A 57671-nucleotide genomic window follows, 5' to 3' on the forward strand; every position below is an offset into this window, starting at 1 on the left:
AACGCGCGTGCCGTTCCTGCATCTGGCCGACGTCACCGCCAAGGCGATCAAGCGCAGCCCGTCGCGGCGGCCGCTGTTGCTGGCGACACGCTTCACCATGGAGCAGGATTTCTACCGCGACCGCCTGCGCGCCTTCGGCGTCGACGCGATGGTGCCCGATGCCGCGCAGCGCGGTGATGTCCACCGCATCATCTATGATGAGCTGTGCCGGGGCGTGATCGAGCCCGCCTCCAAGGCGCGCTATCTCGATATCGTCGCGGAGGCAGTCGGGCAGGGCGCCGACGGCGTCATTCTCGGCTGTACCGAGATCACGCTGCTGGTCTCCCAGGCCGATTTCGCCATTCCGGTGTTCGACACCACGGCGCTGCATGTCGAGGCGGCGCTCGACGCGCTGGCAGAGACCGCGAGTGCCGCGGCATGAAGCTCCTCATCGGCAACAAATGCTATTCGTCCTGGTCGCTGCGCGCCTGGCTGTTGATGCGCGCCAAGGGCATCGCCTTCGAGGAGGTGCTGATCCCGCTCGACCAGCCCGGCTTCAAGGAAGCGATCTTGGCTCATGCGCCCGGCAGTGGCGGGACAATGCCGCTGCTGATCGATGGCGAGGTCGCCGTCTGGGAAACGCTGGCGATCTTCGAATATCTGCACGAGAAGCATCCCACGCTCGGCATCTGGCCGCGCGATGCCGCGGCGCGCGCCCATGCCCGGGCGGCTGTCAGCGAGATGCATGCCGGATTCATGGCGCTTCGCAGCACGTGCCCGATGAATCTCGGCAAGCGCTTCGCGAGCCGCGACCGGGGCGCGGCAGTTGCCAGGGATGTCGCCCGCATCAACGCGCTCTGGCGCATGGCGCGCGAGCGTTTCGGCATGCCGGCCGGCGGCCCCTATCTCTATGGCGAGTTCTGCGCCGCGGACGCGATGTTCGCGCCGGTTGCCAGCCGCCTCGACACCTACGGGATCGCGGTGGATTCCCTATGCCAGGATTACAGCGACGTCGTGCTGGCGCATCCCGCCTATCGCGACTGGCTCGAGGCTGCTCTCGTAGAGCCCTGGATCCTCGATCAGGACGAAGTCGACGAGCCGGCTTTGGTCGATCTCCGCCAATCCTAATCCCTGTCTCCTTCCGCGACGCTCACAGGTTGTCCGATGCCCAATTCCGCCACGCATTACCCCAACGCCCCCAAAACCGAGCCCACCGCCCGGCACACGCTTGCCGTGATCGTCGACAACGAGCCCGGTGTCCTCGCCCGCATTGCGGGCCTGTTCTCGGGCCGCGGCTACAACATCGAAAGCCTCACGGTCTCGGAGACCGAGCACGACAAGCATATCTCGCGGATCACGGTGGTGACGTCGGGCACGGCCCACATCATCGACCAGATCAAGGCGCATCTCGACCGGCTGGTGCCGGTTCATCGTGTCGTCGACCTGACCTTGCAGGGCGAGGCGCTCGAGCGCGAGCTCGCTCTGGTCAAGGTCGTCGGCAAGGGCGAACACCGGGTCGAGGCGATGCGCCTGGCCGCGGCCTTCGGCGCGCGCACGCTCGACGCCTCGCTGACCTCCTTCGTCTTCGAATTGACGGGATCGACCGATGAGATCGAGCGCTTCATCAAGCTGATGACGGTGGTCGGTCTGACCGAGGTCTCGCGCACGGGCATCGCGGCGATGAGCCGTGGCCCGGATGCGATGTGAATTGCCGGATATCCGGATCGGGTATATTGGATATCCGAAAGCGGAGGCGGCGATGAAGGTCCAGGTCGCAAAATGGGGCAACAGCACCGCAGTGCGGCTGCCCAAGGCCGTGGTCAGGCAGCTCGGCTTGACCAGCGGCATGATGCTCGACGTCTCGGTCGATGACGGGGTGGTGCGGCTTGCGCCGGACCTGGAGGAGGCCAAGACCGAAGGCGCTTTGGCCGGGAAGCCGGAGCCTTTTCCTGTCACGATGGAGTGGATGATCGCGGAGGCCGAGCGGCTCGGCGGGCTGAAAAACGCGCCGGCGGACGATTTCGATTGGGGCCCTGACGTCGTTTCAGAAATCATCTATGACGACTACAACCCCCGCCGAAAAGCGCTTTGAGCCCGGCGACGTCTATTGGGTCGATCTCGACCCGGTCGTCGGCTCTGAACAGAGCGGTCGCCGGCCGGTCCTGATTCTGTCGGACGAGTCCTTGCATCGCATGTCTGGTCGAATCCTGGTGTGCCCAATTACCTCCAACCGCCAGCCCTGGCCGACGAAAGTCGTCATTCCGCCGGGCTGCGTGGTCTCGGGGGCGCTCCTGACGGATCGGGCCCGCATGCTCGATCGGACGCGGGCACTCCGTTATATCGGTCGACTGCCCGATGATCTGACTGTGCGGGTCAAGCACCGCATCGCGGCCTATATGGGCATCGCGCCAATGCTTGAACCGGAAGCGCCATGACCCTCACCCTCGAACAGATCGCCCTTGGCCTCGGCATTGTCGGCTTCGCCTGCTTTGCCTGGCCGATCATCCAGCGCATGAACGGCAAGGCGGAGCCCGAGGCGCCCGGCAGCGGCAAGAGCCTGCGCTCGCCGCTGTGGTGGGTGGGCTTCATCCTGACGATCGCGGCGATCTTCCTGCAACGGATCGCGAGCCAGCAGATGGGCGGCTAGAGTCTGTTTCCAAGAACGCCTCGCGGGCGATGTGCAGCCTGCTCTTGATCACTTGCGGTCGTTGGCGGCAAATGGACCGGCATGATCCCGGGGACATGGGGACGCGATGTCGGTCCATCTCGAAATCCGGAGCTATCGCGGCGGCGACCGCCATCGCCACGACTTCAGCCAGATCCTGCTGCCGATGCATGGCGCCATGACGCTCGATATCGAGGGACGTTCCGGCATCGTCTCGAGCAATTGCGTTGCGGTCGTCCCGCAGGACTGCGAGCACGACTTCGTGCCAAGCCCGGACTGCAGCATGCTCATCCTCGACGTCGAAACAACGGCGTTCGCCGGCGAGGCTATGCCGGCTTTGCTGCGCCATGCGAGCCCGTCGCTCACGCGGATCGAGCCCTGGCTGTGGCGGATGTTCCGCCAACTCGGCGCTGAAGTCGAAGCTGGCGCATGCCGGGCTCCTGATGCTGCCCAGTTGGCGCTGGCGGGGCTGCATCTCGTCGAGCCCAGCAGAGGGCCTCGGCCCTGGTCGCGCTCCGAGCACCGTGTCCTTGGCGTCGCGGGCGCTGCGCGGACGGCGAGCGTGGCGGAGATGGCCCGGATGGCCGGCCTCGGCCAAAGCCAGTTCCACGCGCTGTTTCGCACGACCACGGGCCAATCGCCGAAGCAATTGCAACTCAGCCAGCTGTTCGAGAGAGCCGTCGACGCATTGGTCGGCACGTCCAAGCCGATATCAGAGATCGCCTACGGATTGGGCTATCAGAACGCCTCGTCCTTCAACCGGCAGTTCAAGCGGCGCTTCGGCCTGACGCCGTCCGAATTCCGTGCCGCGAGCCGCAACCAGGCGGGGAACTGAGCCTGAGGATCGCAGCTTCGGTCAACTCGTTCGGAGCTTCGCCTCATCACGGCCTTGCAAGGCCCCGCTAAGGTCGAGCCTCATGACGCCGTATGAGGAGGCCTTTCGATGAAGCTGACCGAGTTCAAGGCTTTGACGTTCGATTGCTATGGGACGCTGATCGACTGGGAAACCGGGATCTGGAACGCGCTGCAGCCGCTGTTGAGCGCTGGGCAACTCGATCTGGGGCGCGAGGAGGCGCTCGCTCGTTTCGGGCGCTATGAGAGCGAGCAGGAACAGGCAACGCCATCGCTGCGCTATTCCACGCTGCTGTCCGTGGTTCATGCGCGCTTCGCCAGGGATCTCGGGGTGCGCATCCATGCCGATCTGAATGAGCGCTTCGGTGCGTCCGTGCCGGACTGGCCGGCCTTTCCGGACTCCGCCGAAGCGCTCGCCTATCTCAAGCGGCACTACCGGCTCGTCATCCTGTCGAATGTCGACCGCCAGAGCTTTGCGGCCAGCAACAGGAAACTCGGCGTGAGCTTCGACGGCATCTACACCGCCGAGGATGTTGGCTCGTACAAGCCCGATCCGCGCAATTTCGCCTATCTGCTCGAACATCTCGCGGCCGATCTGGACCTCGGTCCGAGTGCGGTGTTGCATACCGCACAAAGCCTCTACCATGACCATGGGCCGGCCAAGGAGGCGGGGCTCGCTTGCGCCTGGATTGACCGGCGCTTCGGCAAGTCCGGCAGCGGCGCGACCCCGTTGCCTGAACACCAACCGAAGGTGAACTTCCACTTCAAGAGCCTCGCCGAATTGGCGCAGGCCCATCGGGAGGCCGCCGCAGCCTGATTGCGTCCTAGCTCGCGGCGGTTGGTGTCATGCCGGCTTCAGCCACTGAAGCCGCCTTCATTGAGGAATGCGTGCTCGGCTTCAGTGGTCGTTCGTCCCAGCACCGGGTTGCGGTGCGGGAAGCGGCCGAAATCGCGGATGATCTCGCGGTGGATCTCGGCGAATTTCACGCCGTCGGGATCGTCCGAGGCCGCGCAGAGCGCGATGCAGCGTTCCTGATGCCTGAGATCCTCGGCATGCATGAATGGCATGTAGATGAAGCGGCTCTCGGGCGGCGTGAAGGCGCGGTCGAATCCCCTGGCGACCGCCCGCTCGGCGATGCCGAGCGCCATGGCGTCGGTGGCGAAGGCGCGCGGGCTGCCGCGGAACAGGTTCCGCGGAAACTGGTCGAGCAGGATCAGCAATGCATAAACGTCTTCGGGCGTCGCCTCCCAATCGGTCAGCTTGCCGGCCGCCGCAGCTTCATGCACCGCCAGGAAGCGCCGATGGATCTCGGCGTCGAAGGCAGCGTCTTTGGCGAACCATTTGTCCGGGCCGGCCTCGCGCCAGAAGGTGACGATCTGCGCTGCGGAGGGCAGGTTCATGGTGCATCTCCTAAGATCACGCGAAGGCTCTTGAGTTCAGGCGAAGGCTCTTGGCGGGCGAGGTAGCGCGGGTCCCGCGTGCGGCCAAGGAAAATCCGCTGTGGCGGAGCGAGCCGCTTGCATCGTCGCGCAAGCTTCGGTAGACGACTGAACCGTAACGTACGGTACGCAATCGCGGCTCCTTATCATGGCCAATCCCATCGACGCACAGCAGGAAGGTCCGACCGCGCGCCAGCAGGCCGTGCTCGACGCCGTGCTCGCGCTGATGGTGGAGAAGGGCGATCACCTGACCATGACGGCTGTCGCCCGCCGCGCGAGCTGCTCGAAGGAAACGCTTTACAAATGGTTCGGTGACCGCGACGGTTTGCTGACAGCGACCGTGCAGTGGCAGGCCTCGAAAGTCCGGGCGGGCAACTACGACCGGCAGACGCTCAACGCGCTTGGCCTGCGCGACAGCCTGACGCGTTTCGCCGCGAACTGGCTCGGCGTGATCTCGAGCTCGACCTCGGTCGCCCTGAACCGCATCGCGATCAGCCAGGCCGGCTCGCGGGCCGGCAATCTCGGCGCCATCGTGCTTGCCAATGGGCGCTTCGCGATCGGCGAGCGCCTGAAGCCGGTCCTCGATGCAGGGCGCGAGGCCGGTCTCCTGGCCTATGACGACACCGAGACGGCGTTTCGCAGTTTCCTGGGCCTTGTCGGCCGCGATGTGCAGATCCGGCTATTGCTGGGCGATGCGCTGCCGCTTGGACAGGCCGAGATCGAACGCGACGCGGAGCGCGCGACCGAGCAGTTTCTCACCCTCTACGGCACGGCGAAAAACGATCCGGGCCTGGATAAGACCAACGCGTGACAAAAGGAGACACCCAATGCGCGTTTATTACGATCGTGATGCGGACATCAATCTGATCAAGGGCAAGAAGGTCTGCATCGTGGGCTACGGCTCGCAGGGCCATGCCCACGCGCTGAACCTGCGCGATTCCGGCGTCAAGGACGTCATCATCGCGCTCAAGACCGGTTCGGCGACGCGCAAGAAGGCCGAAGAGGCCGGCTTCAAGGTGATGACGCCGACCGAGGCCGCCAAGGTCTCCGACATCATGATGATGCTGACCCCCGACGAGCTGCAGGGCGACATCTATCGCGACGAACTGCACGGCAACATGAAGGAGGGCGCCGCCCTTCTGTTCGCGCATGGCCTCAACGTCCATTTCAACCTGATCGAGCCGCGCAAGGACCTCGACGTGCTGATGGTCGCCCCCAAGGGCCCCGGCCACACGGTGCGTTCGGAATATCAGCGCGGCGGCGGCGTGCCGACCCTGATCGCGATCCACCAGGACGCGACCGGAAACGCCCATGACCTCGGCCTCAGCTACGCCAGCGCCAATGGCGGCGGCCGCGCCGGCATCATCGAGACCACCTTCAAGGAAGAGTGCGAGACCGATCTCTTCGGCGAGCAGGTCGTGCTCTGCGGCGGCATCGTCGAATTGATCAAGGCTGGCTACGAGACGCTGACCGAGGCCGGCTACGCCCCCGAGATGGCCTATTTCGAGTGCCTGCACGAGGTGAAGCTGATCGTCGACCTGATCTATGAGGGCGGCATCGCGAACATGAACTACTCGATCTCGAACACGGCCGAGTATGGCGAGTACGTCACCGGCCCGCGCATCATCACGCCTGAGACCAAGGCCGAGATGAAGCGCGTGCTGACCGACATCCAGTCGGGCAAGTTCACACGCGACTGGATGCTGGAGAACAAGGTCAACCAGACCTCGTTCAAGGCGACCCGCGCCCGCATGGCCGCCCACCCGATCGAGGAAGTCGGCGCCAAGCTGCGCGACATGATGCCCTGGATCAAGGCGAAGGCTCTGGTCGACAAGACCAAGAACTGACCCCTTCTTCTTCCGCGACGGCCCGGCTCGCGCCGGGCCTTTGGGATCAAGATCAAGACCTGATCTGGCGCCTGCCAGCTCGCTGACATGCTGATTCAACGTCTTGTCGGCTTGATTCCGCTTCTCAGTGGAAGGTCTTGGTAAGGTTAAGATAATCCTGATTTCCAAAGGAGGCGGGCGCAGCGATGCGTCCGCCTTTCTCATTCTGGAGCGCGGTTCGCCACATCAGGCGGAACCGAGGCGCGCTTGGTGCGTTTCCATGGCTAGCAGGATCAACCGGGGCACGGGCATGGCACGGGATTGGGATTCCAGCGAACGGGCGATCCGCGAGCGCGACCGGCAGGCGCGCGAGACCGAGGCCGACCCTGGCGATGTCCTTCAGCAGGAGGGTGGCCCGAATTGGCCGTTGCTGCTCGCGCTTCTCGGTGGTCTCGTGGTCACGCTACTCGCCAACACCTTCGTCGGCCTGCTGCCCGGTTGATCCGTCCGCGACGATCGCGGCTGGGGAAGGAGGCACAGATGACGACCGAGACAGAGGAACGCGCCAAGGCGCAATCCGAAGGGCTGCAGGACGGCAACCGAATTCCGCCGATGCGGGCCGACGACCATTCCGATGCCGATCCCGCGGTCGAGACGCCCGTCGAGGCGCGTCAGGGTTTCCTCGGCAAGCCTGTCCTGTTGGTGCTCGCCGTTGCCCTGATCCTGACCGCCATGGCGGGCCTTCTCGTCGGAGCGTTCCCGAGCTGAGCCGTAAGGCTCGCGGCCTTCGACATGCAAGATTTTCGACATGACTGAGGAGGGTGACATGACGGTTTTGAAGCTGCTCGACTCGCAGACCCTCACGCGCATCGTGCTGGGGCTGTGCTTCGGTCTGATGGCGGCGGTCATCGCCGGCCTGATCAGGAGCTGACCGGCCTATTCCGACACGAGAGCGTCTTCGCGCGAGAGCGTTTTCGAGCGGAGTGGATATCGGTTCGCGTAACGAAGACGCGTTGAACAATCGGCCAGGGCTGCTGTTGAATGATCCAGTTGGATCGGAAACCGTTCTGAAGAAAAGGCCCGGCGGTGTTCCGCCGGGCCTCGCTTCGTCTCGTCGGCGAACCGGCGCAGACGCCGATTCAGTCGGTTCAGAAGGTGATCTTGTCCTTGATGTCGGCTTCGACATTGGAGGGCAGCACGTTGCGCTTCACCAGATCGGCGAAGTCCTTGAACTTCGTCTTGGCGCGCTCCTCGATGATCTTCTTGGAACGGGCCTCGCCGATACCCTTCAGCGTGTCGAGTTCGGCGGCGGTCGCCGTGTTGATGTTGATCTTCTTGGCCTGGGCGGGCTGCGTCGCTATCGGCTTGGCGGGCTGAACTGCTGGAGCCGCTGGAGCGGTGACCGGAGCGGTCGGCTTTGCAGGCGTCGCGGGCTGCGTCGCCGTCTGTGCGAAGCCCTGGCCGGCGGTCAAAGCGAGCGCGGCGAGGGGGATCAGGAAACGGGAGATCGTCATGTCATGGACCTCAGTGTTCGGCCCGGTTTGTCGCATCTGACGGAGGCCGGGCCCTTCGCCAGACGACGCTGCCGGCTTGGGGCCGGTCCAGCGTGTCACGGCGGCGTCGAACCGCTCGATGGCGGGGCGCCGACGTGACGACGCCATATCGCGCCTGGCGGCGTGAACCCGTGCTGAATGGCGCATTCAGCCAATTGCAGTGTTTCGGCGTGGGGTTTCCGATCGCGGGTAACCGGTGCCTGCTTGTCGCCGCCCGCGCTATTTCGTCATGAACTCGGCGAGGCGCCCGGCGCCGTAAAGCAGCGCGAAACCCCAGGCGGTCGAGGCGATCCAGTTGGCGATCTGGAAAGGCCAGAACGGCATCTGCACGATACCGGCGACGATCGCGATCACGGCGCGCAACGGCCCGAAGAAGTGGCCGATCAGGATGCTGGCGACGCCCCATTTCTCGAAGAAGGCGTGGCCGCGCTCGAGCAATTGCGGGTTCTTGTTGAGTGGCCAGTAATCGCCGACGCGCGGGCCCAGCACGAGGCCCGCCCAATACGAGACCCAGAAGCCGCAGCCGGCGCCGACCGAAGCCGCAAAGGCGAGCGGAATCAGATTGAGGCCCGACGCTCCGGCCGCCGCCCCGAAGGCGGTGAAGAACACGGTTGCCGGCACGAGCCAGGACAACACCGCGACGCATTCGCAGAAGGCGACCAGGAAGACGATCGGGATCGCCCATTCCTGATGGGCCCGCATGAACTCGACGAGCGCTTGCATCCAGAGTTCGAGTTGGGCCATGGCGAGCGCGATCTTTCCGGCGGGAGGCGCCGGCTTATCGCGTCTACCGCAGGGTTATGCAACCACAGGCCTTGCGCGAAAGGCGGCCTCCTTCGCCGAAGGACGACTTTGCCTTCGCCGGGGGATCGCATAGTCTTAGCCGCAAAGGTCAGGGTCTTGGCCGCAAAGATCAAGGCATGAGCGGCGAGCGCAGAATGGGCGCCAGGCCGACGGGGAAACGGATTTCATGGAGTTGCACCACCCCCCGCAGCGCGATGCGGGAGCAGGCGAGACGTCGCCTGCGGTCGCCCTCAACGGGCTCGACATCACCTTCCACATCGATGGCGGCAAGCGCTACAAGGCGGTCACCGGGATCAACCTCTCGGTTGCGGCGGGCGAGTTCGTCTCGGTCGTCGGGCCGACCGGCTGTGGCAAGTCGACCTTGCTCAACGCGGCGGCGGGCCTGCTCGTGCCCTCGGCCGGCACGGTCGGCATCTTCGGCAAGCCGCTCTCGGGCCTGAACCGCCGGGCCGGCTATCTCTTCCAGGCCGATGCGCTGATGCCGTGGAAGACGGCGCTCGAAAACGTCAAGGTCGCGCTGGAGCCGATGGGCGTTTCCGATGCGCAGGCCGACGCCCGGGCGCGCGAATGGCTCGGCAGGGTGGGCTTGCGCGCCTTCGTCGATCGCTATCCGCATATGCTTTCAGGCGGGCAGCGCAAGCGCGTCAGCCTCGCGCAGATGTTGATCCGCGACCCGGAAATCCTGCTGATGGACGAGCCTTTCGGCCCGCTCGACGCGCAGACCCGGCAGATCATGGGCAATCTCCTGCTCGATCTCTGGTCGAAGGACCGCAAGGCGCTGATCTTCGTGACGCATGATCTGGAGGAGGCGATCTCGCTCTCCGACCGCGTCGTCGTGATGTCGGCGGGGCCGGCCGCCGGCATCGTCGCCGATTACCGCGTGCCGCTGCCGCGGCCGCGCGACATCGCCGAGATTCGGCTGGAAAAAGCCTTCCACGAGATCCATCGCGACATCTGGGCCTCGCTCAGGGTCGAGGTGCAGAAGGCCTATGCGATGGGCGACGGGCGCGAGCTGGTCGAAGGAGCCGCGTCATGAACCGCGCCAAGCTGCTTGGCCTGCAGGCGCTGGTCATGGTCGTCTTCCTGCTGATCTGGCACGTCGTGACGGCCTATCCGATCTTCGGCGAGGTCAAGACGATCCAGTTCTTCTTCTCGACGCCGGCCGCCGTGCTGGGGCGGACCTTCAACCAGTTGATCGGACCCGATATCTACTGGCATCTCGGCATCACGCTGACCGAGACCGTGCTCGCCTTCGTCATCGGCTCGGCCGCGGGCATCTTCTTCGGCTTCACCTTCGCGCGGCAGGAATTGCTGGCGGCGGTGTTCGACCCCTATATCAAGGCGGCGAACGCCCTGCCGCGCGTCGTGCTGGCTCCAATCTTCGCGCTCTGGTTTGGGCTCGGCATCTGGTCGAAGGTGGCGCTCGGCTTCACGCTGGTGTTCTTCATCGTCTTCTTCAACGTTTACCAAGGCGTGCGCGAGGTTTCGCCGACCGTGCTGGCGAACGCCCGCATGCTCGGCATGAACGAGCGTCAGCTCTTCCGCCATGTCTATTGGCCTTCTGCGCTGACCTGGATGTTCTCCTCGCTGCACACGTCGGTGGGCTTTGCGCTGGTGGGAGCGGTGGTTGGCGAATATCTCGGCTCCTCGGCGGGGCTCGGCTACAAGATCCACGAGGCCGAGAGCGTCTTCGACGTCACCGGCGTGTTCTCCGGCATGCTGATCCTGGCGATCTTCGTAATCGCGATCGACGCGGCCGTGACCATGGTGGAGAAGCGGCTGCTGGTCTGGCGGCCAGGGCAGAGTTCGACCACGACGACGTGAGGTTCTGAAGAGCCTTGATTGCTGATCGAGACCCGCGCCAAGGCGCGTCGCAACAAGCCACCCGCATTCGCGGGCTGATCGAGGATGACACCGACGATATCGTCGAACTCTACGCGCGTGCCGCGACTGTCGATCCTCGCATTGGTCCCATCCACGGCTCCGATTGGGAGCGCTTTGTTAGGCAGCCGCAGAACCATTGTGGGCGAGACTTTCGCGTCGCCCTCAGCGAGGGACGTCTTGTCGGGCTCGCTGAATCTTCGTTGCGAGATCAGGCCGAGCGGCGCGTTCGCTTCTTCAAGCTGATCGTTGACCCTGCCATGCGCCGCCGTGGAATTGGTAGCGCCCTGCTGGCTGAACTGTTGACGCTTGATCAATCGAATGACGCGTTGTCACTACAGACGCTTGCCGCTCGTGACTGGCCTGCCGGGCTGGCTTTTCTCGGCGCTCTGGGATTCGGGCACATCGAATCCGAGATCAGCATGCGCTGTTCGACGCTTACCGCGCCGCCAGCCGCGCAAGCGGAGGGTTTTTCGCTGGTGCGCGTAGCGGCTCCTGCGGATCATGCCGTCGATATCGCCCGTATTCACAATGCCGCTTTCGCCTCGGATGCCGCCTTTCGGCACACGACGCCGGCAGAGATGGCGCGCCTTATCGAGCACGACGCGGTCTGGATTGCGACGGACACATCGGGCGCCGTTGGTTTCTGCCGGCTTGAACTGGAAAACGACCTGATTTGGCTTGAGAGCATCGCCGTTGATCCGGCATGTCAGAATCGAGGGCTCGGCAGCGCCTTGGCCTTTCGAGCATTGAGCGCTGCTGGCTTAGAGCGCGACCGACCTGCAGGTTTGAACGTGTCGAGCTCAAATCCGGCTGCGCTATCGGTCTATGAACGGCTTGGGTTTGTCACGGTTCGAGAGATGTATCGGTTCAGCGCGCGCCACAGTGACGTTGGCGATGCGATGGCTTTACGTCGTTAGAGAGCGTTCCCGTTCGGGCGTTGGTCTGGCGACCGGGGCAGAGTTCGACCACGACGACGTAACGTCATCTTCGCTTGATCGCCGGCGATTGCAGGCTCATGCTCGTCTCCGCGATGGCGGAGGCGTGCCATGGAACTCGAACTCAACGGTCGCATCATTGAGGCGCCGAAGCCTGCCGACATCACCGGCGCCATCGACGGGCATGGCGGCGGGCCCGACTGGTTCGTCAATCTCAGCGACGATGATAGCGATGTCGAAGCTTTTCTGAACGGCGACGGCTCGTTCCGGCTGACCTATCATGACGGCAAGGATCGCTTCACCGCGGCCGACCCGGTCGATGCCGCGACCTTGAAGACGATCCTGCTTGCGGCCCTGAATGGCGAGATTGGCTGGCGCCGCGACCGTGTGTGGCTGCGCCAATTGTCGCCGGCGAAAGCCGCCGAGGCGGCAGGCGAGCCGCCGGTCTGGGCGATCGCAGCGGTCATCGCCTCGATCGCACTGGTCTTCGTGGTCACCAATCTGCCCGATAGCTGGTTGGAGCGGCTGCCTGTTCCCAATACGACGCTGGGCATGATCGGGCTGATCGCCTTTCCGATGGTGATCATGATCATCGCGATGGTCGCCCATAAGGCGATCCAGCTGCGCCGGGCCAAGAGCTGGCTGCCAGTGCAGGGGCGCATCACGAGTTCGCGCATGGCGACGCGCCGGTCCGGAGTGGGCGAGGGCGCCACCATCGTCAACATTCCCGCCGTCGCCTACAGCTTCTCGGCCGGCGGGCGGAGTTATCAGGGCAGCCGGATCAGCATCGGCGATATCAGCGGCCCCTTCGCCGAGGAGGCGCTGGGGCGCTACCCGGTCGGCGCGGCGGTGACGGTGTATTACGACCCCGCCGATCCCGAGAACTGCGTGCTGGAGCGGGATGCGCCCAAGGGCGTGGTCAAGGGTTGCGGCGGGGTTCTGCTGGTGCTGGCCCTCCTGGGTGCGGGTGGATACTGGGTGGCCACGCAAGGGACCGAGGCGCTGCAGGCGAGCATGCCGCAAGCCGAAGTGCCGGTGATGCTGTTCGCCTTCGGCTTCGGCTGCGCGGCGCTGCTGTTTTTCCTCGTCTTTCGCCGCTCTCTCGCTCGCGCCAATGCCTGGCCGATCGTGCCGGGGCGCGTCACCGTGAGCCGCATCGAGCAGCGCAAGAGCACGGACGACGGCCGGACCCGCATAAGCTACGCGCCGGTCGTCGAATTCACCTATCAGGTTCGCGGCCACAGCTTCAGTAGCCGCCAGATCGCGCTCGGCATGCAGATGTCGGGCTCGCAAGGGGGCGCGGAGAAGGTCGTCAAGCGCTATCCGGCCGGTGCCGAGGTCGAGGTGCATTACGACCCTGCCAATCCCTCGCAGGCCGCGCTGGAGAACCCGACCGGCGCGAGCTGGATCCTGTTCGGGATCGCACTGTTCTGCTTCGGCGTCGCGCTCTATGCCAGCCACATTCTCCGGTGAAATCGCCCGCTCGTTTCCGCAACGCCTTTGACTCAAGGCGGGATTGGCGCGACGCCTGCGACTAATCTAGAACTGCTTCCCAACAAGGCTTTCGAAGCAAAGCATCCTCAGGGAAGGAAACCCGATGAACCGCAGACATCTGATCATGGCGGCCGGCGTCGCGCTGGCGGCCTGGAGCGCTCCGGGCTTTACCCCGACCGCGTTGGCCCAGAACGCCGAAAAACCCAAGCTGACGCTCGGCGTTGGCGGCAAGCAACTGCTCTATTACCTCCCGCTGACGGTCGCCGAGAAGAAGGGCTTCTTCAAGGAGCAGGGGCTCGAGGTCGAGATCAATGATTTCGGCGGTGGTGCGAAGTCGCTGCAGGCGCTGGTCGGCGGCTCGGTCGATGTCGTCACCGGCGCCTATGAGCACACCATCCGCATGCAGGCCAAGGGCCAGGATGTGCGCGCCGTGGTCGAGCTCGGGCGCTTTCCGGCGATCACCATCGCCGTGCGCAAGGAGCTCGCCGACAAGGTCAAATCGGCCGCCGACTTCAAGGGGTTGAAGATCGGCGTCACCGCGCCGGGGTCATCGACGGCGCTGACCGCGCAATACGCCATGGTCAAGGCCGGGCTGAAGGCGACGGATGCGCCGATCATCGGCATCGGCGCGGGCGCGAGCGCGGTTGCCGCGATCAAGCAGGGCCAGGTCGACATCATCTCGCATCTCGATCCCGTGACCTCGAAGCTCGAGGCCGATGGCGACATCGTCACGCTGATCGACACCCGCACAGAGGCCGGCACGCGCGCCCTCTTCGGCGGCTCGAATCCGGCCGCCGTGCTTTATCTCAAGGGCGAATTCGCCGAGAAGAACCCGGTGACGACGCAAAAGCTCGTCAATGCCTTCGTCAAGGCGCTGAAATGGCTGGAGACTGCCAAGCCAGAGGATGTCGCCGACCTGGTGCCACCGGAATATCTGCTCGGCGACAAGCCGCTCTATCTGCGCGCGGTCAAGAATTCGCAGGAGAGCTATTCCCGCACCGGCATCTCGCCGCCCGAAGGCCAGCAGAGCGTCTATGACGCGCTGAAGCTGCTCGACCCGGAACTGGCGACGTCGAATGTCGATCTGAAGAAGACCTTCATCGATACCTTCGCGAAGAAGGCAGCGTCCGGCTCCTGACCTCTCGACATTGTCCGGCGCGCTGGTCACACTCGCCTCTGACGCAAGGAGAGGCGAGATGACCGGGCGCGCTGCGATCGAGACCCTGATCAAAGATGCCTATGAGGCGCGCCATCGCGGCGACCTCGACGCCGTGATGGGCTATTTCCATCGCGATTGCAGCTATCGGCTCTCGGGAGCGTCGGCTCCCGCGCCGATGTTCATGCAGCCGACCGGCCATGCCGCCGTGCGCGCGCAGATGGCAGAGCTGATCGGCGCCTTCGCCTTCAGCAACATTGAAACGGTGTCGCTGACGGTCGAGGACGACCGGGCGGCATTGCATTGGCGAGCGGATGTGCTGTGTGTCCCGAGCGGGCGCAGCGCGCCCTTCGAGGTCATGGACCTGTTCACGTTCGCGGACGGTAAGATCCTGAGCCTGGTCCAGTTCACCGATACGGCCGGCGTCACCCAGCTGACTGGCTCGTGACCCTGAAGGCTTGATCGCGGCCATCACCGCTTTCGATTTGCGGCGAGGCGGGGCGAGCGGGTAGAGCTTTCGTTTCCGTCACCAAGCGCGTTGCCTCATGAACATCCTCTCGATCCAGTCGCATGTCGCCTATGGCCATGTCGGCAATGCCTCCGCCGTGTTCCCGATGCAGCGCCTCGGCGTCGAGGTCTGGCCGATCCATACCGTCCAGTTCTCCAATCACACCGGTTATGGCGCCTGGAAGGGCCGCGTCTTCGACGGCGGCATGATCGACGAGGTAATGGAAGGCATTGCCGAGCGCGGCGTGCTGCCGTCCTGCGACGGCGTGCTCTCCGGCTATATGGGCTCGGCCGATGTCGGACATGCCATCCTCTCGGCGGTGGAGCGCGTGCGCGCGGCCAACCCCAAGGCCCTCTATTGCTGTGATCCCGTCATCGGCGATGTCGGTCGCGGGGTCTTCGTGCGGCCGGGCATCCCCGAATTCATGCGCGAGCAGGCGGTGCCTGCAGCCGATATCGTGACGCCCAATCAGTTCGAGCTGGAATTGCTGACCGATATCGCGGTCAAGACCATCGCCGATGCGCATCGCGCGGTCGAGGCGCTGCGCGACACCGGGCCGAAGGTCGTGCTGGTGACTTCATTGTCGACCAACGAGACCCCTGACGATGCCATCGATATGATGGCCTCCGACGCCAAGGGCTCCTGGCGCGTGCGCACGCCGAAACTCGATGTCAGCGTCAATGGCGCTGGCGACGCCATCGCGGCGCTGTTCTTCACCCATTATCTGCGCGAGGGATCGGCGGCGGCTGCGCTCGCCAAGGCCTCGGCCTCGATCTACGGCCTGCTGAAGCGAACCAAGGAGGCGGGTTCGCGCGAGATCCTGATGGTCGCGGCGCAGGACGAGTTCGTGACGCCGTCGCACCAGTTTGCGCCCGAGCCGGTCTGAACCGGCATGAAGCTGCGTATCGGCACCTTCAATGTCGAGAACCTGCTGACGCGGCATCGCTTCGGGCCGAGCGGACGGTTCGAGACCGATGCGGCGATGTCGCTGTTCCACTTCCCGCGCGCGGACGAACGCGACGCTGTCGAGCGCTCGCTGGCGGTCGCGCTGGAGGACGACAAGCGCCAGATGACCGCGCTCGCCATCGCCGAGGCGCAGGCCGATCTGTGGATGCTGCAGGAGGTCGATTCACTCGCGAGCCTGCAGGCCTTCTTCGCCAACTACGTCCATCGCAGCTCCGACCATCGCTACGGCCATTTCGCGTTGCTCGATGGCAATGACCGGCGCGACATCGATATCGGCTTCGCGGCGCGGCGCGACCTGCTGGCGCCGCAGGCGGTCACGGTGCGCTCCCACAAGGAGCTGACCTTCGCGCAGGCTGGCGCGCATGATCGCGATCTTGCAGCCCTTGGCATCAGCCCCGATGGCAAGGTCTTTGCCCGCGATTGCCTGGAGGTCGCGCTGGATTTCGGCGGGCGAAGCTTGAGCCTGTTCGGCTGCCATCTGAAGTCGATGAACAATGGCCGCGACGACGGGCGGCAGGCGACGCTGCCGGTGCGCCGCGCCGAGGCGAGGGCCGTGAAGCAGATCGTCAAGGCGCGCTTCGGCGAAGGCTGGCGCGAGGCGAACTGGATCGTGCTCGGCGATCTCAACGCCTATCGCTATGGGCTCGGCCCCCTGGCCGAGATCGTCGACGAGGGCGAGAGCGGCATCGAGCCGCTGCTGGAGGATTTCGCCATCGATCCGATGGAGGCGCTGCCTGCGCATGAGCGCTGGACGCATTTTCGACGCTTCTGGTCGGAAAGCCAGGAGAGGTTGATCGACAGCCACATGCCGCTCGACCACATCCTGCTCTCGTCCGCCCTGGCGGCGGCGAACCCTAAGCCCGCGATGCAGATGATCCGGCGCGGCCTGCCTTATCGCGTGCCGCTCGATCCGCGCGCACCCGACCGCTCGATGGCTACGCTCGCGACCTGCGCCGACCGCTATCCGCGCGTCGGTTGGGACCGGCCGAAGGCCTCCGACCACAGCCCTCTGACCATCGATCTCGTCATTCCCAAGGGACCGTCTTCATGAAGCGCCGTTTCGTCACGCTCGACGTCTTCACCACCCGGGCGCATGCCGGCAACCCGCTGGCCGTGGTGCTCGATGCCGAGGGGCTCGACACCGAGGCGATGCAGGCGATCACGCGCGAGTTCAACCTGTCGGAGACGGTGTTCGTGGCGTCGCCGGCTGAAGCCGGCCATCGCGCCGCGATCCGCATCTTCACGCCCGGCCGGGAGCTGCCCTTCGCGGGACATCCGACGGTCGGCACGGCCGTGCTGCTGGCCCTGCGCGATGCGGCTGAGGGCAACGGGGCCGATTTCCTGGTGCTGGAGGAGAAGGTCGGGCCCGTGCCTTGTGCGGTCTCGGTCGATGGGCCTCGGTCCGGCCGCGCGGTCTTCACCATGCCGCGTCTGCCGCAGGAGATCGAGGCCGCGTCCGCCAACGCCGCGCTCGCTGCAGCGCTCGGGCTCGAGGAGAGCGAAATCGGGTTCGAGGGGCATCGCGCCGCTGTGTTCTCCGCCGGTGTCCCCTTTACCTTCGTGCCGGTGGCCGGCCTCGATGCGATCGGCCGGGTCAAACTCGACCTGTCCCGCTGGGACGCGGTGATGAAGCCCGCTGAGCATCCCAACGCCTTCGTCTACTGCCGGCAGACCGTTGAGACGGGGCATCATTACCACGCGCGCATGTTCTGGCCCGGTGCCGGGATCGCGGAGGATCCCGCGACCGGTGGGGCTGCTGCCGCCTTCGCCGGCGTGGTCATGGCCTTCGACAAACCCGCCGATGGCGAGCATCGCTTCGTCATCGAGCAGGGCTACGAGATGGGCCGGCCTTCGCAGATTACGCTCGAACTGACGGTCGAGAACGGGGCGCTGGTTTCGGCACGCATCGGCGGCTCGGCGGTGCTGGTCAGCGAGGGCGTGCTGCTGTGACGTCGCAGGTACAGAACGGCATCGTCGATGGCGCGATCGTCGAGCTTGCTGGCCTGGAGGCGCTGATCGAGCCCTATGACTGGGTTTTCGCGCGGGAGCGGGCGGACGAGATCGCGGCGCATTGGGGCCGTATCAGCGCCGGCAAGCCGGCGATGTTCAACGGCAAGGTGATGCTGCAGCACCGCGCGGCGATCGTCGATGGCGTCTTCCAGGCTGGCTATTTCGAGACCGACTATGCCGCCTTCATCAGCTGGCGCGATTTCGGCCATCCGGGCTCGGTGGTGCGCAATGGTTTTGCGATGGCGGCCCTGCGCGCCGCGGATGGCGCGTTCCTCTGCGGGGTGATGGGGCAGCACACCGCCAATCCCGGCAAGGTCTATTTCGCCGCCGGCACGCCCGACCGCGAGGATGCGCGGCCCGACGGCACGCTCGACCTCGCCGGCAGCGTGACGCGCGAGCTCTGCGAGGAGACCGGGCTGAGGCTTGACGAGATCACGGTGGAGGAGAGCTGGACGGCGGTGATCCAGCCCGGGCGCATCGCCTTCATGCGGCCTGTCTCCGTCGCCATGCCGGCCGAGGCGGCGCGCGCGCTGATGCTCGCGCGCATGGCGACGCAGGATGAGCCGGAGCTTGCCGACATCGCCATCGTCCGCGGCCCCGAGGATGCCGAGCACCTCGACATGCCACTCTTCATGCGGCCTTATCTCGCCCATATCTGGCGGCAAGACTGAGCCTTCGAGTGTTCGCCCGAGTTCTGCGCTCTCAATTCAACCGGATGCCCCGATGACGCTTGCCCCCGAAGCCACTCTTTCCCCCGAAGCCACGCTTGCCCCCGAAGGCCTGCCGCTGCCCGCCAACAATCCGTTTTCGCGTGCCTGGGACACGCCCTTCGGCCTGCCGCCTTTTGCCGCGATCGCGCCCGAGCATATCCGCCCGGCTTTTGAAGCGGCCCTGGTCAAGCACAGGTCCGAGATCGACGCGCTGACCACTGAGGCCGCAGCACCGGACTTCGCCAACACCGTCGAGGCGCTGGAGCGCGCGGGCAGGGCGCTCAGCCGCGTTGGCGGCGTATTCTACAATCTCACTGGCGCCGACACGAACGAGGCGCTGCAGGCGATCGAGCGTGAGCTCTCGCCGCTCACCTCGCGGCACTGGTCGGCTATCATGATGGACCCCGCGCTGTTTGCTCGCGTCGATGCGGTGTTCGCCAGGCGTGAGACGCTTGGCCTCGACGCCGAGCAGGCGCGGCTGCTGGAGCGGACGCATCGCGGCTTCATCCGTTCGGGCGCGCAGCTCGGCCCGGAGGACAAGACGCGGCTCGCCGCGATCAACGAACGCCTTGCCGGGCTCGGCACGCAGTTCAGCCAAAACGTGCTGAAGGACGAATCGAGCTATGCGCTGATCATCGCGGACGAGACCGGGCTTGCTGGCCTGCCGGCCTTCCTGATCGCGGCGATGGCGCGTGCCGCTACTGACCGCGGTCATGCGGGCAAGCATGCGGTGACGCTGTCGCGCTCGATCATCGAGCCCTTCCTGACCTTCTCGACGCGTCGCGATCTGCGCGAGGAGGCCTTCATTGCCTGGAGCAAACGCGGCGAGAATGGCGGTGAGACCGACAACCGCGCCATCGTCGCCGAGACGGTGAAGCTTCGGGCCGAGAAGGCGAAGCTGCTCGGCTTCCCGACCTTCGCGCATTTCAAGCTCGACGATTCCATGGCGAAGACGCCGACCCATGTCCGCGACCTGCTCGAACTGGTCTGGAAACCGGCCAAGGCGCGCGCCGCGCAGGAGGCCGCCGATCTCGCCGCGCTGGCGCAGAGGGAGGGCGAGAACGGGCCGATCCGCCCCTGGGATTGGCGCCACTATGCCGAGAAGGTGCGCCAGCAGACCTATGCGCTCGATGAGGCGGTGCTGAAGCCCTATCTCCAGCTCGACCGCATCATCAATGCTGCCTTCGATGTCGCCGGCAAGCTGTTCGGGCTTGCCTTCGAGGCGAAGCCTGAGCTCAAGGGCTATCACCCCGATGTGCGGATCTGGGAGGTCAAGGAGGCGGCGAGCGACCGGCATATCGGCCTGTTCCTCGGCGATTATTTCGCCCGCGCATCGAAGCGCTCGGGCGCCTGGATGAGCGCCTATCGCGGCCAGCGCAATTTCGACGGTGAGGTTCGGCCGATCATCGTCAACGTCTGCAATTTCGCCAAGCCGGCGGAGGGCAAGCCGGCGCTGCTCTCGATCGACGATGCGCGCACGCTGTTCCACGAATTCGGCCACGCGCTGCATGGTTTGCTGTCGGATGTGCGCTACGGCTCGCTCGCCGGCACTTCGGTCTCGCGCGATTTCGTCGAACTGCCCTCGCAGCTCTATGAGCACTGGTTCCTGACGCGTGAGGTGATGCAGGCCTATTGCCTGCATGCCGAGACGAACGAGCCCATTCCCGAGGCGCTGATCGATAAGATCAAGACGGCGCAGACCTTCAATCAGGGGTTCTCCACCGTGGAGTACACCTCATCGGCGCTGGTCGATCTCGCCTTCCATTCGCTGGAGAATCCGGGCGAGATCGACCCGCTTGCTTTCGAGGCGGCGGAGCTTAAGCGGATCGGCATGCCGGCGGAGATCATCATGCGCCACCGCACGCCGCATTTCACCCATGTCTTCTCCGGCGACGGCTATTCGGCCGGCTATTACAGCTATCTCTGGTCAGAGGTGATGGATGCCGACGCCTTCAACGCCTTCATCGAGGCGGGCGACGTCTTCGCGCCTGTGGTCGCCAACAAGCTGAAGCGCTACATCTATTCGGCTGGCGATACGCGCGACCCGGCCGAGGCCTATACGCTGTTCAGGGGCAGGCTGCCGACGCCGGAGGCGCTGCTGGAGAAGCGTGGGCTGGCGGCTTAGAACCCAACCGTCGTGCTCGGGCTCGCCCCGAGCATCCCCTGCAGGAGATTCTCGGGTCTACGCTTCGCGGCGCCCGAGAATGACGCGCCCTTCTCCCCTGGCGGGAGAAGGTGGCGCGCAGCGCCGGATGAGGGGGCGCCGTGCCCTTTCCGGCAAGCGTCGTGTTCAGCTAGACGGGCAGCTCACAGCGCCCCCTCATCCGTCTCGGCTTCGCCGAGCCACCTTCTCCCGCGAGGGGAGAAGGAATCACCCCGGATAGCCGAACTTCGTCTTGGTCGCGTGGAGCTGCCCCATCGCGCCGCCTTCATTGCCCGCGGTGCAGCTCGAGCGGGCGGTTGCGATCTCGGCGCTGACGCGGGAGTGGACGCCCTTGGTGGTGTGGCCGGTGGCGAGGTCGTTATCCATCACGGCCTGGAAGCGCTCGACCTCGCCCGAGCATCCCGAACCGCCCGGCATATGGAAGGTGCTGGGCGTCACGCCGGGATAGGCCTGCTCCGGCGGCGGCGCTGGCGGTGCGACAGGCCGGGTCTGGCAGCCGCCGAGAGCGATTCCGAGGATGGCGAGGAGAGCAAAAGCGCGCATGGCGGCATGTCCGATCGACGAAAGACTTGCGACCATGACCGATTCCGCAGCGGCCGCCAACATGCGCGGCTGCGTGGCGCGACACACTCTCGACATGGTCGCGCCGGAGGTTGCGGGCGCTGTTGCAAGATTTGCGTTGATGCAAGACTGGCGCAGTTTCAAGAGGAGCACCCATGACGACGGAGACCACGATCGAACTCGCGATCTTCGCCGATTATTTCCAGTTCTATATCCAGGACGAGACGGCCAATGACGATTTCGGCTCGCTCTGGACGGAGGAGGCCGTCGAGCGGCTGTTTGCGGCCTCAGCGCAATCCATCGGCGTCGGCACAGTGCGCAACATGACCGTGCCGGTCGTCGTCTCGCTTCATGCGCAGGAGCCACCCGCCGATTTCGGCGAGTGGGACATGGTCAATGAAGGCTCCTTCACCGTCCGCTCCGGCAGCGTCGCGATTGCCGGCTGCACGGATTATCTGCCCGATGCGCCGCGTCTCGGCGTGCCGCCGGGGAGCTACCGGGTTCGCGTCTCCTATGCCGGCCTCGATACGCTGAGCGAGGACGGGCTCGAGGGTGACGACTTCTATCGTGTCCAGCTCTGGCCCGCGCCCATGGCCCCGCTCGCCGTGGTCAAGGCCCGCAGCAGCGCAGCGGTGTGAGAGTGGGCAGGGATCGAAGGGGAGGCGAGACGGAAAACCCTGCCTTGCCTTGCCCCCCTGCTATCGGTTATGCAGTTTTTGTCGATACGAGGAACGCCTGTGGCCGCATCCGCCACCCATGCCCTGAGCCAGAACCGCGCTGCTGCGCGGGCTGCCGGCATGCGCGCTCCGCTCGGTCTTGGTCTGCTTCTTCTCCTTAGCCGCCCCTGAGGGCCGGCCGGGCATGCATGCCTGGGCGCTCAGGGGAGTGACGAGAACCGCCTTCCAGACATTCTGCGCCTGCCTTCAACCATAGCGGCGCGACCCTCTACAGGATCACGACCATGACCGATGCGACCCGCAACGCCTCCTCTTCCAAGGACCGCGTGCTGATCTTCGACACCACCTTGCGCGACGGCGAGCAATGCCCCGGCGCCACCATGACCTTCGAGGAGAAGCTCGAGGTTGCCGACGTACTCGACGCGATGGGCGTCGATATCATCGAGGCCGGCTTCCCGATTGCCTCCGACGGCGATTTCGAGGCGGTCTCCGCCATCGCCAGGCGGATCAAGCGTGCGACCGTCGCGGGCCTCGCCCGCGCGATCAGCGCCGACATCGCCCGCGCCGGCGAGGCGGTGCGCCATGCCGCCAAGCCGCGCATCCACACCTTCGTCTCGACCTCGCCGATCCATCTGGAGCACCAGATGCGCAAGAGCGAAGACGAGGTTCTGGAGATCATCACGAAGACGGTGGCCCAGGCCCGCAACCTGGTCGATGATGTCGAATGGTCGGCGATGGACGCGACCCGCACTCCGATCGACTATCTCTGCCGCACGGTCGAGGCCGCCATCAAGGCCGGCGCGACCACGATCAACCTGCCCGATACGGTCGGCTATGCGGTGCCCGACGAGTATCGCGCCATGTTCCGCCAGATCCGCGAGCGCGTGCCCAATGCCGACAAGGCGATCTTCTCGGTGCATTGCCACAATGACCTGGGGCTGGCGGTGGCCAATTCGCTGGCCGGCATCGAGGGCGGGGCGCGCCAGATCGAATGCACCATCAATGGCATCGGCGAGCGTGCCGGCAATGCCGCTCTGGAAGAGGTGGTGATGGCGCTGCGCGTGCGCGGCGATGTCCTGCCCTACGACACCGGCATCGACGCCTCGCTGCTGACGCGCGCCTCGAAGGCCGTCTCGACCGCCTGCTCCTTCCCGGTGCAGTACAACAAGGCGATCGTCGGCCGGAACGCCTTCGCCCATGAGAGCGGCATCCACCAGGACGGCATGCTGAAGAACCAGACGACCTATGAGATCATGACGCCGGAATCGGTCGGCGTCTCCAAGACCTCGCTGGTGATGGGCAAGCATTCCGGCCGCGCCGCCTTCCGCTCCAAGCTGAAGGAGATGGGCTACGATCTGGGCGACAACCAGCTCGAGGACGCCTTCACGCGCTTCAAGGCCTTGGCCGACCGCAAGAAGCATGTCTATGACGAGGATATCGAGGCGCTGGTCGATGAGAACCTGGCCTCGGCGCATGACCGCGTCAGGCTGGTTTCGCTGACCGTGATCGCCGGCACGCGCGGGCCGCAGCGCGCCACGATGAAGCTCGATGTCGACGGCCGCTTCGTCACCGAGGAAGCCGAGGGCAACGGACCGATCGACGCCGTGTTCAACGCCATCAAGGCGATCGTGCCGCATGAGGCGGTGCTGGAGCTCTACGACGTGCACGCTGTGACCGAGGGCACCGACGCGCAGGCCGAGGTGACGGTCAGGCTCTCGCATGAGGGCTCTTCCGTGACCGGGCGCGGCGCTGATCCCGATACGCTGGTCTCCTCGGCCAAGGCCTATCTGGTGGCGCTCAACAAGCTCGTCGCCAAGGGCGTGCGCCTGCACGCGCAGGCCGCGGCGGAGTAGGGACGCCGTGTCATCCCGTGCGCGCTGCGGCATTCATGCCGCGGCGCAGACACGGGACCGCACGACGAGAAGGCGCTTGTCCTGATGACGGTCCCGCATCTGCGCCGCGGCACTTTGTGCCGCAGCGCGTGCGGGATGACACGCTATGCCCCCCACACCGGCCAGCCCTTGTCCGGCTTGATTGTCGTCGGGACGAAGGAGGAGCGCATGTCGGCGATGCCGGGCAGCGTGCTGCCGCGCGACCGCTCGCTGCGGCGCGGCGACGACAGCCATCACCTTGCGAAGATCGCCTCCTGAGGGCGTTGCAGGCCTGGTTTTCCCCTGAAATCGCGCGCGCCACGCCAGGGCGGGCTTGGCGTGGACAGGATCTTTGCCTGTAGTTCGGTCTCGGCGCGGCCGAAAGAGCGCGCGCCCGCTGGGGAGCGCGCCATGTCTTATTTTCCGAACTGGACCTTGAAGACCTCCGGCGCGGTGATGCCGGACGAGCGTCTGTCGACCGTCCAGACCTTCATCGCGGGCCTGCAGCATGTCGTCGCCATGTTCGGCGCGACGGCGCTGGCGCCGATCCTGATGGGGTTCGACCCCAATGTGGCGATCTTCTTCTCCGGCATCGCGACGCTGCTGTTCTTCGTGATCACGCGCGGGCAATTACCGAGTTATCTTGGTTCGTCCTTCGCCTTCATTGGGGTGGTGATCGCGGCGAGCGGCTATGCCGGCTCCGGACCCAACGCGAATATCGGCTTGGCGCTCGGCGGCATCATCGCCTGCGGTGCGGTCTATGCCGCCATCGGGCTCCTGGTCCAGGGCGTCGGCACGGCCTGGATCGAGAAGCTGCTGCCCCCGGTCGTCACCGGCGCGGTCATCGGCGCGATCGGGCTCAATCTGACGGCGGTGGCGATCGGCATGATCTCGGCCAGCCCCTACACCAAATGGATCGCACTGTTCACGGTCGTCGCGGTCGCGCTGGTGGCGGTTTATGGCAGAGGCCTCGCACAGCGCCTGCCGGTGCTGATCGGCGGTGCCGGCGCCTATATCCTCTACGCGGCGACGGCACCGAGTTTCGGCGCCCCGGCGGTCGATTTCGGGCGGATCGGAGCCGCGGCCTGGCTCGGGATGCCGAACTTCGTCGCGCCGGTGTTCGATTTCAAGGCGATGGCGCTGATCGCTCCGGTCGCGCTCATCCTGGTCGCGGAGAATCTCGGACACATCAAGGGCATTGCCGTGATGACCGGTCGCAATCTGGATCCGCTGATCGGGCGCGGCTTCATGGCGGACGGGCTCGCCACCATGATCGCGGGCTCCGGCGGCGGCACGGGCGTGACGACCTATGCCGAGAATATGGGCGTGATGGCGGTGACACGAGTCTATTCGACGCTGGTCTTCGTCGCGGCGGGAATCATCGCGCTGGTGCTCGGCTTCTCCCCCAAATTCGGTGCGGTCATCGGCACGATTCCGGTCGCGGTGCTCGGCGGGCTGGCAATCGTCGTCTTCGGTCTGATTGCCGCCACGGCGGGACGAATCTGGGTCGAGAACCAGGTCGACTTCGCGAACCCGAAGAATCTGCTGACGGTCGCGACCGCGCTGATCCTGGGTGCGGGCGATCTGAAGCTGCCGCTCTTCGGCTTTGAACTCGGCGGCATCGGCACCGCGACCTTCGGGGCTATCGCGCTCTATCACCTGCTGAATCGCCGGCCGGGATGAGGCCGTCGCGCCTAGAGCCGGATGATTTCAGATCGGGTCACCAAGTGATCCGATCTGAAATCTGAATCCGTCTCTCATCAAAGAGTTAGAGCAGGATCGACGCGAAAAACCGGTTCCCACTTTTTCGCATCCTGCTCTAGAGCCGGATGATTTCAGATCGGGTCACGAAGTGACCCGATCTGAAATCTGAATCCGTCTCTCATCTAAGAGTGAGAGCAGGATCAATGCGAAAAACCGGTTCCCACTTTTTCGCATCCTGCTCTCGCGCCGAATTCATTTCGACGGCTTGGCATATTTCTGTCGCAGATGGGTGGACAGGGCGGGGGGCGTTTGCTACATCGCCGGCCTGCCTGACGCGGCCTCGGCCGCAGCGACGGCGACGCTTCGTGGCGTATGGGTGATTAGCTCAGTTGGTAGAGCAGCTGACTCTTAATCAGCGGGTCGTAGGTTCGAGCCCTACATCACCCACCACGGACACTTCCGCGAAAACGAAAGCATAGACAGATCGGCCGGCGACACAACGCCGGAACGGTTTGTGCGGTTCGTCTTTCGTTTTGCAACGTCCGTATGTCGAGCACCAAAAGGCGCGGTTGATCGCTCCGGCGACCTTGCCGATGACTGCTCTACGGCCGCGATGACGGCATTCATCCGAAGGCTGGAGAAGTATAGGCGTGGCGCTGCAGCGGTCTTGGCGCCCAGGCAGCGGCTCGGCGAGGCTTGAACGCGGCGCAAACTCCCCAGTACGGTGAGTGGAACGATTCGACGCTCTTCGCGTTGTTGTTTGCCCGCCTGATGTGGCACGAGAGGATTCAATATGAACAGGAAGTCTATCTTTGCCGGCTTCGTCGGTGCCATTGCTCTCGCGAGTGCTGCGATTGCTACCTCAACGGCAGTTAATGCGGCCGAGGCGTTGCCTGCCACGGTGGCTCATCAGCTCGACGGGCAGGCTGCAGAGTTCACCATGACTGCGGCCAAGCAGCGCCGCCTCATGATTATCGAAGAAACGCAGCGCCAGCAGCGTTACGGGCGCAGAGGTTACGGGCGCGGCCCTGGCTACGGATACGGGCCGCGACGCGGCTATGATGGCCCGCCTCCCGGCTACCGCCGTTACGACCGATACTGATCGGACGGGAAGCCCTGACAGCGGGGGCATCCTTTCGCTGCGCCGTTTGCGGCAAGGGAGCGCGTTGAGCGCTCCCTTTTTTGTTTGAGACTGGAGCCCAGCCGCATCAGGCAGCTCACGGCATAGAGGCGGCACATGTGCCGCCTGGCGTTGCCGGCCTTGCGTCGCGCCCGTTCGAATCACGCTTCGCGGCGATCGGGCACCGAATGTGGCGAGGGGCGCACTCCATGCGGCGCGCCGGGGGGCGCTGCCCTGCATACCTTGACCCTGCAGGATGTCCGCGCGGCAACGATGTCGGATGCACGAATACTGGCGGGCACGCGCTTCGGTCAGGTGTTTGTGTATCGGTAACATTGAGAAACTCACGTAAGCCAAGGAATTCACGTCGATTTTCTCTACGTTCGCCGACGCGCAGCAGACGATGCGCATGATGACGAGCGAAATAAGGCGCTGCTTCTGGCCGAAAAAATGCGGTTTGGCCGACATCCGCGTGGTATTTCTGTAACGCGCTCGCAAAAACGGCCGGCGTGATCTCGCCGGAGTCGGCACGTGCGCCGCCCGTTCTTGAGAAGACGGCGGTAAGAATTTGATTTCAATAGAATTAGCTGAATACGCCACTTGCGTCAGTCGCGCTCAGATCTGGCCGCTTGGGCTTCTGACTGTCGGGCATGGTATTGACTTAAGGGGAGCAATCAGAGGATGGATTCAGGTGAAATTTTGTCGATTTGGCGGCTGAGTTGTTTCCGCTTCGCTTCTCTCTGGCGCCAGACCGACGAATACGGACACGCTGCAAATACGACTTGAGGTCCTAGATGCTGAAGACGGCCGACGTTCTGGACGCTCACAGGCTGAGCGCGCCCATGCCGACCGTGACCGCCAGCGAAGGCTTGCGGCGACTCACCGCGACAACCGCCCTGGCGACGGGCGTGATCGTCGGGATGATGCTGTTCCAGCCGAACGCGGCGCAGGCGCAGTCGATTTGGACCGGCGCAACTGCCAATTACGGCACCGCGACAAACTGGAATCCAAACGCTGTCGCGACGGGTGGCGTTGCCGGCGTTTTTGACAATAGCGTCGGGGCAGGTTCGGCCATCGTCGATCTCGGGGCTGCGACCTTCACGCCGAGTACCTGGACGATCAACGGCAGCACTGCCTTCACGTTCCAGAACGGCACTGCGAACTTCACGGGCGGTGGCCTGACCAACAATTCGAGCGCGAACCAGACGATCTCGGCGATCCTCGGCGGCGCTGGAAGCGTTGTTCAGTCCGGCCCCGGCACGCTGACGCTGTCGGGCGTCAACACTTACACCGGCGGCACAACGGTCAGCGCCGGCCAGCTCACGGTGGGCAACGCCAGCGCGCTCGGCAACGTCGCGAACGCGACGGGGGTGACGGGCGGTGTGCTCGATCTCGGCGGCTTCACGGTGACGCAAAATGGCGGGCTCGTACTCCAGGGCGGCATAGTCCAGAACGGCACGTTCACATCGAACGGAACATTCGATCTCCAGAACGGGGTGAGCACCGCTATTCTCGCCGGCGCCGGAGCGGTCAGCAAGACGACCGCAGGCGCCGTTACGCTGTCGGGTGCCAACACCTATACTGGCGGTACGACGGTCAGCGCCGGCACGCTGACGCTGTCGGGTGTGGGGACGACGCTCGGCGCGAGCGCCAATGCCTTGACGGTTTCCGGCGGTACGCTCGACCTCGGTACCTTGAACATCACGCAGAATGGCGGGCTGACGCTGACGGGCGGGACGATCAGCAACGGCACGCTGACTTCATCGGGCGCGTTCGGCGTGCAGGCTGGCTCGGTCGATGCGGTTCTCGCAGGCGGAGCTGGGTTGACCAAGACGACGGGCGGCACGGTCACCCTGACCGGCGCGAACAGCTATACCGGCGCGACCACGATCTCCGCCGGCGTGCTGAACATCCAGAACGCGACGGCGCTCGGCACGACGGCGGCCGGGACCACGGTCGCGGCCGGCGCGGCGCTCGAACTCCAGGGCGCTATTACCATTGGCGCGGAGGCGCTTTCGCTGAATGGCGACGGCGTTGCCAGCGGTGGCGCCCTGCGCAACATTAGCGGGACCAATGGCTATGGCGGCGTCATCACGCTCGCCTCAACTGCCCGGATCAATGCGGATGCCGGTGGCCAGCTCAACATCACCGGCAACATTACGGGCGCGGGCCAGGATCTCACCGTCGGCGGGGCGGGCACCATCAACATCATCGGCAACGTCACGACGGGTGCCGGCGCGTTTACGAAGGACGGGGCCGGAAACGTTCAGCTCGGTGGGACCAACACCTATACCGGCGTGACCACGGTCAATGGCGGCTTTCTGATCCTGGTCAACGGCGCAGCCATCGCAGATGCCGGCGCCGTCGTCATCAACGCGCTGGGCCAGGTGAACCTGTTCTCCTCGGAGACGGTCGGTTCCCTCGCCGGCAACGGCGGCATCCTGCTCAGCAGCGGGTCGACGCTGACGACCGGCGATGCGACATCGACCGTGTTTTCGGGCTCCATCAACGAACAGGTGGGCGCCGGCAATCTGGTGAAGCAAGGCGCTGGCACCTTCACGCTCTCAGGCGCCAATACATATAGCGGCACGACGACGATCAATGCCGGCGTGCTGAACATCCAGAACGCCACCGCGCTCGGTACGACGGCTGGCGGCACCACCGTCGCCAATGGCGCGGCCTTGCAGATTCAGGGCAATATCGCGGTCGGGGCCGAGGCGCTTTCGCTGAGCGGCACGGGCATCGCCAATGATGGCGCGCTGCGCAATATCTCCGGGACCAACAGCTTCGCCGGCGCGATCACTCTGGCCAGCGCCAGCCGGATCAATTCCGATGCTGGCACTCTGACGCTGTCGGGCGGCATCACCGGCGCCTTCGCCCTGACGGTCGGCGGGGTCGGCAACACCACGATTTCGGGCGCCATCGCCACCGGCGCGAACACATTGACGAAGGACGGCGCGGGCCTGCTCGTGCTGTCGGGCGCCAACACCTATACCGGGGCAACCACGATCAACGGCGGCGAGTTGCGGGTCAATGGCTCGCTCGGTGCGACGGCGGTGGCGGTCAACAACACCGGCACCTTGTCCGGCATCGGCACGATCGGCGGCGCTGTTACCGTCAATAACGGCGGTACGCTCTCGGCCGGGCAAAGCCCGGGCACGCTGATAGTCGGCTCGCTGACCCTGAACGCCGGCTCCAATTCGGTGTTCGAGCTCAACACCCCGGGCGCAGTCGGCGGCGTCACCAACGACCTCGTGATCTCCAACGGGCCGGTCCAGCTCGGCGGCACGCTGACCGCGACCGCCGCATCTGCGGGTTTCTATCGGCTCATCAACGTCGTCGGCGGCGGGGCGATCACCGGGAACTACGCCACGGTCACTGTCGCGGGCTTCACGGGGCAGGTCTACACCAACGCCCCGGGCGCGGCCGAGCAGGTCAACCTCGCCGTGCTCGGCGCAGGTCAGATCATGCAGTTCTGGGACGGAGCCGACACGCTCGGCAACGGCACGGTCGATGGCGGTCCAGGCACCTGGAACGCGGCCAATACGAACTGGACCGGCCTGCCGGGCCAGGCCGGGGTGAACGCCTCCTGGCAGAGCTCCGTCGGCGTGTTCCAGGGCACGGCCGGCGTCGTCACCGTCGCGGGAACGCAGGCTTTCGACACGCTGCAGTTCAATGTCGACGGCTATACGCTGAATGGCGGCCAGCTCGGCATCGGCGTTGCCGGCGGGGGCACGATCAACGTCAACGGCCCTGGCCTGACAGCAACCATCAATTCGGCGATCGTCGATGGCGTGGGGACGAGCCTGATCAAGGTCGGCACCGGCACGCTCAACCTCGGCGGCGTTAACACCTATACCGGCGGCACGACGGTCTCCGACGGCACGCTCGGCCTGCTCGCCGGCGGCGTCCTGGCCTCGAATGTGACGGTGGCTGCGGCTGGCACGTTCAACAATGCCGGCACGGTCAACGCATCTGTGATCAATAGCGGCACGACGAACAACAGCGGCCTGATCGCGGGGAGCGTGACCAATTCGGGCACGCTGACGACGACCGGCACGATCCAGAGCGGCGTCACCAATAGCGGCACGGTCAATGCGGCCGGCACGATCAACGGCGCTATCGCCAACAACGCCGGAACCTTCACGGTGGCCGGCGTACTCGCCGGCAATGGCGCCTTCAGCAATGCCGGCGGCGCCATTCTCGCCGTGAACGGCGGCAATTTCACGGGGCTCGCCAGCCTCGTCAACGCCGGCTCGGTCACCATCGGCGCCGGCCGGACGCTGTCGGTAGGTACGATCACCAACAATGCCGGCACGATCGCGCTTGATGTCGGCGCGATCCTGCAAGGCACCGCCAACACGCTGAACAACGCCGCGACGATCAATGTCGGCACGAACGGCGCGATCCTCGATGCGGGGGCGATCAACAATCTCGCCAGCGGCGTGATCAACTTCAACGGGCCCGGCGGGACGGCGACGCTGAGCAGCGGCCTGCAGGTCAACAATGCCGGCGCGATCAACCTCATCGGCGGCAATCTCAACGTCGCCGGTCCCCTCAGCAACAGCGGCCAGGTGACCATTGCGGCCAATCTCGCCGCCAATCTCGCTTCGCTCTCGAATGCGGGCAGCGTCAGCCTCGGCCAGGGTGCGAGGCTGACGACCTCCGGCAACCTCGCCAACACGGGCATGATCGATCTGCGCAATGGCGCCACCAACAACCTCGTCACGGTCGGCGGCGGCTGGTCCGGCAATGGCCGGGTCGGGCTCGATCTCGACATCGTCAACGCGGCGGCAGACCGGATCAGTGTCGTCGGGGCATCCTCGGGCCTGACAACGGTCAGTTTCGCACAGCTGACCTCGACATCCGCGGTGCTCAATCGCGATGTTCTGGTGGTCAACGGTGCGGCCGGCGCCCAGTTCGTCGCCGCCAATGCGCTCACTCCAACCGGGCCGAGCCCGTTCCCGAATGGCGGCGGCCAGCTCATCACCAATAACGGCCTGGTGCAGTACTGGTTCGGCGAGGCCACGCCCGGCTCGGGCAATTACGTCGTGCGGCCGGATCTCAACGTCGTCGCGGCCACGGGCTTCGTCGCCTCCGTGTCGAGCGCCTTATCCTCGATCAACGCCTTCAGCGAGCCGGCCTCGGCTTTCATCAACGGCCCGTCCGACCCGAAGCCGAACACCTTCTCGCTCGGCACCTGGGGCCGCGCGCGGGGCGGGCGCTTCGACATCACTTCGAACAGCACTGTCGGCAGCCTCGGCGGTGTCTCGCGTTCATTCCGCAGCGTCAACGAGGCCGGCTTCAACGGTTTTCAGCTCGGCATCGACGCCGGCCTCTACAACATCAACGGCACCGGCTGGACCGCCAATCTCGGCGTCCATGGCGGCAAGGTCGATGCCAAGGTCACGACGCCCGATACGCGCCTCGAGGTCGAGCAGCCCTTCTATGGCCTCTATGGCGCGGTCCGGAGCGGCTCGGGCTTCGCCCTCGACGTGCTGGTGCGGCGGGACAATTTCGACCTGAAGCTGAATTCCGCCTCGGCCGGTATCACCAATGCGAAGTTCAAGGCGGATGGCTGGAGCGGCCTGGCCTCGATGAGCCAGCGCTTCAACATCACCGACAGCATCTATATCGACCCCTCCGTCGCGCTGCTCTATTCGCGTGCCGAGGTCGACCTGCTGCGGACGCTGCAGGCCAATGTCAGTTGGCAGCCGATCGAGAGCGTCACCGGCCGCTTTGGCGTGCAGCTCGGCACCTTCATCCAGCCCACTGAGACGATTGTGCTCGCGCCCTATATCGCGGCCAGCGTCTGGCGCGAATTCGCCGGCAAGAGCAAGGCGTCAGGCGAGATCGGCGGCCTGAGCTTCCCGACGACCACGGACCGGGTCGGGACCTATGGCCAGTTTAGCGCGGGTATGGCCGTCTCCTCGACGACTCCCGGCCTGTCGGGCTTCGTGCGCGCCGATCTGCGCTTCGGCGAGCGGATCGAGGGCTACGCCTTCAATGGCGGGCTGCGCTACCAGTTCTGAGCGGTTCCAGATCCGCCTCGAGATGACGGCCGCGCCCCTGCGCGGCCGTTTGCTTTTCGCATGAGTTGCGAACCTTGTGCCGTATCAGGCGTTTCCTCCGGTGGAGGACAGTGCATGATCGATTTGCTCCGACACAGCGCCGCCGATCCAGGCGGCACGCCGGCGGCGCCGAACCCGCCGCCCGAGGCGCCACCCCTGATGCCGACCGAGATTCCACCGGCGCCTCCGGTCGAATCGCCGCCGGACGAGGCGCCGGCCGGCATCCCGGCCGAGCCGCCTCCGGAATTGCCGCCGAATGGGCCGCCCGAGGGCCCTCCGATGACGCCGATCGAACTGCCGCCCGGCAGCGCTCCGCGTCAGCCGCAGGAATAGCGCCGCGCCCTCAGACCGGGGGCGCCTCGCCGCTGCCGATGTCCCAGTAGAGCCCGGCCATCAGCGTCAGGCCCTCGCGAGCGATCGTGACGGGAAGGTGCTCGTCCGGCGCATGCTGCGAGCAGCCGGGATAGGAATGCGGCACCCAGATCGTGCGCAGGCCAAGCACATCCGCGAAGATGTCGTTGGGCAGCGAGCCGCCGAGATTGGGCAGGAGGGCCGGCTTCTTGTTGGTGCTCTTGGCGATCGAAGCGAGGGCGAAATCCACCCAGGGGTCTTCCGGGTCGAGCCGGGTCGCGCCGAAGATCGCCTCGCGCGCCAGCGAGACTTCAACCATCGGGAAGCCGTTGCGCTGCAGGTGGCGGCGCAAGGCCGGCACGATATCGTTCTGGTCGATGCCGACGACGAAACGCAGCTGGCAGCGCGCCCAGGCGCTCGGTGGCACGGCGTTGACCGGCGTCTCCGGCACGCCGGATTTCATTGCCAGCACGTCGAAGGAGCACCAGCCGAAGACCTGCTCGGCCGGGGTCAGGCCGGGCTCGCCCCAGTCGGGGTCGATCGCCGGGCCGTCCGGGCCACCATCGATCTCGCAGCCGACCAGTGCCTTGCTGACGGCGGCGGGCAACTCCTTGGGCACCCATTCATGGATGCGGATCTGGCCGCTGGGGGAGGTGATCGAGGCGATGGCGTGGGCGAGCTGGATCGCCGGATCGGAGAGGATACCGCCCCAATTGCCGGAATGGTGGCCGCCTTCGCGCGCGACGATCGAGAGATCGAAGGTGACGCCGCCACGCGCGCCGAGGAAAACCGTCGGCCGCTCCGCATTGAGGCGCGGCCCGTCGGAGGCGATCAGCACATCGGCCTTGAACAGCTCCTTCTGCTCGCTGCAGAGCTCGCGCAGGCCGGGAGAGCCCGATTCCTCGCCCATCTCGATCAGGTATTTGACGTTGAAGCCGAGCTTGCCGCGGGTTTCGAGAACGGCGCGCAGGGCGTTGATGTTGATGACGTGCTGGCCCTTGTTGTCGACGACACCGCGGCCGTACCAGCGACCGTCCTTCTCGACGAGCCGCCAGGGCGAGAGCCCTTCGCTCCATTGCGCGTCGAGCCCGCGGATGACGTCGCCATGGCCATAGCCGAGGATCGTCGGCAGGGCCGGGTCCTCGATGCGGGTGGCGAGCAGGAAGGGCCCGCGCGACAGCGGGTGGGTCAGCGTCTGGCAGGCGAAGCCGAGCCCTTCCAGCAGCGGGCGCATCTCGGTTTCGAGATATTCCGCGAGGACGGGGGCACGGTCGGGGTTCTGGCTCTCGGTCGGCATGGCGACGAGGCGGGCGAGATCGCTCTTGAAGCTGCCGGAGTCGAAATAGTCTTGCGCATGCGCGATGGCCTGGGCGCGGGTCATGGGTGGTCTCCGTTTAGCGGCAGAAAGGGTCGATGGAATCAAACATTGCGGGGTGGCGAAAGCGCGTCGCGCAGGCCGTCTCCGGCGAGGTTGATCGCGAAGATCAGCAGCGCCAGCGCAGAGCCCGGCAAGGCGATAAGCCAGAAGCCGAAGAACATGTAGGCCTTCGCCTCGGAGATCATCAAACCCCAGGAGGGCAGCGGCGGCTGCACGCCGAGGCCGAGGAAAGAGAGCGCGGCTTCCAGCAGGATCGCGCTCGCGGCCTCCAGGGTCGCGACCACGATGAGGTGCGGCATGACGTTGGGCAGCACCTCCTTCAGGATGATGCGCAGCGTCGAGGCGCCCGAGGCTTGGGCCGCCGCGATATAGTCGAGCGAGCGCACCTGCTGGGTCGCGCTGCGCATCACCACGGCAAAGCGGTCCCATTTCAGCAGGCCGAGCACCAGGATCACGACCCAGAGCGAAGAGCCGATGATGGCGACGACGGCGAGCGCGACCAGGATCACCGGCATGGCGAGCCGCGTCGTCACCATGAATGTGACGGCAAGGTCGGTGCGGCCGCCGAAATAGCCGGCGAGCAGGCCCATGGTCGCGCCGATCAACCCCGACAAGATCACCACGCTGATGCCGATTAGCAGCGAGATGCGGGCGCCATAAAGCAGCCGCGAGAGATAGTCGCGGCCGAGCGGGTCGGTGCCGAGCGGATGGGCCCAGTTGCCCTTGTCGTACCAGAAGGGCGGGATGTTGCGGGCCGTGAGGTTCTGGACATAGGGGTCGTGCGGGGCGAGCACGGGCGCAAGCACGGCGATTGCGATGAAGCAGGCCAGCAGGCTAAGCCCGATCAGCAGCGTCGTCTGCGAGAGCATGCGCTGCAGCAGGCTCTTGCCCTGGGGCAGGGCGGTGGGCCGCGGGAGGGCGAGGGGGGCGTCGCTCATCTTGGAATACCCTGCATCTCAGGACACCCTGATGCGTGGATCGAGCCAGGCATTGGCGATGTCGGCCGCGAGCGTCAGCAGAACATAGACCGCCGAGAGCAGCATCACGACCATCTGCATGACCGGGAAGTCCTTGTAGGTGATGCTCTGATAGGCGAGATAGCCCAGCCCATCGAGCGCGAAGATCGTCTCGATCACCACCGAGCCGCCGAGCAGGAAGCCGAGCTGCACGGCGGTCAGCGCCACGACCGGCACGAGCGCGTTGCGCAGCGCATGGGTGAAGACGACCTTGCGCGGCGAGACGCCCTTGGCGCGGGCGGTGCGGATGTAGTCGGCGGAGAGTACCTCGATCATGCCGGCGCGGATCAGGCGCATGAAAGCCGGCGCCGCGTAGTAGCCGAGCGCGATCGTCGGCATGACGTAGTGCTGCCAGCTCTGCGAGCCGGAGACCGGGAGCCAGCGCAGCGTGATCGAGAACAGCATGACGAGGCATAAGGCGAAGAAGAAATTTGGCAGGGCCTGGCCGACGACGGCGATGGCGAGCGCGAGCCGGTCGATCCAGCTATTGGCATAAACCGCCGCCAGTACGCCGAGCGGGATCGAGATCGCCAGCGCGAAGACGAGCGAGCTCAGGCCGAGGATCAGCGTGGCCGGGAGCTTGGAGAAGACGAGAGCCGCGACATCGGTCTTGAAATAGATCGAGGTGCCGAAATCGCCCTGCAGCGTCCGCCAGAGCCAGTCGAGATACTGGATGATGATGGGGCGGTTGAGGCCGTAAGTCTCGCGGATCAGGTCGATATCAGCCTGCTGCGCGCCTTCGCCGGCGATCGCGACTGCGACATCGCCGGAGAGGCGCAGCAGGATGAAAGCCAGCGCCGACACCGTCAGCGCGACGAGAACGGCGAGGCCGAGGCGTTTGAGGATGAAGCCTAGCAAGGGGTGGGTCCCTGCGCTTTGAGAATCGTCGGCATGCAAACTCCTTCCGACGCGAGACCGTCATTGCAAGGAGCGCAGCGACGACGCAATCCAGGGGCCGCGCGCGACCTTCTGGATTGCTTCGCTACGCTTGCAATGACGGCGAGAGGTTGGGGGCTGGGTCGAGCTTACTTCCAGCCCATTTCCCAGAACCGCACCATCTCGTCGGGATAGGCCTTGAAGCCGAGATCCTTGCTGGCGACGTAGTAGACCGGCAGCGAGTAGAGCGGCACGGCATAGGCCTTGTCGGCGATGATCTTCAGCGCTTCCTGATAGGCCGCCTTGCGGATATCGGGCGCGACCGAGTTGTTGCCCTTGTTGAGCAGGTCGCGAACGGTTGCGTCCTTGGTGATGTCCTCGGTGCGGAAGGCGAAATAGTTCGGCGTGTTGGCCGAGACGTCGTTGACCGAGAAGGAACCCCAGGTCTGGTGGGTCAGGTTGGCCTTGTTGGTGCTGATGACCTCGCGCATCGCGGCATATTGCAGGAAGCGCAGATTGGTCTTGATGCCGACCTGCTGGAGATAGCCGATCAGCGCCTCGGTCTGGTTGCGCTCGCGATAGGCGACGATATCGAGCGTCAGGTCCTTGACGCCGGCCTCGGCGAGCAGGGCCTTGGCCTTGGCGGGATCATAGGGGTAGCGCGCCGCGCCTTCGTCGGTGCAGCCGAACTGCGAGGGGAAGCAGATCGTGTTGAGGACGCGCGAGCCCTCGCCAACGATGTTCTTGACCATCGCCTCGCGGTCGATGGCGTGGTTGATCGCCTTGCGGACGCGCTCGTCCTTCAGCGCCGGAGCCGGTGTGTTCTCCAGCGAATTGATCTGCATGAAGACGATGCGCATCGTCTCGCCGGAGACGACCTGCAGCGTCGGCACGGCCTTGAGCTGGTCGGCCTGGTCCTTGGGGACATGCATGATCAGGTCGACGCCGCCCGACAGCGCCTCGGCCATCTGGGTCTGGCGATCAGGGATGAAGCGGATCTCGATCTTGCCGATCTTGCCGGACTTCTTCGGCGAATCCTTGAAGTAGTCCTTGTTGGCTTCGAGCGTGATCGACTTGCCCGGCACGTAATTGGTGACTTTGTAGGGGCCCGAGCCGACCGGCTTCTCGTTCTGGCCCTTGGGGCCGACCTTCTCGTAATAGGTGTTGGGATGGATCACGACCGGTCCGGCGAGATATTCGATTGCGGCTGGGAAGATCTCCTTGGTCGTGACGCGGACCCTGTATTTGTCGAGCTTCTCGGCCTTCTCGATCCAGTTGACGTTGCCTTGGGTGACGACCTTGTTCTCGGGCTTGGCGATGAAGTTCAGCGTGTAGACGACGTCGTCGGCATCGAACTCCTCGCCATTGTGAAACTTGACGCCCTCGCGCAAATCGAACTCGATCGTCTTGTCGTCGACCTGCTTCCAGCTCTTGGCGAGCTGGCCCTTGTACTCGTTGGTGTCGGGGTCGCGGTAGATCAGCGTGTCCCAGACATTGGCGCCGATGATCACGCCGATACGGACATTGTTGAAGAACGGATCGACGTTCTCGGGCGCCTGATCATAGGCGAAGCGGACGGTGTTGGCGGCCTTCTGGGCGAGTGCGGGGCTGGACACCGTCGCCACAAGCGCGGTCGAAGCCAGCATCAGCGCGCAAGCCTTGGCTATCAATGTCATTCTTCGGTCCCCTCGAAGCGGTTTGCGGCGTCGCGGCTTTGCCGTCGCTGCCGTTCCTTTGTGCGGAAACAAATCTGCCCAAGGATTGCGCTTGCCGCCATAAGAATGAATCGAACGGATCGTTGCCGTTTGGGCATGGGACGGCTACAGGCGTTCCCATGCAGTCATCAGCCCTGCGATATTTCCTCGAGGTGGCGCGGACCGGCTCGGTCAGCGCGGCGGCCCAGCGCCTGCGCGTAGCGGCGTCGGCGGTCAGCCGGCAGGTCTCCAATCTCGAGAAGGAGCTCGACGCGCTGCTGTTCGAGCGGCGCGCGCGCGGCATGATCCTGACCCAGGCCGGAGAGACGCTGGCCGCCTATGCGCAGCGCCTGGCGCTGGAGAGCGAGCAGGTCGTCAGCGAAATCCGCGAACTCAACAGCGCCGACAAGGGGCTGATCCGGCTCGGCGTCACTGAGGGCCTGGCGATCAGCTTCATTCCCGAGATGATCCACGCCTTCCGCAAGCGGCATACGGAGGTCGCTTTCGACGTCAAGGTGATGTCGCCGCTGGTGGTGACGGAACAGGTGCGGATGGGCTCGGTCGATATCGGTGCGACCTTCGTGCTGACCTCCGAGCGCGGCATCACGACCCATTGGCAGCGCGCGGTCCCGACCTATGCCTATGTCGCCTCGAACCACCCGCTGCTGGCGCGGGCGCCGGTCAGCATGGAGGAGGTCTTCGCCTATCCGATCGCGATGCTCGATGGCGAGGCGACGGTGCGCAAGGTCATGGACATTCATTGCGCGGCGCGGGGACTGACGCTGGACCCGGTACTGACCTCGACCAATGTCACCAGCGTGCTGCATTTCTGCCGGCTCGGTGGGGCGATAACCTTCGCCAGCAGCATTGCCTTCGGGGCTTCGGAACGCGACGGCTCGCTCGTCGCATTGCCATTGAAGGATGCCGAGATGCCCTCGCGCAGCCTGCAATTGCAAACCATGTCGGGCCGTGTCCTGCCGCGGCTGGTGACGAATTTCCTGGCGCTCCTGGCGCAGGAGCTGGAGAGCGTCGACAGGCTTACGCCGGCGGCGGGGCGAGGCTCGGGGCTTGCGGCGCCCGCCATGGGCATGGCAACGCAGACGGCATGACTTCAATCTCCGGGACGCAGGCCGACGGCGCCGCCCTGATGGTACCGCACGCCCATCAGATCGTGGCGCGCGACGCTATTCTCGCGGCGCGCGCCAAGGGCGCGCCTGGCTTCCTGCTCGGCGACCTGACCGGGCTCGGCAAGACGCTGTCGGCCTGGCTCGCGCTCTCGGCGATGCCGGAGGATGACATATTGGTGATCTGCCCGAAGGGGGCGATCCCGCAATGGCGGCGGACGATGGCGCTCTCGGGCCTGCCGGCGAAACGCGTCACGCTGATGAATTTCGAGCGGACGAAGTCGCTGTTGGCAGCCCCGGCCGACAGCAAGAAGCGCTCGACCCGGGCGAAGAACAACGAGCTCGCCAAGCATGGTGCGCCCAAGCGCGTCTGGCCGCTCGTCGTGATCGACGAGGCCCACCGCATCCGCAACCCGAATTCGCAGCAGGGGCTGGTCTGCCGGCAGATGGCGGCGGCCGCGCGCTTCACGATCTATATGAGCGCCACCGCCGGCCAGTCGCCGCATGAGCTCTCCTATCTCGGGCCACTGCTGGCGCGCGCGGCGGGCATGCCGAGCGCCGATCTCGACGGGTTTCGCGTGCTGATGAAGCAACTCAAGATGGGCAGGGCGAAAGGGCGCTGGAAGAACTGGAGCTGGGAGCCCAACGAGGCCGATCGCAAGGTGATGGCGGCCTTGCTCTATCGCAGCGAGCGCGCCATCGGCCTGCGCCGCCGGCCCGAAGAGATCGCGGGCTGGCCGGAGGTGCAGCGTGAGCTTGCGCCGGTGGCGTTGGATAGCGCGGCGCGCAAGCTCTATGACGCGACCTGGCGCGAATTCCGGCGCGAATTGGGGCTGGCCGGGGGGAGCACGCGCAAGCCGCAGGGCTGGGCGGCCGATCTGCGCTTCCGCCAGAAGGCGAGCCTGCTGCGGATTCCGGGAACGGTCGATTTCTGCGACGATCTGCTTGGCAATGACGAGCAGGTCGCGGTGTCGGTCGCTTTCCTCGAGACCAGCGCCATGCTGGCCGAGTCCTTGCGCGGGCGCGGCTGGACGGTCGGAGAGATCAATGGCGAGCGCTCCGGCGCGGTCAATGAAGAGACGAGGCTTTCCTTCCAGACCGGCCGGCTCGATGCGGTGATCTTCACCGTGACGGAATCGATCTCGCTGCATCGCGGCGAGATGCCGGGCGGCGAGCGCGAGCGTTCGCTGGTGATCCATGACATGCGCCACTCGGCGATCCAGCTCCAGCAGATCGAGGGGCGCTGCCACCGTGACGGCCAGCATGCGACGATCTTCTATGCCTATGCCGAGGACACGGTCGAGGAGGCGGTCGCCGGCACCGTGATCGCGCGTATGGCGGCAATGGAGGGGCTGGCAGGCGACGATACGCGCATGCTGGAGGCGATTGCGGGCATCGTCGAAGCGCGGGCGGCCGCGTAGCTGCGGCTGCCGAGCGCCTCACTGTCATTGCGAGGAGCGAAAGCGACGAAGCAATCCAAAGGGACTACGCGAGACTCCTGGATTGCTTCGCTTACGCTCGCAATGACGGATAGTGCGTCATGCTTCCTCGCGCGGCAGGCCGAGATGGCGCAGCCTTGCCTGCACGGTTGCATCGTCCAGCAACTGCCCTGCCTCGCCATCCAGCCGATGCCGCCAGTTCGGTTTCTCCGTCGTCGTGCCCGGCACGTTGGGCTGCGTCCTGATGCCGAGCGCGTCCTCGATCGGCAGCATTTTCAACGTGCAAGGCGTCCGGGCGATGTAGCGGATCGCAGCGTCGACCACCGGGTCTGTGTCGTCGGGACCGGGTCGCTCGCCCTCGACCAGCCCGGCATTCTGGAAGGCGCCCCAGAGCACGCCGCGATCCCAGGCGCGCAGATTGTCCTGGTCGATGCCGTCGTCGCTGGGGTCGATATCGGTTCCGGCCCACCAGCCGGCGGTCGGCGGCAGGTCATGGGTCGTGGTCAGGGCGACCGCACCGGCATCCCATTGTTCCGGCGGCACATAGCTGTGCTCAGTCTTCTCGAAGCGCAGCACGCGCAGGCCGGCAACGCCCTGCGCGCGCAGATCGTCGCGAAAGCCGTTCGGGAGCGTGCCGAGATCCTCGCCGATGACGATCGCGCTGTGCCGCCAGGATTCGAGCGCGATCAGGCGAAACAGTGTCTCCGAGGGGAAGCTGACATAGGCGCCGTCAAGCGCACCCGCGCCTTCGGGGATCAGCCAGAGCCTGCTCATGCCCATGACATGGTCGATCCGGATGCCGCCGACATAGCGCAGGCTCGCGCGCAGCGTCTCGATGAAGGGCGCAAAGCCTGATGCAGCGAGGCCGCGCGGCGAGAAGGTGGTCAGGGCCCAGTTCTGCCCCTCCGCCGCATAATAGTCGGGCGGTGCGCCGATGCTGAGGCCGCCCAACACCTCATGCTGGCGGCTCCAGGCGTGGCTGCCGGAGCCGTCCATGCCGATGGCGAGATCGGCGATGAGCCCGACATTCATGCCGTTCTCGCGGCAGACCCGCTGAGCCTCGCCATAGGAACGGCCCGTCAGCCATTGCAGGAAGATCTGATAGGCGACCTCGTCCTGATGCTCGGCGGCGAAGGCAGCGACTTCGGGGCTGTCGGGATCGCGATAGGCCAGCCGCCAGTCGCGCCAGTTCCTGAGGCCCGGATCGCGGCGCAGCTCAGCCGTGTGCAAGACCTCGAAGACGGCATGGGCCTTCAGAAGTGGCGAGGCCTCAGCCAGATGGCGTTCGAAATCGGCTCGCGGAGCCTCGGCAGCGCAGGCGGGATCGTGCAGGGCATCGAACAGCGCACGCAGCAGCGTCCAACGCTGCGCAGTCGCGGCAAGCCAGTCGACCTGGGGCAGGGATCCAAGCTTCGCCATCTCGTCGGCGAGGCCGAGCTTCGCGATCACATCCTGGATCAGCTCGCCTGGAAGCACGGCCGCAGGGTCGGCGTGAAGCGGATTGTAGAACAGGCGCGTGGAGGGTGAGTAGGGGCTGAAGAGAGCGGGTTCGGCTCCATAAAGCGAATGGACCGGACTGATCGCCAACGCATCGGCTCCCCGCCTGGCGGCGCTGCGGCCCAAGGCCGCGACGCCGGCGAAGTTGCCGATGCCGCCATCGCCGGCTGTTCGCAGCGAATAGGTCTGCGCCGCCAGCCCCCAGCCGGGGGCGCCCGCATTAAGGTCGGCGAAGGTGATACAGCGCTCGGGGGCGGTCGCAATTGAGAAATCGCCCTCCGAGGTCCGGACGATATGATAGCCGGGCTCGGCGAAGGCCGGCAGGGTCAAAGCGCCGTCATAGCCCTCCTCGGAGGTCACGACGCGATGCGCGCCGCCTTCCAGCACGATCTCGACCGTCGTCCCGCCGGGTGCGCTCAGTGGCAAGCTGACCGGCTGGCCGACACGCGCCGTGGTGAAGCGCGAGGTTGCTGCCGCATTCACGCCGCTCTCCAGCATCGAGAGCGAGTTGCGCAGGGTTGAATCGCTATCGGCCGGCAGGCCAAGCGCCGACAGGATGGCGCGCAGGCTCTCGGGTGTAACCGCGCGCTCCGCCCCGGTCTGGTCTGTCCAATGCGGCGCGACGCCGGCCTTGGCCGCAAGCTGGCGCAGGGTTTCGTCGCTCATCGAAGTCTCCGCGGGCGAGTTGTCACGGCGTTAGGCTTTTGACCCTGCCGCTTATCCTCATAATTGCACCGTCATCCCGGACCCGAGGGTTCGTCCGGGATGACGGCGCTGTGTTTGGAAGGCTAAGCATCATCCCTAGCTGCCTGCCGCATCGTGCTCGAGCACGAGCAGGCCAAGCGGCGGCAAGGTCAGCGACAGGCTCTGGCGCTGGCCATGCCGGGAGGTAGAACTGGTTCTGCATTGCCCGCCATTACCGATATCGGCGCCGCCATAGATGCCAGCATCGCTGTTGAGCCGTTCGCGCCAGAGACCGGGCGCTGCGACGCCGATGCGATAATCATGGCGCGGGACCGGTGTCATATTGGCCACCACCAGCAGCGGTGGCGCCCCGTCTCCGGCCGAGCGGGTGAAGGCGAAGACGCAGTTGGCGCTATCGTCGGCGATCAGCCAGGCGAAGCCTTCGGGCGCATGGTCGAGGCGGTGGAGGGCGGGGGTCGAACGGTAGAGCGCGTTGAGATCGCGAACGAGTTGCATTGCGCCGCGGCGTCGCGCGTCATCGGGGTGCGGCCAGGGGAAGGGAGCGTCGACGTTCCACTCGTCCTGCGCTCCGAACTCGCAGCCCATGAAGAGCAGCTTCTTGCCGGGATGACTCCACATCAGCGCCAAGCAGAGGCGCAGGTTCGCGAAACGCTGCCAGTCGTCGCCCGGCATGCGCGAGAGCAGCGAGCCTTTGCCGTGCACGACCTCGTCATGCGAGATCGGCAGCATGAAATTCTCGGAGAAGGCGTAGAGCAGCCCGAAGGTGACGTCGTCCCCGTGATGGCCGCGATGGATCGGATCGCGTGCGAAATAGCGCAGCGTGTCGTGCATCCAGCCCATGTTCCATTTGAAATGGAAGCCCAGCCCGCCATGGTGGACCGGCGAGGTGACGCCAGCCCAGGCGGTCGATTCCTCGGCGATGCTGACCGCGCCGCGCCCGCGCGCGCCGATCAGCGTGTTGAGCTCCTGGAAGAAGCTGACGGCCTCCAGATTCTCGCGGCCACCATATTGGTTGGGCACCCATTCGCCCGGCAGGCGGCTATAGTCACGATAGAGCATCGAGGCGACTGCATCGACACGCAGGCCATCGAGATGGAAGGTCTCGACCCACCACAGCGCCGAGGCGATCAGGAAGCCGCGCACCTCGCGCCGGCCGACATTGTAGATCAGCGTGTTCCAGTCGCGGTGGAAGCCCTCGCGCGGATCCTCGTGCTCGTAGAGCGCGCTGCCGTCGAAGCGGGCGAGCCCGTGCTCGTCGGAGGGGAAATGCGCCGGCACCCAGTCGAGGATCACGCCGATGCCGGCGGCATGGCAGCGATCGACGAAGCGGGCGAAGGCCTCGGGCGGGCCAAGCCGCGCGGTCGGGGCGTACATCCCCAGCGGCTGGTAGCCCCAGGAGCCTCCGAAAGGATGCTCGGTGATCGGCATCAGTTCGACATGGCTGAAGCCCATATGCTGGAGATAGGGGATCAGCCGGTCGACTGCCTCGTCCCAGGAGCCCATCTGGCCCCATTCCGTGCGCAGCCAGGAGCCGACATGGATCTCGTAGCAGGCCATCGGCTCTGCCATCGGGTGGGCGCGCTCGCGATGCGCGAGCCAGGCTTCGTCGCTCCAGTTGAACTCGGCGGGAGCGGCGACGACGGAGCCGGTGCGCGGCGGCGCCTCGGTACGGCGGGCCAGCGGGTCGGCCTTCCAGGGCAGGCGTTCGCCCGAGGCCGCGATGATCGCGTATTTATAGACCGCGCCCGCCTCGACGCCGGGGATGAACAGCTCCCAGACGCCTGGGCCGAGCCTGCGGCGCATCGGATGGCGGCGGCCGTCCCAACTGTTGAAATCGCCGACGACCGCGACATGGGAGGCGTTGGGAGCCCAGACGGCAAAGAGCGCGCCCTCGACGCCGTCGATCGTGCGCAGATTGGCGCCAAGCCGCGTCGCGAGGTCGAAATGGCGGCCCTCGGCGAAGAGATAGATGTCGTCTTCGGAGAGCAGCAGGCCGAAGCTGTAGGGATCGGCGCTTTCGGTGATGCCGCCCGGCCAGGCCGCGCGCAATCGGTATGGCCCCTCAGCAGGGGCAGGCGCCTCGAACAGGCCAGTGCCCTGGCCGATCATGGCAATAGCGTCGCGGCCTTCGCCGAGGATTAGCTCGACATAGTTCGCGCCGGGCAGGAAGGCGCGCACGACGATGACGTCGCCCACGGTATGGCGGCCCAGCACGGCGAAGGCATCGGGGTGGCGGCCCTCTTCCAGAAGGGCGAGATCGCGCGCCGGTAGGCTGGGGAGGCGGAGCGGAATCTGGCGCGTCATCTATCCTGGTCCCATCGTGAACCGAATCCCGCTGATGGCGCGGAATTCTCGATGATGCAACGCAACAGAGTCACCTTGCGTTCCGCGCTGGGGAGATTGTGTTCGGTGCCGCGCTGGACATGGAACCAAGCTTTGCAATTGCGGTTGTCACACGGCGCGAGCGGCGTGTGAAAGGGAGACATGCGATGAGCCGAGAACAGATCGTTCGTGACACCGCCTATGCGATCTGGGAGGCGGAGGGAAAGCCCGAGGGGCGCGATCTGGCGCATTGGCGGCAGGCAGAAGCGCGCGTCGCCGAGAGCGCAGCTGCGAAAGCCAAGCCCGAGAAAGCCAAGCCCGCGAAAACCATGCCCGCGGCCAAGGGCAAGGCGCCCGTCTCCGTTGCAAAGTCCTCTGCCAAAGCCGCGCCTCCCGACAAGACGGCCACGTCGGCGAAGAAAGGCTGAACGAGGACGTGCGGTAGGCCTGTGTCCGGCGAGCAAAAGAGCGGGTGAACTCAAGCCGCGAGCGCCCTGGCATAGACATCGGCATAACGATGGGTCGGGCGTGCCCAGTCAAAGCGCTTGGCCATGGCGTGCTCGCGCATCTGCTTGAAGGCCCGCTTCGTCTTGAACGCTTGCAAGGCACGCGTTACGGCCGAGGTCAGCCCGGCGCCGGTCGGCGAGGAGAACAGGAAGCCGGAGAGCCCGTCCTCGATGGTGTCGACCAATCCCCCGGTGCGATAGGCGATCGGCAGCGTGCCGAAGCGTTGGGCGTACATCTGGCTCAAGCCGCAGGGCTCGAAGCGCGATGGCATCAGCAGGAAATCGCTGGCGGCGAAGATGCGCCGCGCCTCGGCATCGTCGAAGCCGATGCGGGCGGCGATGGCGTGCGGATTCTGCCGGGCGAGCCGCTCGATCGCGTCCTCCAATCGCGGCTCCCCGCGCCCGGTGACGATGAGCTGGCCGCCATTGGCGACGATGGTCTCGGCTGCCTCGATCGACAGGTCGATGCCCTTCTGGTGGACGAGGCGGGAAATGATCGAGAAGAGCGGCCCGCGCGATTGCGGCAGGTCGAAGGTCTGGCGGATATCGGTCGCGTTTTTCTGTTTCCACTGGCGAATTAGCTGCGTACGCGCCTTTTCTCCGGCGATCGGCGAGATCCAGCTATCGTCGATGCCGTTGACGATGCCGGTCAGGCGGCCTTCGTCCATTCGTGTCTTGAGCAGGCCTTCAAGGCCGCAGCCATGCTCGGCAGTGGTGATCTCACGGGCATAGGTCTCGCTCACCGTCGTGATATGTGAGCCGTAGTAGATGCCGGTCTTCAAGAAGGAGATCTTGCCGTGGAACTCGGCGCCGTTGACCGAGAAGGCGAGATCGGGGATGCCGAGCGCCGCCATGCGGGCCGGCTGGTAGAGCCCCTGATAGGCCAGGTTGTGGATGGTCAGGATCGAGGGCGTGCTGAGCCCCTTCCAGCGCAGATAGCCCGGCGCCAAGGCTGAGGGCCAGTCGTTGACGTGGATGATGTCGGGCTTCCAGTTCGGATCGGCTTCGCCGGCCGCGATCTCGGCCGCCGCCAATGACAGCCTGGCGAAGCGGATATCGTTGTCGGTGAAGTCGCCGCCCGCGAAGGGGCCATAGGGAGAGCCTTCGCGGTCATAAAGCTCGTCGCAGAGCACGGCGTAGATCGTGAGCCCGTCTGGCGTGTTGAACCGGCCGAGCGACCAGGGCGGCAGGTTCGCCGTGCGCGGCATTTGCGCGACGATGTCCATGGCCGGCCTGGCGGCACGAACCTTCCTGAAGCCGGGGATGAGTACGCGGACATCGCAGAGCGCGCGCAATTGGCGCGGCAGGGCCGAGGAGACCTCGCCCAAGCCGCCGGCCTTGATGAAGTCGCCCATCTCCGAGGTGACGAAGAGAAGCCTTGTGGTGGCCGGCAGGGCGGAGCGTGGATCGGGGGCTCCGTCCTTGACTGCCGCAGCGTAGGTCAAGGCGTGGCCGGAGGTTGCGGAACTGGTGTCAATCACGGCCTGCATAGGCACTTCGGACATCGTCGCAATTCCCGCCTGAACGCTGATTTGAGAACACTTCGAAAAGATTAAAGTTCCATGTTGCAATGCAAAATATTAATGCAAATTCCGGGCCGACCTCCGGGAACTGCTGGGGCGGCGGAGGCGTTGCAGATTTCGCGGCAGGTGTAACGCGCGATGCGGCGGATAAGGAGCAGCTGCCGCTGCGACCGCCGTCGCGCCTGGTCTGCCAAGAGGGCAGGCATGCGAGAGGGGCGGGCATGCAAGAGGGCAGACATGGCTGACAATAATGGCGCGCGCTTCGATGTCGAGGCTGGGCAGGCGGGCGATCTGGGTGCTGCCTTCGACGGAGACGGCACGAATTTCGCGCTGTTTTCAGCGTCTGCCGAGCGCGTCGAACTTTGCCTTTTCGATGAGAGCGGGCAGAGCGAGATCGCCCGCATCACTCTGCCGGAATACACCAATGAGGTCTGGCACGGCTATTTGCCGGGCGTAAGGCCAGGGCAACGCTACGGCTATCGCGTCCATGGCCGTTTTGCGCCGGAAGAGGGCCATCGCTTCAACCCCAACAAGTTGCTGCTCGACCCCTATGCCAAGGAATATGCCGGCGATATCGCCTGGAATGACGCCCATTACGGCTATGACGTCAACGCCGAGGTCGACAAGGATCTGAGCTTCAGCGAACTCGACAGCGCGTCGTTCACGCAAAAATGCGTCGTTTGCGATCTGCTAGCCGATCCGGAGGCGCCGGCCAGGCCGTTGATTCCGTGGGATCGGACGATCTTCTACGAAACCCATGTGCGCGGTTTCACCAAGCTGCATCCGGCGGTGCCCAAGGACATGCGCGGAACTTTCGACGGGCTCGGGCAACAGGCAGTCGTCGACTACATCAAGAGCCTTGGCGTGACCTCGGTCGAGCTTCTGCCGGTCCATGCCTATCTCGACGACCACCATCTCGTCGCCAAGGGCCTGACCAATTACTGGGGCTACAACACGATCGGCTTCTTCGCGCCCGAGCAGCGCTATGAGGGGCGGGCTGGATTGGCGTCCTTCCGCGAGATGGTGCGGCGCTTCCACGATGCCGGGCTCGAGGTCATTCTCGATGTCGTCTACAACCACACCGCCGAGGGCAACGAGCTCGGCCCGACGCTCTCCTTCAAGGGCATCGACAACCTCTCCTATTACCGCACAATGCCCGACGAGGCGCGCTTCTACATCAACGACACCGGCACCGGGAATACGGTCAACACCAGCCATCCGCGCGTGCTGCAGATGGTGCTGGATTCGCTGCGCTACTGGACTGAGGTGATGGAGGTAGACGGGTTCCGCTTCGACCTCGGCACCATCCTGGGCCGTGAGCCGCACGGCTTCGACCAGCGCGGCGGCTTTTTCGATGCGATGGGCCAGGATCCGGTTCTGCGCAACGTCAAGCTCGTGGGGGAGCCCTGGGACATCGGGCCGGGGGGCTATCAGGTCGGTGGTTTTCCGCCCGGCTGGGCCGAGTGGAACGACAAGTATCGGGACACCACGCGGGCCTATTGGAAGAGCGAGGAGGGCATCATCCGCGATCTCGCGGCGCGCGTGACGGGTTCGGGCGATGTCTATGATCTGCGCGGGCGCCGGCCTTGGTCGAGCGTCAACTTCATTACCGCTCATGATGGCTTCACGCTGAACGATGTCGTCTCCTACAACGAGAAGCACAATGACGCGAATGGCGAGGACAACAAGGACGGTCACGGGCATAACCTGTCCTTCAATTTCGGCGTGGAGGGACCGACCGATGACGAGAGCGTCATTGCCGCCCGCGAACGCCAGAAGCGCAATCTGCTCGCGACCCTGCTGCTCTCGCATGGCACGCCGCTGATCCTGGCCGGTGACGAGCTCGGCCATTCGCAGGATGGCAACAACAACGTCTACTGCCAGGACAACGAACTCGCCTGGATCAAATGGGACGAACTGACCGAGCGCGACAAGGCGCTGACCGCGTTCGTGCAGCGCGTCACCAGCTTGCGCGCAGAGCACGCGATCTTCCGTCGCGCCAGCTTCCGCGACGGCTGCGTGCTGCGCTGGGTCAACCCGGCCGGCGGCGACCAGCAAGAGGAGCATTGGGACGATGAGGGCGTGCGCGCCATCGGCCTCCTGATGCACATGCCAGACGTCGAGCAAGGTGGCGACGAGGCTCTGATCCTGTTCAATGCCTTCGACGGTGAGGTGGTGTTCAAGTTGCCGGTGCGGGTGAAGCAGGGGGCCTGGTCGGTTGTGCTCGACACAGAGACGGGTCCGGGTTCGGACGAGGGACGCAAGGGCTTGAAGGCCGAGAGCGAACTAACGCTCTCGGCAAGGTCTCTGATCGTCCTGATGTAAGCGAGCGCCCAAGCCGATCTGATCAGGGATTCTCAGGTCTGCGCGGAGTTTATCCTTGGGCCGATCGAATATCGGACCCGAGGGCTTCGCCTGGGAATGACGGCGTAGTTCAGGAGACCTCTGCGAACAGCGAAACGCTGCGTGGCGGCAGCTGGGCTGCTTCTGCGGCAGAGGAGCTGCAGAAGACCTGACGCCAGGCTCTTCCCGCCAAGGCGTCCGGCGGCGTAAATATCGCCGGTTCGTGTCGGCGATTGAACGCGATCAGCACGGCGTCATTGGACCCCGTAAGCAGCAGCCCAAAAACATCGAGGCCGCGCCAGTCGGCGTCAGCGAGAGGCGTTCCATCGGCGCGCAGCCAGGTCGCGTCGGGTCGTTCCGAGCCCTCCGGAAGCTGCCCTGTCAGAAAGCTCTCGCCACGGATCGGGGGGTATTCTTCGCGCAGGGCGGCCAGCCGGGCGACGAAGGCGATCAGCTCCTGATCCGCTCCCGCCCAATCCAGCCAGAACCGGTCATTGTCCTGGGCATAGGCGTTGTTGTTGCCGAACTGGGATCGGCCGAATTCGTCGCCGGCTGTCAGCATCGCAATGCCGCGCGAGAGGAACAGGGTCGCCAGCAGCGCGCGGACATCGCGATCGCGCGCGGCCTTCACAGCCGCGTCGTCGCTGGCGCCTTCGGTACCGTTGTTCCAGCTGTGGCTGTCATTGTCGCCATCGCGATTGTCTTCGCCATTGGCCTCGTTGTGCTTGGCGGCGTAGGCGACGAGGTCGGCGAGCGTGAAGCCGTCATGGGCGGCGATGAAATTGATGCTGGCATTGGGCCCCCGATGCCGGCTGGCGAAGAGATCGGCCGAGCCTGACAAACGCGTCGCCAGCGCGCCGGCCGCCCCTTCATCGCCGCGCCAGAAGCGGCGGACATCGTCGCGATAGCGGCCGTTCCATTCGGCGAAGGGGGCGGGGAATTCGCCGAGCCGGTAGCCGCCGGGGCCTATGTCCCAGGGCTCGGCGATGAGCAGCACGTTGGCGAGGTCGGGGTCCTGCAGGATGGCGGCGAAAAGCGGGGCTTCGGCCGAGAAGCCGGTATCGGAGCGGCCCATCACCGTGCCGAGGTCGAAGCGGAAGCCCGCGACGCCGCAAGCCCGCCAATGCCTGAGCGCATCCGTTGCCATATGCAGGACCGGCGCGCGGTCGAGCGCCAGTGTATGGCCGCAGCCGGTGTCGTTGATCAGCTTGCCGGGATCGTCCGTGGCGTGGCGGTAATAGACCGCGTTGTCGAGGCCGCGCAGGCAGATCGTCGCGCCATGCTCGTCGCTTTCGGCGGTGTGGTTGAGGACGATGTCGAGGATGACGCCGATGCCGGCTTGGGCGTAGGCCGCGCAGAGCGCGCGCAGATCGGCCTCGCCGCCGGGAGCGAGGCGCGGATCGAGCGCGAAGAAATTGATCGGGTTGTAGCCCCAGGCATTGCTCAGCCCGAGCGGCGGCAGATGGCGCTCATCCATCCAGGCTGCGACCGGCATCAATTCGACATGGCTGACGCCGAGCCGTTGCAGATGGGCAAGGACAGGTTCGGCGGTGAGCGCCGCCAGCGTTCCGCGCAGAGGCTGCGGGATGCCGGGATGGCGCATCGTGAAGGATTTGACGCCGAGTTCGTAGATGAAGGCGGGCGTCTGCTCTCGGTCAGGCCTGATCTGGGCTGGCTCGGTTCCCACGACGATGCAGCGCGGCACGAGCGCGGCTGTGTCTGCCCCGGCCGAGGGAGGAGCCGCCAAAGCGGGATTCCAGCGAAACGGCCGGTCGATCAGCGTCGCATAGGGATCGACCAGCAGCTTGGTCGCATCGAAGCGGTGCCCGCGTTCAGGCTGCCAGGGCCCCTCGACACGCAGGCCGTAGCGCAGGCCGGGTTTCGCGCCCAGCAGCCGACCATGATGGATATCGCCGCTGCGGCAGGGCAAGGGCAGGCGGGCGATCTCGCGCTCGCCGTCATCGTCGAACAGGCAGAGCTGAACGCTGTCGCCATTGCGCGAAAACACCGCGAACGCGACGCCGTCCTGCGCGCTGCTCGCGCCCATCCGCTCCGGCAGGGCGCAGGGCGCGATCCGCCAGGGCGCGCCCAAAGACGCTAGCCCTTCGCGGCGAAGCCGGCGGGCACCCGCCAGATGCGCTGCGCATATTCGCGGATGGCGCGGTCGGCGCTGAACCAGCCGCAATGGGCGGTGTTGGCGATCGACATGCGCCACCATTCCGGCTGGTTGGCCCAGAGCCCGTCGATGCGGCGCTGCGCCAGTCGGTAGCTCTCGAAATCGTTCAGGACCATGAACCAGTCATTGGCCCGCAAACCGTCGACCAGCCCGGCATAGCGGTTGCGGTCGCCGGGCGAATAGGCACCGCCAGCGACCGCGTCGAGCACGCCTTCGAGATGCGGGGTCGTGGCGATGACCTCGCCGGTCGGGCGCGGGTTGCGCTTGGCTGCTTCGACCTCGGCCGCCGACATGCCGAAGATCACGATGTTGTCGAGGCCGACGCGTTCGCTGATTTCGATATTGGCGCCGTCCATCGTGCCGATGGTGAGGGCGCCGTTGAGCGCGAACTTCATGTTGCCGGTGCCCGAGGCCTCGAGGCCGGCGGTCGAGATCTGCTCGGAGACGTCGGCCGCGGGGATGATGATCTCGGCAGCGCTGACATTGTAGTTGGGGATGAACACCACCTTCAGCCGGTCGCGGGTGGTGATGTCGTTGTTCACCACCGTCGCGACGTCGTTGATCAGGTTGATGATCGCTTTCGCCGTGCCGTAATTCGAGGCGGCCTTGCCAGCGAAGATCTTCACGCGCGGGGCCCAGTCGCGATAGGGCTCGGAGCGGATCGCATCATAGAGCGCGATCGTCTCCAGGATGTTGAGCAATTGCCGCTTGTATTCGTGGATGCGTTTGATCTGGACGTCGAACAGCGCGGAAGGATCGACCACGACGCCAGTCTCCTGCCGGATCACCTTGGCGAGCTTGAGCTTGTTGTCGCGGCGGATCGCGATCAATCGCTCCTGCATGCCCGGGTCGTTGGCATGGGCGGCCAGCCTGTCGATCTGCTCGATATCGTCGGTGAGGCCGTCGCCACAGACCTCCGTCAACAGCTTCGTCAGGCCGTGATTGGCGCTGAACAGCCAGCGGCGCGGCGTGATGCCGTTGGTGACGTTGGTGATGCGCTCGGGAAAGATCGCATGAAGCGGGGCGAAGACGGTCTGCTGCATCAGGGCCGAATGCAGCGCCGAGACGCCGTTGACCGTATGCGAGCCGACGAAGGCGAGGTGCGCCATGCGGACGCGCCGGCCATGGGATTCGTCGATCAGCGAGATCGAGGCGAGATCCACGCTCTCTCCGCCGGCAGAGCGGCGCACGCCGTCGAGAAAGCGGGCATTGATGCCGAAGATGATCTGCATATGGCGCGGCAGGAGCCGCTCCATCAGCGCCACCGGCCAGGTCTCCAGCGCCTCGGGCAGGAGGGTGTGGTTGGTGTAGGAGATGGTGCCGTTGGTGATCGTCCAGGCGTCCTCCCAGGAGAACCCGCGCTCGTCGATCAGGAGCCGCATCATCTCGGCGACGGCGAGCGCCGGATGGGTGTCGTTGAGCTGGATCGCGACCTTGTCAGGCAGGTTGTCTAACTTGCCGAACTGGCGGTAGTGCCGGCGCACAAGATCCTGCAGCGAGGCCGAGGTGAAGAAGAACTCCTGGCGCAGCCGTAATTCCTGGCCGGCCGGGGTGGAGTCGTTGGGGTAGAGTACCTTCGAGATCGCCTCGGCGCGGTTGCGCTCGGCGACGGCCCCGACAAGGTCGCCTTGATTGAAAGCGTCGAGAGAAAGCGGATGCTTGGCTCGCGCCCGCCAGAGCCGCAATGTCGTGGCGTCGCGGCCGCGCCAGCCGACGATCGGCGTGTCGTATGCGACTGCGAAGACCGTTTCCTCCGGTCTCCAGGAGACCTCGCCGGGCTTCTCCGTGGCGACGACGGCGCCGCCGAAACCGATCTGGTAAGCGCTTTCGCGGCGCTCGAACTCCCAGGGATTGCGGAAGGAGAGCCAGTCCTCGGGCAGCTCGACCTGCTTGCCGCCGTCGATCACCTGCTTGAACAGGCCGTGGTCGTAGCGAATGCCGTAGCCCAGAGCGGGAACGCCGGTCGACGCCATCGCCTCGAGATAGCAGGCGGCGAGACGGCCCAGGCCGCCATTGCCCAGCGCCGCATCGGGCTCGATCGTCTCGATCGCGCCGAGATCGACCCCGAGATCGGCCATGGCCTGCGCCACCGGGCCGGTGAGGCCGAGATTGTTCAGCGCGTCGGCGAGCGAACGGCCGATCAGGAATTCGAGCGAGAGATAGTAAACCCGCTTGCGCCCGGTCTGGTAGCTCTCGCGGGTCGAGCGCTGCCAGACGTCGACGACATGGTCGCGCACGGCGAGGATAACCGCGGTCACCCAGTCATGCGGCTGCGCGACGGTGAGGTTCTTGCCGAGCGAATAGGTCAGTTTCCTGACGATCTCGGCCTTCAGCGTTTCGACCAGATCTTTCGATTCAGCGGCGGATGCCGGCCTTGCTTCGGAGGCTGTCTCGGTCAAGCGTGGAAATCCCGGCTGTTTCGCTGCCGCGAGTGTCGAGGCAACGCCCGATCAAGTCCAGCCGAAACCACCGCACTGCAGCATCTTTCGCGGTGAGCTCGGTCAGGCGGATGAAAGCCGGTGGCCGTCTGGCTGCCGGATTTCGCGGATGCGCCTCGCTCAGTTGGTCTGGCTGCGGGGTTCCTCGCGCGCTGTCGAACTGAAGTTCTTGGCGTTGGTCACAGCTGAATCGGTGATGCCGACGATGCTGGTCCAGGCGCTACGTGTATAGGCGCCCTGATGCACGACCGCGTCATAGCCGATCGCGAGCACCGCGATAATCAAAAGAAGACGGAACATCTATCCCTCCCAAGTCGACCCAGCCTCATCAACGCGTTCCGGCCAGGAGAGTTCCTTTTTGGGCGGTCCGATAGCCGGTTGACCCGCCCGGCTTCGCGGTGTCCCCTCCCAGCGGGGATGGAAACAGGGAACCGGCATGTTCGAGGATCTGAGCGGCAAGCGCGTGCTGGTGACGGGCGCCTCGTCGGGCCTGGGAGCGCATTTCGTCAGGCTGCTGGCGGAGCAGGGCGCCGAGGTCGTCGCGGCAGCACGACGGCTCGACCGGTTGAGCGCGCTGGCGCAGGCCTGCGAAGGTCTTCCCGGCACGGTGAGGCCGCTTGTGCTGGATGTCGCCTCCGTCGCCGCGATCGAGGCCGGGCTTGCCGAGGCGAGCGCGGCGATGGGCGGGCTCGACGTGCTGATCAACAATGCCGGCGTCGCCGAGCCCGAGCGTGCGCTCGACTTGAGCGAGGCGCAATGGGATGCACATCTCGACGTCAATCTGAAGGGCTGCTTCTTTGCCGCGCAGGCCGCGGCGCGGATCATGGCCAGGCAGGATGGCGGCGGCGCGATCGTCAACATCGCCTCGATCCTGGGCGAACGGGTCGCGATCTCGGTCGCGCCCTATGCGGCGGCGAAAGCCGGCCTGATCCAGCTCACCAAAGCGCTGGCGCTGGAATGGGCGCGCCACAAGGTCCGGGTGAACGCGTTGGCGCCGGGCTATGTCATCACCGATCTCAACCGCGATTTCTTCGAGACCGAGCCAGGGCAGGCGCTGATCAAGCGCATCCCGATGCGCCGCGCCGCCGAGCTCGGCGATCTCGACGGAGCGCTGTTGCTGCTCTGCGCCGATGCCTCGCGCTTCATGACCGGGTCGGTCATCGCTGTCGACGGGGGGCATCTGGTGAGTGGGCTGTGATCCCAGCAGCCCTTATTATTTGAGAAATTGAGGCTTGGAGCCGCGGGGAACCCCTCTCCTGTAAGGAGAGGGGCAGGGGTGAGGTGTAGGCCGTTGGACGGTAGGTCTCGACGTTCGAACGCCGTCCTCTTTCGCAACTGGTTTAGCGTCCGGCCCTCACCCCTGCCCCTCTCCCACTCGGGCTAGCGGATTCACACATCGTGTTCGGAGCCATTGAGATGAGGCTGGATCAGAGTTAGGCCTCGTTTCATGGCCTGGAACTCGAGCCATCCTTCGAGCATGACGATGGGACCCGGCTTGCCGTAGTAGCCGGTCCATCCTCCCAGACGGGCGCAGACCCATGCGGCATAGGCCAGCGAGCCTTTGGGGTGGGGATTTTTCTGCCGCGCAGTCTTGCCTTCGAGCCTGGCGCAACAGGCTTCGAGCAGGGCGGCGTCGCCGGGCATGAACGCATCGGTCAACGGCCGCAGCGGTCCCGGTCCGCCGTCGCGGGCATGGACGAGTTGCTGGATGCAGACGGCCGCGATCAGGGTCGCCGTCACCAGGCGGTTGCGTGGCGCCGCTTCCGCGATGCGCAGCCCCTCAATGTCGAAGCCCTGTGTTTTGAGCGTGCGGAACATCTGCTCGATGGCCCAGCGCCGCCTGTACAGGTCGGCCACGGCCCAGGCCTCGGCAAGGCTGGTCACCGCTCGCGTGGTCACAAGCCGCCAGTGGACAGCCGCTTCGCCCGGCGGCGGATCGCTCTCGCGGACATCGACCAGATGCACCTCGACGCTTTCTGGCAGGCCGGCGCGTCGGCCGTTGCCGGGCCGGCAAAGCCGCACCGACATGAAGCGGGCCGCCATCCTCGCCGTGCGCTGCTTGCGCCCCGGCTTGGCCGCCAGCTCCAATTCGGCCCATCCGGCCACCGGCTGGGCGTCGAGCCTGGCGAACAACGTCCCGCCATCGTCGAGGCTGCGGTCGTGGGCGGCGCGGACCAGCAGTTCGACTCCCTCCCGACACAGCGCGAACGCCTCAAAGATGTCGCCCTCGCGGTCGGACACCACCGTCACCCGATCCGCCCCGGCGCAGACCGAGGCCGCCTGATCGGCGCCTTCCAGCCAGCGGAAGCTCTCCTTCTCCTCGATCGGCGCCGCCCGCCGGGCCGCCCGGCGGCCGGCGCGGCGCTCCAGAAACCGGCCGTCGATCAGGCCAAGGATCGCCCCATCCCCGGCGTCGACAGCCAGCACCGCATGCAGATACGCCCCGCCGCCACCCGTCGAACCCAGCACCGTCGTGTCCTGGATCGCAACGACATCGCGTCCCAAGCAGCGTTGCGCCGTCCGCGCCGATGCCTCCGCCAGCATCTCCTCGACGCTGACCGCATCGTTGCGCAGAAACCGCGTCAGCTGAATTTCTCCCGCACGGTCCCCGCCAAGCCGCCGAACCCGAACCTTGCGCCCCCCGCTCTCGACAAGACGGGCCAGAAGATAGGCCCTCCTTTTTCCAGGCGGCGGTCCCCAAACCGCCCCAGCGACACATCCATCTCTCTTCTCCCGCTCAACAATCCCGACGGAATCACACGCCAATGCAGTCTTCAACAGCGATGTGTGAATGCCGTAGCCCACTCGGGAGAGGGGTTCCCCGCGCCCTCGCTTATCCCGGCAGCAACTCCTTCAGCCGCAACAGCGCGATCGTCTCGACCTGTCCGAGTGCTGTTTCGAATTCCTGCTCAGGCGAGCTTTTCAGGCGCGCTTCGAAGGCGGCCAGGATCTCCGGCTTCGACAGCCCCTTCACGGCGATGATGAAGGGGATGCCGAAGCGGGCCTTATAGGCCTCGTTCAATGCGGTGAAGCGGACGCGCTCGTCGCTGGTCAACCGGTCGAGCCCGGCAGAGGCCTGTTCCTGGCTCGATTCTGGCGTCAGTTCGCCTGCGGCAGCGAGCTTGCCGGCAAGGTCGGGATGGGCGAGCAGGAGCGCCTTCTGCTGGTCGCGTGAGCCGGCGCGCATCGCTTTCGCCATCGCCGCGTGCAGGCCGGTGGCGCTGTCCTGGCTCGCGGCCAGGCCGGCGTCATGGCTGGCTGCCGCGACCCAGGGCGAATGCTCCCAGACCCGGCCGAAGACCTCGACGAAGAGCGCCTTGGGCAGTTTCGAGG

General features: G+C 65.6%; 51 protein-coding genes and 1 tRNA gene (2 of these 52 cut by a window edge). 36 read left to right on the plus strand and 16 right to left on the minus strand.

The genetic code is table 11. The annotated features are described in order from the left end of the window. The 8 genes from RMR04_RS09225 to RMR04_RS09260 form a co-directional block, all read left to right on the plus strand. Positions 1-421: the 3' portion of an aspartate/glutamate racemase family protein gene (locus RMR04_RS09225; RefSeq protein WP_311914294.1), read on the plus strand. Its footprint begins 287 nt before the window's first position; only the last 421 of its 708 coding nucleotides appear in the window; its start codon lies off the left edge, out of view; its stop codon occupies positions 419-421. Then, positions 418-1107: a glutathione S-transferase family protein gene (locus tag RMR04_RS09230; RefSeq protein WP_311914295.1), complete on the plus strand. Its 690-nt coding sequence runs from the start codon at positions 418-420 to the stop codon at positions 1105-1107. The genes RMR04_RS09225 and RMR04_RS09230 overlap by 4 nt, the downstream gene beginning before the upstream one ends. A gap of 36 nt (positions 1108-1143) precedes the next feature. After that, positions 1144-1686, plus strand: coding sequence for an acetolactate synthase small subunit (gene ilvN, locus RMR04_RS09235; protein ID WP_311914296.1), 543 nt, complete (start codon positions 1144-1146; stop codon positions 1684-1686). Positions 1687-1738: 52 nt separating this feature from the next. Continuing rightward, the gene (locus RMR04_RS09240) at positions 1739-2071 is read left to right on the plus strand and encodes an AbrB/MazE/SpoVT family DNA-binding domain-containing protein (protein WP_311914298.1); all 333 of its coding nucleotides are present in this window, start codon (positions 1739-1741) and stop codon (positions 2069-2071) included. After that, positions 2037-2414: a type II toxin-antitoxin system PemK/MazF family toxin gene (locus RMR04_RS09245; protein WP_311914299.1), complete on the plus strand. Its 378-nt coding sequence runs from the start codon at positions 2037-2039 to the stop codon at positions 2412-2414. Before RMR04_RS09240 ends, RMR04_RS09245 begins: the two co-directional genes overlap by 35 nt. Next, entirely contained in the window at positions 2411-2626 is a 216-nt protein-coding gene (locus RMR04_RS09250) for a hypothetical protein (protein WP_311914301.1), read from the plus strand. Before RMR04_RS09245 ends, RMR04_RS09250 begins: the two co-directional genes overlap by 4 nt. 106 nt (positions 2627-2732) lie before the next feature. Beyond that, the gene (locus tag RMR04_RS09255) at positions 2733-3479 is read left to right on the plus strand and encodes a helix-turn-helix domain-containing protein (protein WP_311914302.1); all 747 of its coding nucleotides are present in this window, start codon (positions 2733-2735) and stop codon (positions 3477-3479) included. Positions 3480-3587: 108 nt separating this feature from the next. Continuing rightward, a complete protein-coding gene (locus RMR04_RS09260; RefSeq protein WP_311914303.1) occupies positions 3588-4313 on the plus strand; it encodes a haloacid dehalogenase type II in 726 nt (241 codons plus the stop codon). A 38-nt stretch (positions 4314-4351) separates the two neighbouring features. Here RMR04_RS09260 and RMR04_RS09265 read toward each other — a convergent pair whose 3' ends face one another. Then, complete coding sequence (locus tag RMR04_RS09265) at positions 4352-4897, minus strand: DUF924 family protein (protein WP_311914305.1); 546 nt, start codon at positions 4895-4897, stop codon at positions 4352-4354. A gap of 187 nt (positions 4898-5084) precedes the next feature. On the opposite strand from RMR04_RS09265, the gene RMR04_RS09270 reads away from it, so the two are divergent. The 4 genes from RMR04_RS09270 to RMR04_RS09285 all read left to right on the plus strand — a co-directional run bounded on the left by RMR04_RS09270 (position 5085) and on the right by RMR04_RS09285 (position 7530). Then, entirely contained in the window at positions 5085-5747 is a 663-nt protein-coding gene (locus RMR04_RS09270) for a TetR/AcrR family transcriptional regulator C-terminal domain-containing protein (protein WP_311914306.1), read from the plus strand. A gap of 16 nt (positions 5748-5763) precedes the next feature. After that, on the plus strand, positions 5764-6783 hold the full coding sequence (gene ilvC, locus RMR04_RS09275; protein ID WP_311914307.1) for a ketol-acid reductoisomerase: 1020 nt from the start codon (positions 5764-5766) through the stop codon (positions 6781-6783). Between the two features lie 259 nt (positions 6784-7042). Next, complete coding sequence (locus RMR04_RS09280) at positions 7043-7264, plus strand: hypothetical protein (RefSeq protein ID WP_311914308.1); 222 nt, start codon at positions 7043-7045, stop codon at positions 7262-7264. A gap of 38 nt (positions 7265-7302) precedes the next feature. Then, the gene (locus RMR04_RS09285) at positions 7303-7530 is read left to right on the plus strand and encodes a hypothetical protein (RefSeq protein WP_311914309.1); all 228 of its coding nucleotides are present in this window, start codon (positions 7303-7305) and stop codon (positions 7528-7530) included. Between the two features lie 380 nt (positions 7531-7910). On the opposite strand, the gene RMR04_RS09290 is transcribed toward RMR04_RS09285, so the two are convergent. Further along, entirely contained in the window at positions 7911-8276 is a 366-nt protein-coding gene (locus tag RMR04_RS09290) for a ComEA family DNA-binding protein (RefSeq protein ID WP_311914310.1), read from the minus strand. Between the two features lie 258 nt (positions 8277-8534). Continuing rightward, complete coding sequence (locus RMR04_RS09295; protein WP_311914311.1) at positions 8535-9059, minus strand: DedA family protein; 525 nt, start codon at positions 9057-9059, stop codon at positions 8535-8537. Positions 9060-9285: 226 nt separating this feature from the next. On the opposite strand from RMR04_RS09295, the gene RMR04_RS09300 reads away from it, so the two are divergent. From RMR04_RS09300 to RMR04_RS09350, 11 genes are all read left to right on the plus strand, one after another. Next, a complete protein-coding gene (locus RMR04_RS09300) occupies positions 9286-10155 on the plus strand; it encodes an ABC transporter ATP-binding protein (protein WP_311914312.1) in 870 nt (289 codons plus the stop codon). Then, positions 10152-10943 (plus strand): ABC transporter permease, encoded by a 792-nt coding sequence (locus tag RMR04_RS09305; protein ID WP_311914314.1) that lies wholly within the window; start codon positions 10152-10154, stop codon positions 10941-10943. The genes RMR04_RS09300 and RMR04_RS09305 overlap by 4 nt, the downstream gene beginning before the upstream one ends. A 14-nt stretch (positions 10944-10957) precedes the next feature. Further along, the gene (locus tag RMR04_RS09310; protein ID WP_311914315.1) at positions 10958-11920 is read left to right on the plus strand and encodes a GNAT family N-acetyltransferase; all 963 of its coding nucleotides are present in this window, start codon (positions 10958-10960) and stop codon (positions 11918-11920) included. A 129-nt stretch (positions 11921-12049) separates the two neighbouring features. Beyond that, positions 12050-13411 (plus strand): DUF3592 domain-containing protein, encoded by a 1362-nt coding sequence (locus RMR04_RS09315; RefSeq protein ID WP_311914317.1) that lies wholly within the window; start codon positions 12050-12052, stop codon positions 13409-13411. Positions 13412-13535: 124 nt separating this feature from the next. Continuing rightward, complete coding sequence (locus RMR04_RS09320) at positions 13536-14570, plus strand: ABC transporter substrate-binding protein (protein WP_311914318.1); 1035 nt, start codon at positions 13536-13538, stop codon at positions 14568-14570. Between the two features lie 58 nt (positions 14571-14628). Continuing rightward, positions 14629-15036 (plus strand): nuclear transport factor 2 family protein, encoded by a 408-nt coding sequence (locus RMR04_RS09325; RefSeq protein ID WP_311914319.1) that lies wholly within the window; start codon positions 14629-14631, stop codon positions 15034-15036. A gap of 97 nt (positions 15037-15133) precedes the next feature. Then, positions 15134-15982: a pyridoxal kinase PdxY gene (gene pdxY, locus RMR04_RS09330; protein ID WP_311914321.1), complete on the plus strand. Its 849-nt coding sequence runs from the start codon at positions 15134-15136 to the stop codon at positions 15980-15982. Positions 15983-15988: 6 nt separating this feature from the next. Further along, on the plus strand, positions 15989-17113 hold the full coding sequence (locus tag RMR04_RS09335) for an endonuclease/exonuclease/phosphatase family protein (protein ID WP_311914322.1): 1125 nt from the start codon (positions 15989-15991) through the stop codon (positions 17111-17113). Then, a complete protein-coding gene (locus tag RMR04_RS09340; protein ID WP_311914323.1) occupies positions 17110-18012 on the plus strand; it encodes a PhzF family phenazine biosynthesis protein in 903 nt (300 codons plus the stop codon). Before RMR04_RS09335 ends, RMR04_RS09340 begins: the two co-directional genes overlap by 4 nt. After that, complete coding sequence (locus RMR04_RS09345) at positions 18009-18743, plus strand: NUDIX hydrolase (protein WP_311914325.1); 735 nt, start codon at positions 18009-18011, stop codon at positions 18741-18743. Before RMR04_RS09340 ends, RMR04_RS09345 begins: the two co-directional genes overlap by 4 nt. A gap of 52 nt (positions 18744-18795) precedes the next feature. Then, entirely contained in the window at positions 18796-20907 is a 2112-nt protein-coding gene (locus RMR04_RS09350) for a M3 family metallopeptidase (protein ID WP_311914326.1), read from the plus strand. Positions 20908-21153: 246 nt separating this feature from the next. Here the strand turns inward: RMR04_RS09350 and RMR04_RS09355 are convergent, their stop codons facing one another. Continuing rightward, positions 21154-21525 carry a hypothetical protein gene (locus tag RMR04_RS09355; RefSeq protein ID WP_311914327.1) on the minus strand — a complete coding sequence of 124 codons (372 nt, stop codon included), beginning with the start codon at positions 21523-21525 and terminating at the stop codon, positions 21154-21156. Between the two features lie 137 nt (positions 21526-21662). Between RMR04_RS09355 and RMR04_RS09360 the strand changes: the two genes are divergently transcribed. The 8 genes from RMR04_RS09360 to RMR04_RS09395 all read left to right on the plus strand — a co-directional run bounded on the left by RMR04_RS09360 (position 21663) and on the right by RMR04_RS09395 (position 33283). Then, complete coding sequence (locus RMR04_RS09360) at positions 21663-22145, plus strand: hypothetical protein (RefSeq protein ID WP_311914328.1); 483 nt, start codon at positions 21663-21665, stop codon at positions 22143-22145. 323 nt (positions 22146-22468) lie between these two features. Beyond that, complete coding sequence (locus tag RMR04_RS09365) at positions 22469-24037, plus strand: 2-isopropylmalate synthase (RefSeq protein WP_311914329.1); 1569 nt, start codon at positions 22469-22471, stop codon at positions 24035-24037. Positions 24038-24172: 135 nt separating this feature from the next. Next, positions 24173-24334, plus strand: coding sequence for a hypothetical protein (locus RMR04_RS09370; RefSeq protein ID WP_311914330.1), 162 nt, complete (start codon positions 24173-24175; stop codon positions 24332-24334). 132 nt (positions 24335-24466) lie between these two features. Beyond that, positions 24467-25738 (plus strand): solute carrier family 23 protein, encoded by a 1272-nt coding sequence (locus RMR04_RS09375; RefSeq protein ID WP_311914332.1) that lies wholly within the window; start codon positions 24467-24469, stop codon positions 25736-25738. Positions 25739-26133: 395 nt separating this feature from the next. Beyond that, positions 26134-26209: transfer RNA gene (locus RMR04_RS09380), tRNA-Lys, on the plus strand. Between the two features lie 343 nt (positions 26210-26552). Beyond that, a complete protein-coding gene (locus RMR04_RS09385; RefSeq protein ID WP_311914333.1) occupies positions 26553-26861 on the plus strand; it encodes a hypothetical protein in 309 nt (102 codons plus the stop codon). 812 nt (positions 26862-27673) lie between these two features. Continuing rightward, positions 27674-32911, plus strand: coding sequence for an autotransporter-associated beta strand repeat-containing protein (locus tag RMR04_RS09390; RefSeq protein ID WP_311914334.1), 5238 nt, complete (start codon positions 27674-27676; stop codon positions 32909-32911). 114 nt (positions 32912-33025) lie between these two features. Then, a complete protein-coding gene (locus RMR04_RS09395) occupies positions 33026-33283 on the plus strand; it encodes a hypothetical protein (RefSeq protein ID WP_311914336.1) in 258 nt (85 codons plus the stop codon). 10 nt (positions 33284-33293) lie between these two features. Here RMR04_RS09395 and RMR04_RS09400 read toward each other — a convergent pair whose 3' ends face one another. From RMR04_RS09400 to RMR04_RS09415, 4 genes are all read right to left on the minus strand, one after another. Continuing rightward, positions 33294-34682 (minus strand): M20 family metallopeptidase, encoded by a 1389-nt coding sequence (locus RMR04_RS09400; RefSeq protein ID WP_311914337.1) that lies wholly within the window; start codon positions 34680-34682, stop codon positions 33294-33296. A 38-nt stretch (positions 34683-34720) separates the two neighbouring features. Continuing rightward, positions 34721-35617, minus strand: a complete 897-nt coding sequence (locus tag RMR04_RS09405) for an ABC transporter permease (RefSeq protein WP_311914338.1) — start codon at positions 35615-35617, stop codon at positions 34721-34723. A gap of 18 nt (positions 35618-35635) precedes the next feature. Beyond that, entirely contained in the window at positions 35636-36553 is a 918-nt protein-coding gene (locus RMR04_RS09410; protein ID WP_311914340.1) for an ABC transporter permease, read from the minus strand. Between the two features lie 167 nt (positions 36554-36720). Continuing rightward, complete coding sequence (locus tag RMR04_RS09415) at positions 36721-38247, minus strand: ABC transporter substrate-binding protein (RefSeq protein ID WP_311914342.1); 1527 nt, start codon at positions 38245-38247, stop codon at positions 36721-36723. A gap of 158 nt (positions 38248-38405) precedes the next feature. Here RMR04_RS09415 and RMR04_RS09420 point away from each other — a divergent pair, with 158 nt between their 5' ends. Together RMR04_RS09420 and RMR04_RS09425 are read left to right on the plus strand one after the other, a co-directional pair. Beyond that, a complete protein-coding gene (locus RMR04_RS09420; RefSeq protein ID WP_311914343.1) occupies positions 38406-39374 on the plus strand; it encodes a LysR family transcriptional regulator in 969 nt (322 codons plus the stop codon). Further along, entirely contained in the window at positions 39371-40810 is a 1440-nt protein-coding gene (locus RMR04_RS09425; RefSeq protein WP_311914344.1) for an SNF2-related protein, read from the plus strand. The genes RMR04_RS09420 and RMR04_RS09425 overlap by 4 nt, the downstream gene beginning before the upstream one ends. 117 nt (positions 40811-40927) lie before the next feature. Here RMR04_RS09425 and malQ read toward each other — a convergent pair whose 3' ends face one another. After that, positions 40928-42991: a 4-alpha-glucanotransferase gene (gene malQ, locus RMR04_RS09430; protein WP_311914345.1), complete on the minus strand. Its 2064-nt coding sequence runs from the start codon at positions 42989-42991 to the stop codon at positions 40928-40930. 135 nt (positions 42992-43126) lie between these two features. Further along, positions 43127-45334: a 1,4-alpha-glucan branching protein GlgB gene (gene glgB, locus RMR04_RS09435; RefSeq protein ID WP_311914347.1), complete on the minus strand. Its 2208-nt coding sequence runs from the start codon at positions 45332-45334 to the stop codon at positions 43127-43129. Positions 45335-45432: 98 nt separating this feature from the next. Between glgB and RMR04_RS09440 the strand changes: the two genes are divergently transcribed. After that, a complete protein-coding gene (locus tag RMR04_RS09440; RefSeq protein ID WP_311914348.1) occupies positions 45433-45780 on the plus strand; it encodes a DUF2934 domain-containing protein in 348 nt (115 codons plus the stop codon). A 50-nt stretch (positions 45781-45830) separates the two neighbouring features. On the opposite strand, the gene glgA is transcribed toward RMR04_RS09440, so the two are convergent. Continuing rightward, entirely contained in the window at positions 45831-47363 is a 1533-nt protein-coding gene (glgA, locus tag RMR04_RS09445) for a glycogen synthase GlgA (RefSeq protein ID WP_311914349.1), read from the minus strand. Between the two features lie 255 nt (positions 47364-47618). Between glgA and glgX (RMR04_RS09450) the strand changes: the two genes are divergently transcribed. Then, positions 47619-49706: a glycogen debranching protein GlgX gene (gene glgX / locus RMR04_RS09450; protein WP_311914351.1), complete on the plus strand. Its 2088-nt coding sequence runs from the start codon at positions 47619-47621 to the stop codon at positions 49704-49706. A 109-nt stretch (positions 49707-49815) separates the two neighbouring features. Here the strand turns inward: glgX (RMR04_RS09450) and glgX (RMR04_RS09455) are convergent, their stop codons facing one another. The 3 genes from glgX (RMR04_RS09455) to RMR04_RS09465 all read right to left on the minus strand — a co-directional run bounded on the left by glgX (RMR04_RS09455) (position 49816) and on the right by RMR04_RS09465 (position 54638). Further along, positions 49816-51816 (minus strand): glycogen debranching protein GlgX, encoded by a 2001-nt coding sequence (glgX, locus tag RMR04_RS09455; protein ID WP_311914352.1) that lies wholly within the window; start codon positions 51814-51816, stop codon positions 49816-49818. 5 nt (positions 51817-51821) lie between these two features. After that, positions 51822-54299, minus strand: coding sequence for a glycogen/starch/alpha-glucan phosphorylase (locus RMR04_RS09460; RefSeq protein ID WP_410492222.1), 2478 nt, complete (start codon positions 54297-54299; stop codon positions 51822-51824). Positions 54300-54458: 159 nt separating this feature from the next. Further along, on the minus strand, positions 54459-54638 hold the full coding sequence (locus RMR04_RS09465; protein ID WP_311914353.1) for a hypothetical protein: 180 nt from the start codon (positions 54636-54638) through the stop codon (positions 54459-54461). Between the two features lie 136 nt (positions 54639-54774). Here RMR04_RS09465 and RMR04_RS09470 point away from each other — a divergent pair, with 136 nt between their 5' ends. Further along, positions 54775-55536 carry an SDR family NAD(P)-dependent oxidoreductase gene (locus RMR04_RS09470; RefSeq protein ID WP_311914354.1) on the plus strand — a complete coding sequence of 254 codons (762 nt, stop codon included), beginning with the start codon at positions 54775-54777 and terminating at the stop codon, positions 55534-55536. 191 nt (positions 55537-55727) lie between these two features. Here RMR04_RS09470 and RMR04_RS09475 read toward each other — a convergent pair whose 3' ends face one another. Together RMR04_RS09475 and puuE are read right to left on the minus strand one after the other, a co-directional pair. Continuing rightward, the gene (locus RMR04_RS09475; protein ID WP_311914355.1) at positions 55728-56882 is read right to left on the minus strand and encodes an IS4 family transposase; all 1155 of its coding nucleotides are present in this window, start codon (positions 56880-56882) and stop codon (positions 55728-55730) included. A 289-nt stretch (positions 56883-57171) separates the two neighbouring features. Continuing rightward, positions 57172-57671, minus strand: partial view of an allantoinase PuuE gene (puuE, locus tag RMR04_RS09480; RefSeq protein ID WP_311914356.1) — the 3' portion only. The gene runs 922 nt beyond the window's last position; only the last 500 of its 1422 coding nucleotides appear in the window; its start codon lies off the right edge, out of view; it ends in the stop codon at positions 57172-57174.

It is taken from the genome of Bosea sp. 685 (genome assembly GCF_031884435.1).
GTDB lineage: Bacteria > Pseudomonadota > Alphaproteobacteria > Rhizobiales > Beijerinckiaceae > Allobosea.

Excerpts from the sequence above, each read along its gene's own strand:
- glgA (WP_311914349.1), bottom strand. The coding sequence starts at position 47,363 with ATGTCCGAAGTGCCTATGCAGGCCGTGATTGACACCAGTTCCGCAACC.
- ilvC (WP_311914307.1), top strand. The coding sequence starts at position 5,764 with ATGCGCGTTTATTACGATCGTGATGCGGACATCAATCTGATCAAGGGC.
- glgX (WP_311914351.1), top strand. The coding sequence starts at position 47,619 with ATGGCTGACAATAATGGCGCGCGCTTCGATGTCGAGGCTGGGCAGGCG.
- RMR04_RS09395 (WP_311914336.1), top strand. The coding sequence starts at position 33,026 with ATGATCGATTTGCTCCGACACAGCGCCGCCGATCCAGGCGGCACGCCG.
- RMR04_RS09375 (WP_311914332.1), top strand. The coding sequence starts at position 24,467 with ATGTCTTATTTTCCGAACTGGACCTTGAAGACCTCCGGCGCGGTGATG.
- ilvN (WP_311914296.1), top strand. The coding sequence starts at position 1,144 with ATGCCCAATTCCGCCACGCATTACCCCAACGCCCCCAAAACCGAGCCC.
- RMR04_RS09475 (WP_311914355.1), bottom strand. The coding sequence starts at position 56,882 with ATGCTGGCGGAGGCATCGGCGCGGACGGCGCAACGCTGCTTGGGACGC.
- RMR04_RS09405 (WP_311914338.1), bottom strand. The coding sequence starts at position 35,617 with ATGAGCGACGCCCCCCTCGCCCTCCCGCGGCCCACCGCCCTGCCCCAG.
- RMR04_RS09320 (WP_311914318.1), top strand. The coding sequence starts at position 13,536 with ATGAACCGCAGACATCTGATCATGGCGGCCGGCGTCGCGCTGGCGGCC.
- RMR04_RS09250 (WP_311914301.1), top strand. The coding sequence starts at position 2,411 with ATGACCCTCACCCTCGAACAGATCGCCCTTGGCCTCGGCATTGTCGGC.
- glgB (WP_311914347.1), bottom strand. The coding sequence starts at position 45,334 with ATGACGCGCCAGATTCCGCTCCGCCTCCCCAGCCTACCGGCGCGCGAT.
- RMR04_RS09370 (WP_311914330.1), top strand. The coding sequence starts at position 24,173 with ATGACACGCTATGCCCCCCACACCGGCCAGCCCTTGTCCGGCTTGATT.
- RMR04_RS09260 (WP_311914303.1), top strand. The coding sequence starts at position 3,588 with ATGAAGCTGACCGAGTTCAAGGCTTTGACGTTCGATTGCTATGGGACG.
- RMR04_RS09255 (WP_311914302.1), top strand. The coding sequence starts at position 2,733 with ATGTCGGTCCATCTCGAAATCCGGAGCTATCGCGGCGGCGACCGCCAT.
- RMR04_RS09245 (WP_311914299.1), top strand. The coding sequence starts at position 2,037 with ATGACGACTACAACCCCCGCCGAAAAGCGCTTTGAGCCCGGCGACGTC.
- RMR04_RS09360 (WP_311914328.1), top strand. The coding sequence starts at position 21,663 with ATGACGACGGAGACCACGATCGAACTCGCGATCTTCGCCGATTATTTC.
- RMR04_RS09280 (WP_311914308.1), top strand. The coding sequence starts at position 7,043 with ATGGCTAGCAGGATCAACCGGGGCACGGGCATGGCACGGGATTGGGAT.
- RMR04_RS09420 (WP_311914343.1), top strand. The coding sequence starts at position 38,406 with ATGCAGTCATCAGCCCTGCGATATTTCCTCGAGGTGGCGCGGACCGGC.
- RMR04_RS09300 (WP_311914312.1), top strand. The coding sequence starts at position 9,286 with ATGGAGTTGCACCACCCCCCGCAGCGCGATGCGGGAGCAGGCGAGACG.
- RMR04_RS09355 (WP_311914327.1), bottom strand. The coding sequence starts at position 21,525 with ATGGTCGCAAGTCTTTCGTCGATCGGACATGCCGCCATGCGCGCTTTT.
- RMR04_RS09465 (WP_311914353.1), bottom strand. The coding sequence starts at position 54,638 with ATGTTCCGTCTTCTTTTGATTATCGCGGTGCTCGCGATCGGCTATGAC.
- RMR04_RS09365 (WP_311914329.1), top strand. The coding sequence starts at position 22,469 with ATGACCGATGCGACCCGCAACGCCTCCTCTTCCAAGGACCGCGTGCTG.
- RMR04_RS09290 (WP_311914310.1), bottom strand. The coding sequence starts at position 8,276 with ATGACGATCTCCCGTTTCCTGATCCCCCTCGCCGCGCTCGCTTTGACC.
- RMR04_RS09425 (WP_311914344.1), top strand. The coding sequence starts at position 39,371 with ATGACTTCAATCTCCGGGACGCAGGCCGACGGCGCCGCCCTGATGGTA.
- RMR04_RS09270 (WP_311914306.1), top strand. The coding sequence starts at position 5,085 with ATGGCCAATCCCATCGACGCACAGCAGGAAGGTCCGACCGCGCGCCAG.
- RMR04_RS09470 (WP_311914354.1), top strand. The coding sequence starts at position 54,775 with ATGTTCGAGGATCTGAGCGGCAAGCGCGTGCTGGTGACGGGCGCCTCG.
- RMR04_RS09305 (WP_311914314.1), top strand. The coding sequence starts at position 10,152 with ATGAACCGCGCCAAGCTGCTTGGCCTGCAGGCGCTGGTCATGGTCGTC.
- RMR04_RS09350 (WP_311914326.1), top strand. The coding sequence starts at position 18,796 with ATGACGCTTGCCCCCGAAGCCACTCTTTCCCCCGAAGCCACGCTTGCC.
- RMR04_RS09295 (WP_311914311.1), bottom strand. The coding sequence starts at position 9,059 with ATGGCCCAACTCGAACTCTGGATGCAAGCGCTCGTCGAGTTCATGCGG.
- RMR04_RS09265 (WP_311914305.1), bottom strand. The coding sequence starts at position 4,897 with ATGAACCTGCCCTCCGCAGCGCAGATCGTCACCTTCTGGCGCGAGGCC.
- RMR04_RS09240 (WP_311914298.1), top strand. The coding sequence starts at position 1,739 with ATGAAGGTCCAGGTCGCAAAATGGGGCAACAGCACCGCAGTGCGGCTG.
- RMR04_RS09285 (WP_311914309.1), top strand. The coding sequence starts at position 7,303 with ATGACGACCGAGACAGAGGAACGCGCCAAGGCGCAATCCGAAGGGCTG.
- RMR04_RS09335 (WP_311914322.1), top strand. The coding sequence starts at position 15,989 with ATGAAGCTGCGTATCGGCACCTTCAATGTCGAGAACCTGCTGACGCGG.
- RMR04_RS09415 (WP_311914342.1), bottom strand. The coding sequence starts at position 38,247 with ATGACATTGATAGCCAAGGCTTGCGCGCTGATGCTGGCTTCGACCGCG.
- RMR04_RS09390 (WP_311914334.1), top strand. The coding sequence starts at position 27,674 with ATGCTGAAGACGGCCGACGTTCTGGACGCTCACAGGCTGAGCGCGCCC.
- RMR04_RS09325 (WP_311914319.1), top strand. The coding sequence starts at position 14,629 with ATGACCGGGCGCGCTGCGATCGAGACCCTGATCAAAGATGCCTATGAG.
- RMR04_RS09385 (WP_311914333.1), top strand. The coding sequence starts at position 26,553 with ATGAACAGGAAGTCTATCTTTGCCGGCTTCGTCGGTGCCATTGCTCTC.
- pdxY (WP_311914321.1), top strand. The coding sequence starts at position 15,134 with ATGAACATCCTCTCGATCCAGTCGCATGTCGCCTATGGCCATGTCGGC.
- RMR04_RS09315 (WP_311914317.1), top strand. The coding sequence starts at position 12,050 with ATGGAACTCGAACTCAACGGTCGCATCATTGAGGCGCCGAAGCCTGCC.
- RMR04_RS09340 (WP_311914323.1), top strand. The coding sequence starts at position 17,110 with ATGAAGCGCCGTTTCGTCACGCTCGACGTCTTCACCACCCGGGCGCAT.
- malQ (WP_311914345.1), bottom strand. The coding sequence starts at position 42,991 with ATGAGCGACGAAACCCTGCGCCAGCTTGCGGCCAAGGCCGGCGTCGCG.
- RMR04_RS09400 (WP_311914337.1), bottom strand. The coding sequence starts at position 34,682 with ATGACCCGCGCCCAGGCCATCGCGCATGCGCAAGACTATTTCGACTCC.
- RMR04_RS09230 (WP_311914295.1), top strand. The coding sequence starts at position 418 with ATGAAGCTCCTCATCGGCAACAAATGCTATTCGTCCTGGTCGCTGCGC.